General features: G+C 72.4%; 48 protein-coding genes. 17 read left to right on the plus strand and 31 right to left on the minus strand.

Going from position 1 to position 57035, the window contains the following annotated elements:
- Positions 1-371 precede the first annotated feature (371 nt).
- The 3 genes from ACWC9R_RS27095 to ACWC9R_RS27105 all read right to left on the minus strand — a co-directional run bounded on the left by ACWC9R_RS27095 (position 372) and on the right by ACWC9R_RS27105 (position 5020).
- Positions 372-1136 carry an NUDIX hydrolase gene (locus ACWC9R_RS27095; RefSeq protein ID WP_362605257.1) on the minus strand — a complete coding sequence of 255 codons (765 nt, stop codon included), beginning with the start codon at positions 1134-1136 and terminating at the stop codon, positions 372-374.
- A gap of 48 nt (positions 1137-1184) precedes the next feature.
- Entirely contained in the window at positions 1185-3188 is a 2004-nt protein-coding gene (locus ACWC9R_RS27100; protein ID WP_450735334.1) for a glycogen debranching N-terminal domain-containing protein, read from the minus strand.
- 215 nt (positions 3189-3403) lie between these two features.
- Positions 3404-5020: a DUF4192 family protein gene (locus tag ACWC9R_RS27105; protein ID WP_450735336.1), complete on the minus strand. Its 1617-nt coding sequence runs from the start codon at positions 5018-5020 to the stop codon at positions 3404-3406.
- Between the two features lie 125 nt (positions 5021-5145).
- Here ACWC9R_RS27105 and ACWC9R_RS27110 point away from each other — a divergent pair, with 125 nt between their 5' ends.
- Both ACWC9R_RS27110 and ACWC9R_RS27115 read left to right on the plus strand, forming a co-directional pair.
- On the plus strand, positions 5146-7311 hold the full coding sequence (locus ACWC9R_RS27110; RefSeq protein WP_450735338.1) for a RecQ family ATP-dependent DNA helicase: 2166 nt from the start codon (positions 5146-5148) through the stop codon (positions 7309-7311).
- 217 nt (positions 7312-7528) lie between these two features.
- Positions 7529-8236, plus strand: coding sequence for a hypothetical protein (locus tag ACWC9R_RS27115; protein ID WP_450735411.1), 708 nt, complete (start codon positions 7529-7531; stop codon positions 8234-8236).
- A gap of 156 nt (positions 8237-8392) precedes the next feature.
- On the opposite strand, the gene ACWC9R_RS27120 is transcribed toward ACWC9R_RS27115, so the two are convergent.
- The 4 genes from ACWC9R_RS27120 to ACWC9R_RS27135 form a co-directional block, all read right to left on the minus strand.
- Positions 8393-9043: a hypothetical protein gene (locus tag ACWC9R_RS27120; protein ID WP_450735339.1), complete on the minus strand. Its 651-nt coding sequence runs from the start codon at positions 9041-9043 to the stop codon at positions 8393-8395.
- A 66-nt stretch (positions 9044-9109) separates the two neighbouring features.
- Entirely contained in the window at positions 9110-9811 is a 702-nt protein-coding gene (locus ACWC9R_RS27125) for a ribonuclease HII (RefSeq protein ID WP_362605266.1), read from the minus strand.
- A gap of 324 nt (positions 9812-10135) precedes the next feature.
- A complete protein-coding gene (locus ACWC9R_RS27130; RefSeq protein ID WP_450735341.1) occupies positions 10136-11044 on the minus strand; it encodes an ADP-ribosylglycohydrolase family protein in 909 nt (302 codons plus the stop codon).
- 11 nt (positions 11045-11055) lie between these two features.
- The gene (locus tag ACWC9R_RS27135) at positions 11056-11715 is read right to left on the minus strand and encodes a histidine phosphatase family protein (protein WP_450735343.1); all 660 of its coding nucleotides are present in this window, start codon (positions 11713-11715) and stop codon (positions 11056-11058) included.
- A 393-nt stretch (positions 11716-12108) separates the two neighbouring features.
- Between ACWC9R_RS27135 and ACWC9R_RS27140 the strand changes: the two genes are divergently transcribed.
- Complete coding sequence (locus ACWC9R_RS27140; RefSeq protein ID WP_450735345.1) at positions 12109-12849, plus strand: TetR/AcrR family transcriptional regulator C-terminal ligand-binding domain-containing protein; 741 nt, start codon at positions 12109-12111, stop codon at positions 12847-12849.
- A 12-nt stretch (positions 12850-12861) separates the two neighbouring features.
- Here ACWC9R_RS27140 and ACWC9R_RS27145 read toward each other — a convergent pair whose 3' ends face one another.
- Positions 12862-13467, minus strand: coding sequence for a YdbC family protein (locus tag ACWC9R_RS27145; protein WP_450735346.1), 606 nt, complete (start codon positions 13465-13467; stop codon positions 12862-12864).
- A 68-nt stretch (positions 13468-13535) separates the two neighbouring features.
- Positions 13536-14948, minus strand: a complete 1413-nt coding sequence (locus ACWC9R_RS27150; RefSeq protein ID WP_450735348.1) for an amidase — start codon at positions 14946-14948, stop codon at positions 13536-13538.
- A gap of 149 nt (positions 14949-15097) precedes the next feature.
- On the opposite strand from ACWC9R_RS27150, the gene ACWC9R_RS27155 reads away from it, so the two are divergent.
- Complete coding sequence (locus ACWC9R_RS27155) at positions 15098-15685, plus strand: TetR/AcrR family transcriptional regulator (protein ID WP_450735350.1); 588 nt, start codon at positions 15098-15100, stop codon at positions 15683-15685.
- Positions 15686-15888: 203 nt separating this feature from the next.
- Positions 15889-16410 carry a TerD family protein gene (locus tag ACWC9R_RS27160; RefSeq protein WP_450735351.1) on the plus strand — a complete coding sequence of 174 codons (522 nt, stop codon included), beginning with the start codon at positions 15889-15891 and terminating at the stop codon, positions 16408-16410.
- A 124-nt stretch (positions 16411-16534) separates the two neighbouring features.
- On the opposite strand, the gene ACWC9R_RS27165 is transcribed toward ACWC9R_RS27160, so the two are convergent.
- From ACWC9R_RS27165 to nrdR, 3 genes are all read right to left on the minus strand, one after another.
- Complete coding sequence (locus ACWC9R_RS27165) at positions 16535-17308, minus strand: tyrosine-protein phosphatase (protein ID WP_450735352.1); 774 nt, start codon at positions 17306-17308, stop codon at positions 16535-16537.
- A 140-nt stretch (positions 17309-17448) separates the two neighbouring features.
- Positions 17449-20313 carry a vitamin B12-dependent ribonucleotide reductase gene (locus tag ACWC9R_RS27170; protein WP_450735354.1) on the minus strand — a complete coding sequence of 955 codons (2865 nt, stop codon included), beginning with the start codon at positions 20311-20313 and terminating at the stop codon, positions 17449-17451.
- Between the two features lie 123 nt (positions 20314-20436).
- Positions 20437-20967 (minus strand): transcriptional regulator NrdR, encoded by a 531-nt coding sequence (gene nrdR, locus ACWC9R_RS27175; RefSeq protein WP_450735356.1) that lies wholly within the window; start codon positions 20965-20967, stop codon positions 20437-20439.
- A 546-nt stretch (positions 20968-21513) separates the two neighbouring features.
- Between nrdR and lexA the strand changes: the two genes are divergently transcribed.
- Positions 21514-22311, plus strand: coding sequence for a transcriptional repressor LexA (gene lexA / locus ACWC9R_RS27180; protein WP_450735358.1), 798 nt, complete (start codon positions 21514-21516; stop codon positions 22309-22311).
- A gap of 112 nt (positions 22312-22423) precedes the next feature.
- Here the strand turns inward: lexA and ACWC9R_RS27185 are convergent, their stop codons facing one another.
- The 5 genes from ACWC9R_RS27185 to ACWC9R_RS27205 form a co-directional block, all read right to left on the minus strand.
- On the minus strand, positions 22424-24400 hold the full coding sequence (locus ACWC9R_RS27185) for an ATP-dependent DNA helicase (protein WP_450735359.1): 1977 nt from the start codon (positions 24398-24400) through the stop codon (positions 22424-22426).
- A 41-nt stretch (positions 24401-24441) separates the two neighbouring features.
- The gene (locus ACWC9R_RS27190; RefSeq protein ID WP_450735361.1) at positions 24442-26208 is read right to left on the minus strand and encodes an IucA/IucC family protein; all 1767 of its coding nucleotides are present in this window, start codon (positions 26206-26208) and stop codon (positions 24442-24444) included.
- 105 nt (positions 26209-26313) lie between these two features.
- Positions 26314-27015, minus strand: a complete 702-nt coding sequence (locus ACWC9R_RS27195) for a GNAT family N-acetyltransferase (protein ID WP_450735363.1) — start codon at positions 27013-27015, stop codon at positions 26314-26316.
- Between the two features lie 108 nt (positions 27016-27123).
- The gene (locus tag ACWC9R_RS27200) at positions 27124-29148 is read right to left on the minus strand and encodes an IucA/IucC family protein (RefSeq protein ID WP_450735365.1); all 2025 of its coding nucleotides are present in this window, start codon (positions 29146-29148) and stop codon (positions 27124-27126) included.
- The gene (locus tag ACWC9R_RS27205) at positions 29145-30533 is read right to left on the minus strand and encodes a diaminobutyrate--2-oxoglutarate transaminase family protein (RefSeq protein ID WP_450735367.1); all 1389 of its coding nucleotides are present in this window, start codon (positions 30531-30533) and stop codon (positions 29145-29147) included. The genes ACWC9R_RS27200 and ACWC9R_RS27205 overlap by 4 nt, the downstream gene beginning before the upstream one ends.
- A 280-nt stretch (positions 30534-30813) precedes the next feature.
- Between ACWC9R_RS27205 and ACWC9R_RS27210 the strand changes: the two genes are divergently transcribed.
- On the plus strand, positions 30814-32004 hold the full coding sequence (locus tag ACWC9R_RS27210) for a trypsin-like serine peptidase (protein WP_450735369.1): 1191 nt from the start codon (positions 30814-30816) through the stop codon (positions 32002-32004).
- Positions 32005-32114: 110 nt separating this feature from the next.
- Here the strand turns inward: ACWC9R_RS27210 and hflX are convergent, their stop codons facing one another.
- From hflX to miaA, 6 genes are all read right to left on the minus strand, one after another.
- On the minus strand, positions 32115-33602 hold the full coding sequence (gene hflX, locus ACWC9R_RS27215) for a GTPase HflX (RefSeq protein WP_450735370.1): 1488 nt from the start codon (positions 33600-33602) through the stop codon (positions 32115-32117).
- 180 nt (positions 33603-33782) lie between these two features.
- Positions 33783-35408 (minus strand): M1 family aminopeptidase, encoded by a 1626-nt coding sequence (locus ACWC9R_RS27220; protein WP_450735372.1) that lies wholly within the window; start codon positions 35406-35408, stop codon positions 33783-33785.
- 143 nt (positions 35409-35551) lie between these two features.
- Positions 35552-37747: a RelA/SpoT family protein gene (locus ACWC9R_RS27225; protein ID WP_450735373.1), complete on the minus strand. Its 2196-nt coding sequence runs from the start codon at positions 37745-37747 to the stop codon at positions 35552-35554.
- A 194-nt stretch (positions 37748-37941) separates the two neighbouring features.
- Positions 37942-38817, minus strand: a complete 876-nt coding sequence (dapF, locus tag ACWC9R_RS27230) for a diaminopimelate epimerase (protein ID WP_450735375.1) — start codon at positions 38815-38817, stop codon at positions 37942-37944.
- A gap of 175 nt (positions 38818-38992) precedes the next feature.
- A complete protein-coding gene (locus ACWC9R_RS27235) occupies positions 38993-39529 on the minus strand; it encodes a hypothetical protein (RefSeq protein ID WP_450735413.1) in 537 nt (178 codons plus the stop codon).
- A 108-nt stretch (positions 39530-39637) separates the two neighbouring features.
- Positions 39638-40576, minus strand: a complete 939-nt coding sequence (miaA, locus tag ACWC9R_RS27240) for a tRNA (adenosine(37)-N6)-dimethylallyltransferase MiaA (RefSeq protein WP_450735377.1) — start codon at positions 40574-40576, stop codon at positions 39638-39640.
- Between the two features lie 193 nt (positions 40577-40769).
- On the opposite strand from miaA, the gene ACWC9R_RS27245 reads away from it, so the two are divergent.
- Positions 40770-41105 carry a hypothetical protein gene (locus ACWC9R_RS27245; RefSeq protein ID WP_450735379.1) on the plus strand — a complete coding sequence of 112 codons (336 nt, stop codon included), beginning with the start codon at positions 40770-40772 and terminating at the stop codon, positions 41103-41105.
- A 61-nt stretch (positions 41106-41166) separates the two neighbouring features.
- On the opposite strand, the gene ACWC9R_RS27250 is transcribed toward ACWC9R_RS27245, so the two are convergent.
- From ACWC9R_RS27250 to ACWC9R_RS27260, 3 genes are all read right to left on the minus strand, one after another.
- Positions 41167-41877, minus strand: coding sequence for a class III extradiol dioxygenase subunit B-like domain-containing protein (locus ACWC9R_RS27250; RefSeq protein WP_450735381.1), 711 nt, complete (start codon positions 41875-41877; stop codon positions 41167-41169).
- 58 nt (positions 41878-41935) lie between these two features.
- The gene (gene miaB, locus ACWC9R_RS27255; protein ID WP_450735383.1) at positions 41936-43450 is read right to left on the minus strand and encodes a tRNA (N6-isopentenyl adenosine(37)-C2)-methylthiotransferase MiaB; all 1515 of its coding nucleotides are present in this window, start codon (positions 43448-43450) and stop codon (positions 41936-41938) included.
- A gap of 85 nt (positions 43451-43535) precedes the next feature.
- Complete coding sequence (locus ACWC9R_RS27260; protein ID WP_450735384.1) at positions 43536-44078, minus strand: DoxX family protein; 543 nt, start codon at positions 44076-44078, stop codon at positions 43536-43538.
- 300 nt (positions 44079-44378) lie between these two features.
- Here ACWC9R_RS27260 and ACWC9R_RS27265 point away from each other — a divergent pair, with 300 nt between their 5' ends.
- Positions 44379-45374, plus strand: a complete 996-nt coding sequence (locus ACWC9R_RS27265) for a TAXI family TRAP transporter solute-binding subunit (RefSeq protein ID WP_450735386.1) — start codon at positions 44379-44381, stop codon at positions 45372-45374.
- Positions 45375-45468: 94 nt separating this feature from the next.
- On the opposite strand, the gene ACWC9R_RS27270 is transcribed toward ACWC9R_RS27265, so the two are convergent.
- The 3 genes from ACWC9R_RS27270 to ACWC9R_RS27280 form a co-directional block, all read right to left on the minus strand.
- The gene (locus tag ACWC9R_RS27270) at positions 45469-45672 is read right to left on the minus strand and encodes a cold-shock protein (protein ID WP_006602702.1); all 204 of its coding nucleotides are present in this window, start codon (positions 45670-45672) and stop codon (positions 45469-45471) included.
- Between the two features lie 212 nt (positions 45673-45884).
- Positions 45885-47300 carry an ATP-binding protein gene (locus ACWC9R_RS27275; RefSeq protein WP_450735388.1) on the minus strand — a complete coding sequence of 472 codons (1416 nt, stop codon included), beginning with the start codon at positions 47298-47300 and terminating at the stop codon, positions 45885-45887.
- 16 nt (positions 47301-47316) lie between these two features.
- Positions 47317-48057, minus strand: a complete 741-nt coding sequence (locus ACWC9R_RS27280) for a response regulator transcription factor (RefSeq protein WP_450735390.1) — start codon at positions 48055-48057, stop codon at positions 47317-47319.
- Positions 48058-48336: 279 nt separating this feature from the next.
- Here ACWC9R_RS27280 and ACWC9R_RS27285 point away from each other — a divergent pair, with 279 nt between their 5' ends.
- The 8 genes from ACWC9R_RS27285 to ACWC9R_RS27320 all read left to right on the plus strand — a co-directional run bounded on the left by ACWC9R_RS27285 (position 48337) and on the right by ACWC9R_RS27320 (position 54947).
- Positions 48337-49122, plus strand: coding sequence for an amino acid ABC transporter ATP-binding protein (locus tag ACWC9R_RS27285; RefSeq protein ID WP_450735392.1), 786 nt, complete (start codon positions 48337-48339; stop codon positions 49120-49122).
- Between the two features lie 56 nt (positions 49123-49178).
- Positions 49179-50087: a glutamate ABC transporter substrate-binding protein gene (locus ACWC9R_RS27290; RefSeq protein WP_450735394.1), complete on the plus strand. Its 909-nt coding sequence runs from the start codon at positions 49179-49181 to the stop codon at positions 50085-50087.
- Between the two features lie 128 nt (positions 50088-50215).
- Positions 50216-50863: an amino acid ABC transporter permease gene (locus tag ACWC9R_RS27295; RefSeq protein WP_450735396.1), complete on the plus strand. Its 648-nt coding sequence runs from the start codon at positions 50216-50218 to the stop codon at positions 50861-50863.
- Between the two features lie 70 nt (positions 50864-50933).
- Positions 50934-51869, plus strand: a complete 936-nt coding sequence (locus ACWC9R_RS27300) for an amino acid ABC transporter permease (protein WP_450735398.1) — start codon at positions 50934-50936, stop codon at positions 51867-51869.
- Between the two features lie 183 nt (positions 51870-52052).
- The gene (locus tag ACWC9R_RS27305) at positions 52053-53870 is read left to right on the plus strand and encodes an FAD-dependent monooxygenase (RefSeq protein ID WP_450735400.1); all 1818 of its coding nucleotides are present in this window, start codon (positions 52053-52055) and stop codon (positions 53868-53870) included.
- Positions 53863-53949, plus strand: coding sequence for a putative leader peptide (locus ACWC9R_RS27310; RefSeq protein WP_311044721.1), 87 nt, complete (start codon positions 53863-53865; stop codon positions 53947-53949). Before ACWC9R_RS27305 ends, ACWC9R_RS27310 begins: the two co-directional genes overlap by 8 nt.
- A 78-nt stretch (positions 53950-54027) precedes the next feature.
- Entirely contained in the window at positions 54028-54570 is a 543-nt protein-coding gene (locus ACWC9R_RS27315; RefSeq protein ID WP_450735402.1) for a cysteine dioxygenase, read from the plus strand.
- Positions 54567-54947 carry a rhodanese-like domain-containing protein gene (locus tag ACWC9R_RS27320; RefSeq protein WP_450735404.1) on the plus strand — a complete coding sequence of 127 codons (381 nt, stop codon included), beginning with the start codon at positions 54567-54569 and terminating at the stop codon, positions 54945-54947. The genes ACWC9R_RS27315 and ACWC9R_RS27320 overlap by 4 nt, the downstream gene beginning before the upstream one ends.
- A 95-nt stretch (positions 54948-55042) precedes the next feature.
- Here ACWC9R_RS27320 and recX read toward each other — a convergent pair whose 3' ends face one another.
- Positions 55043-55699, minus strand: a complete 657-nt coding sequence (recX, locus tag ACWC9R_RS27325) for a recombination regulator RecX (protein WP_450735406.1) — start codon at positions 55697-55699, stop codon at positions 55043-55045.
- 6 nt (positions 55700-55705) lie between these two features.
- Positions 55706-56818, minus strand: a complete 1113-nt coding sequence (recA, locus tag ACWC9R_RS27330; protein ID WP_362605346.1) for a recombinase RecA — start codon at positions 56816-56818, stop codon at positions 55706-55708.
- Positions 56819-57035 lie beyond the last annotated feature (217 nt).

Here is a 57035-nt window from a genome sequence, read left to right on the forward strand (position 1 = left end):
CGACAACGCGGCATGGGGGTCCCCCGCGCCCTTTAGGCGTGGGGGAGTGCGTGCCAGGCGCCGCGGGCAGGCGGGAGTTTGACGACAGGTCCTAGTGCGGTGGCACCCCGATCGGGCGGTGCCGTGCAGCGGGGAGCGCCGTCGGCGGCTGGACCCGAGCCACGGGGACCACCGGACAGCCAGGCGGTGCGGGGCGTCGCACCCCTGGCGGGGTGTGAGGCCGGTCGGGAGCTGCAGGAGATACGAAAGGACTCACCCGACCAAGGTACCGCAATATGTCCTATTTTCTCGCAATTGCTCAGCCTTGATGGTCCATCGTGTCACCGCGGGTGAACTTCAGCCCCACGGTGCTGGGCTGCGCCCCGGCGGCGTCAGACCTCCGGGCGCAGCATCGGCGGGTTGAGCAGCGTCGCTCCGCCTGCTCTGAACAGCTGTGCCGGGCGGCCGCCCTGACGTGTCGTCGTACCCCCGGTGGGAACCAGGAAGCCGGGAGTCCCGGTCACCTTGCGGTGGAAGTTGCGGGGGTCGAGCGCGACGCCCCAGACCGCCTCGTACACCCGGCGCAGCTCGCCGACGGTGAACTCCGGCGGGCAGAAGGCCGTGGCGAGCGAGGAGTACTCGATCTTCGAACGGGCCCGCTCCACGCCGTCGCCGAGAATCCGCGCGTGGTCGAAGGCGAGCGGGGCCGCCAGCTCGCCCTCCCGGGCGAGGGTGTCGTCCTGTTCCAGGAGGGACTCGACCGGTGCCCACCGTGCGCTGTGGGCGTCGCCGCCGGCCCGGGGAGCGGGCAGATCGGGGGCGAGCACCAGGTGCGCGACGCTGACGACCCGCATCCGGGGGTCCCGCTTGGGGTCGCCGTACGTGGCGAGCTGCTCGAGGTGCGCGCCGGGGACGGGCGACGAGTCCTCCGGGGACTGGGCGTGCAGGCCGGTCTCCTCGGCGAGTTCCCGGGCGGCCGCGCCTTCGAGGTCCTCGTCGGCCCGGACGAATCCACCGGGCAGGGCCCAGCGGCCCTGGAACGGCGGCTCACCACGGCGTACGGCCAGCGCGCACAAGGCGTGGCGGCGCACGGTGAGCACGACCAGGTCGACGGTGACAGCGAAGGGCGGGAAGGCCGACGGGTCGTAGGGAGGCATGGGCGTGATCATAGTCGTCCGCCTGACGATAAACAGGCCCGAAGCACGTCACGGCCCCAGCTGCAGACCGTCAGCGGCCGTCTCCACCACCCCCATGCCGAGTCTGCTGATCCGTACGGCGAACGGCTGCTCCGCGACGCTCAGTCCGGTGAGCTGCAGGGCGCCGAGCGGGGCCGTACCGGGCGGCCGCACGGACACCGTGCCGGCGGGGACATCGGGGCGCAGGCCGGCGAGCGCGATGAGTATGTGCACCGCGCCGGCCGCCGCCACGGCAGCGGGGCGGCAGGCCGCCGGGTGCGGCACGGGGGCGCCGTCGGCGGTGCTCTGCTCCCCCGCGTACATCTCGGGGAGGCGGTGTCCGAAGCTCTCCGCCGCGGCGAGAAGCCCTCTGGTCAGGGAGTCGGCTGTCCGCTCGTGGCCGGCCGCAGTCAGACCGGCGGCGGCGAGCGCCGTTTCGTGGACGCGGACCGCGCCGCTGCGGTGGCCGAAGGGGTTGTAGCCGCTCTCCTTGGCGCCCAGCCCGCGCAGACCCCACCCGGAGTCCATGGCCGGGTTGCCCAGCAGGCCGGCCAGTTGGCCGGTCTGGGCCGCGTCCAGCAGACCGGGAGCGAGGGCGCCGCCGCCGAGCAGGCCGGTGTCGAGGAGCGCCGCCGTGGTGGAGGCGAGGTGCGGGACGGGGCGGCCGTCGGCGGTGAGCAGCGCGGCGGGGCGGCCGCCCGCACCGTCCTCCAGCCAGAAGTCCCTCCGGAACCGGGTGCGCAGGTCGTCTGCCCGGTCCCGTAGCTCCGCCGCTCCGGAGGCTCCGAAGGCATCGAGGAGATCGGCGCCCAGAAGGGCGGCGCGATGGGCGTGGGCCTGGGTCTCGCAGCGGTACGGTCCACCGGGAGCGGGGTCGGGGACGTAGCCCCCGAGGCCGCCGCCTGGCGGGTCGGTGACGCGTCTCAGCCATCGCAGGCAGCGCTCCGCTGCGGGGAGCAGCCGCTCCGCCTCCCGTTCGGGAAGCCCCCACCGGCGGGCCTCGGCGAGTACGGCAGGGAAGAGGAGAGTGGCCTCAATGCCGGTGCAGCTCGGTGGGGCGTGGGGTCCGGCATCTCTGAGAGGGCCTGGGATTCGGCCGAAATCCGGTCCTGGTGCGGCTTGTTGCGTACGGGCGAGCGCACGCAGCGTGCCCGCGGCGAGCCGGGTGCCCAGGGGAAGCAGCATCCGGGCTGCCCACAGCGCCTCGACCGGTGCGAGGCCGCAGCGCCAGGGGAAGCCGCCGGCGACATACAGGTCCGCGGGGACCGCAGGGTCGCGCATCACCAGGCCGTGGAGATCGTCGAGACTGCCCGCCATGAGCGTCTCGGCCCGGTGGTCGTCGCATTCCAGGCGGGCCGCGCTCCAGGGACGCGGTGGCCGGTCGCCCCGTGGCCGCGGGGCGACCGGCCCGGTGCGCGGGCCGGGGATGCGGGCGGTAGCGGGGCCCCGGTGGTTATCCGGGGCGCCGCCCGGTCCGGCCTTGTCGTGTTCCAGTCCGGCACGCAGTTCGATGGTGTGGCGGGCACCGGGCGGCAGATGCAGGTCCCAGCGCAGCAGGCCCGCCGAGGCCAGCACGTCCGCGGGGCGGGGCGTCGCCGTCACCACCGCGTGCGCACCGGGCCCGGACCAGCGGAGTCCGGAGCCGTGCACCACCGCCCGCAGGGCGGGGCCCGGGAGGCCGACGGCGACGGAGCCGAGCTCCGCGAGGTCCGTGCCCAGCCGGATCTCGACCGGAAGCCGGACAGGCCGGGCGGCACTGCTGTGGAACGTGATCCGCTCGGTGCCGTCGGCGGACCGCAGCCGCTCCACGTGGACCTCCGGGTCCGGCCCGCGCTCACCGGTCACGCGGATCGTCCCGAGGAACCGGGCGCGGGCCGTTCCGGTCAACCGCCCCTGGACGGCGAGTGGTTCCTCGCCCGCGACCAGCAGCTCACAGCGGGAGAGGACCCGTCGGCCGTCGCGGTAGAAGCCGTCCATGCCCTGGCCGGTCAGCTGCCCCGACGCCGGGGAGACGGCGAGGGCCGGGAGGGCCACACAGACGAGTGAGGAGTGGACGGGTTGCGGTCGCGGCGCCAGGGGTGGTGCCGGGCACCGCGCTCCGGGCAGCCTGCGGGCCGGTTGAGCAGTGGGGACGATGCCTGGCACGCGCTGTGCTCCCTGGTGAGGTCGGGGCTCCGGACGGATTACGCCACTTGGGTGAACGCTCCGGCCTGCGCCCAGGTCACGCGGGCGCCGCAGCAGCGGCCCGGTCACCGCCGGCTCCGGTCGCCGTCGCGGCCGGTTCGGCGCCTGCCGCGCCCGTCGGTCGTACGACTGCCCGGACCGGTGGTGCCGCGCGGTCCCCGGGGGCGGCCTGCGGGTCCGGAGCGGGCCGGTCGGGGGCTTTTCGTGGGCCGCGGTGTCTCCTTGGCTGCCGGAGCGGCGGCAGGCGCGGGCGGCTCCGTGGCTGCCGCCGCCTCCTGGTGCTGCTCGCGCAGGCAGCGGCGCAGCGGCTCCGGGTCGAGGCCTTCGTTGATGGCGCGGTGCAGCAGCTGGGCGAAGGTGTAGTCGGGGTCGAGGGCCAGGGCGCAGCTGAGGGCGACGCGGGCCGAGGGTCCGTCCTCGGTGGACCAGCACACCCAGCCGGCGAGGGTGAGCGGCGCCACCGCGTGTTCGGCGTAGCCGCCGGCGCAGCGGCGGGCCAGGGCACGCCAGAGCCGGAGGGCCGGTGCGGCGGCGGAGCCGTCCATCCACTCCGCCGCCCGGTCACGGGTGACCCGGTCCTGGAGGCCGAGGATGAGATCGGAGGCCTCGGCATCGGTGATCAGCGCGTCGTCGCAGGCGTCCCGGGCCCGGTTGCTGCCCGAGGGGGTGTCCAGACGGAAGCGGCGGATCATGGCGGTGGCCAGGTCGAGGGTGTCCCGGCGGACGGTCGCCGCCCCGTCCCTCCGGAGCATGTGCGGCACCAGTGCACCGGCCGCCGTGTCCAGTGCCTTCTCCTGTTCGGCGGCCCGGCGCCCGGTACGGGGCTGCAGCCTGGCCTCCATCTCCTTGAGGGAGCCGCGCACCTGCATTCCCGCGTAGGCGGCGGCCGCGGCCATCACGGAGGTGCCCGGCAGGACCATGGGGGTGCCCTCGGCGGGGCAGCAGCGGAAGTCGGGGCAACAGTAGGACCAGAAGCGGCCGTTGGAGAGGCAGAGGGCTTCCAGGACCGGTACGTCGAGCGTGCCGCAGGCGGTTCGGAGCCGCTGGGCGAGGGGACGGAGGCGGTCCTTGACGTCCTTGCCGGTCTCGCCCGCGACGGGCTCCTGGCAGAGGTAGGCGATGATCGCCGTGGGCCGGTTGTCACGCTCCTGGCCTGCAGAGATCAGGCAGTCGGCGAGCTGGTCGGCGACATCGGGCCACTGCGCGGTATCGGTCGGGATGCCGAGCCTGACCCGGCCGCCGAAGCGTCCGCGCTCACCGTGGAGAGCCACCATGACGATGCTGTCGTCCGGATAGAAGCCCAGGAAATACGGCAGGGCGTCGGCGAGCTCGGCCGGACTGCGCAGGGTGACCTGGGCGTCGGCGGACCGCGCGGCGTCGGCGGAGGCGGAGTGGGACAGGTCGGACGGGGTCGGGGAGGCGGCGATGTAGGCGGGGTCGGAGAGAGCGGAAGGGTCGGTGGCGTCCGCGGGACCGGACTGGCCGGCCGGTCCCTCGGCGCCGGAGCGGTGAGTGGGAGCGACGGGGTCGGAGGGCCCGGTGGTGCTCGGCGGGTCGGCCGGGGCCGAGGGCCTGGGCGGGCGGGGGGAGTTGGCGGGGGCCGAAGGCTTGGGCGGGTGGGAGGAGGTGGGGGCGGGGTTGCTGTCGTCGGCGCGCTTGCTCGGTTCGCTGTGCGGATTCATGGCTCGAAGATCCCGCGGCCGGCCGCCGCACCGCGACCCCTGTGGATAACTCGCGGGCGACGAGGTTATCCACAGGTTCGGGCTGGGGTTCGCGCGATGTCAGTGGCATCGGGTTGCATGGGGGCATGAGCAACGAAGATCTGCGTGCCGCAGCCGATGCCGTCCTGACCCGCCTCGTCGGGCGTCCCGGCGACGACGTCAGGCTGCGCGAGGATCAGTGGCGCGCGATCGAGGCGCTGGTCGCCGATCACCGCCGCGCCCTGGTCGTGCAGCGCACGGGCTGGGGCAAGTCCGCCGTCTACTTCGTGGCGACGGCGCTGCTGCGCGAGCGCGGCAGCGGACCGACGGTGATCGTCTCCCCGCTGCTCGCGCTGATGCGCAATCAGGTCGAGGCGGCCGCGCGGGCCGGTATCCGCGCGCGCACGATCAACTCCGCCAACACGGAGGAGTGGGACACCGTCCAGGCCGAGGTGGCGGCCGGCGAGGTGGATGTCCTGCTGGTGAGCCCGGAGCGGCTCAACAACCCCGATTTCCGCGATCAGGTGCTGCCCAAGCTCGCCGCGGCGACGGGCCTGCTGGTGGTCGACGAGGCTCACTGCATCTCCGACTGGGGCCATGATTTCCGGCCCGACTACCGGCGGCTGCGCACGATGCTCGCCGACCTCCCGCCCGGTGTGCCGGTGCTCGCCACCACGGCGACGGCCAACGCGCGGGTGACCGCCGACGTCGCCGAACAGCTCGGGACGAGCGAGGGCTCCACCGAGGCGCTGGTGCTGCGCGGGCCGCTGGACCGGGAGAGTCTGAGCCTGGGCGTTCTTCCGCTGCCGGACGCCGCGCACCGGCTCGCCTGGCTCGCGGACCATCTGCACGAGCTGCCGGGCTCGGGGATCATCTACACACTGACCGTCGCCGCCGCCGAGGAGGTCACGGCTTTCCTCCGGCACCGGGGGCACACCGTCTCCTCGTACACCGGCAAGACGGAGAACGCGGACCGCCAGCAGGCCGAGGACGATCTGCTCGCCAATCGCGTCAAGGCGCTGGTGGCGACCTCGGCGCTGGGCATGGGCTTCGACAAGCCCGACCTGGGGTTCGTGGTGCATCTGGGCTCGCCGTCGTCCCCCATCGCGTACTACCAGCAGGTGGGCCGGGCCGGCCGTGGCGTCGAGCACGCCGAGGTGCTGCTGCTGCCCGGGCGGGAGGACGAGGCGATCTGGAAGTACTTCGCTTCGCTGGCGTTCCCGCCCGAGGAGCAGGTGCGGCGGACCCTGGATGTGCTGGCCGCTGCCGGCCGGCCGGTGTCGCTGCCGGCCCTGGAGCCGCAGGTCGAACTGCGGCGCTCGCGCTTGGAGATCATGCTCAAGGTCCTCGATGTGGACGGCGCCGTACAGCGCGTCAAGGGGGGCTGGACGTCCACCGGCCGGCCGTGGGCGTACGACACCGAGCGCTATGCGTGGGTGTCGCGTCAGCGCGAGGCCGAACAGCAGGCCATGCGGGACTACGCCACCACGGCGGGCTGCCGGATGGAGTTCCTGCGGCGGCAGCTGGACGACGAGGCGGCGGTGGCGTGCGGCCGCTGCGACAACTGTGCCGGGGCGCGGTTCACCGCCGAGGTGTCCGCCGCCTCGCTGGACGCGGCGCGCGGTGAGCTGGGGCGGCCGGGGGTGGAGGTCGAGCCGCGGCGGATGTGGCCGACGGGGCTGCCGGCCGTCGGTGTCGATCTCAAGGGGCGCATCCCGGCGGGCGAGCTGGCCGCGACCGGCCGCGCCCTGGGACGGCTCTCCGACATCGGGTGGGGCAACCGGTTGCGTCCGATGCTGGCCCCGCAGGCTCCGGACGGCCCGGTCCCGGACGATGTGGCGGCCGCGGTGGTCACGGTTCTCGCCGACTGGGCCAAGGGGCCCGGGGGTTGGGCCTCTGGGGCGGCGGAGGCGCCGGCCCGCCCGGTGGGTGTCGTCGCGCTCTCCTCACACAGCCGTCCGCAGCTGATCCGGTCGCTGGCCGAGCGGATCGCCACGGTCGGCCGGATGCCGTTCCTGGGCACGGTGACCTCGTCGGAGGACGATGCGCACGGCAGGATTCCGCGCAGCAACAGCGCCCAGCGGCTGCGGGCTCTACACGGTTCGCTGGGCGTGGCGCCGGAGTTGGCGCAGGCCCTGGCCGGCGCCGGTGGGCCGGTGCTGCTGGTGGACGACTACGCCGACACCGGCTGGACCCTGGCGATGGCCGCACGGCTGCTGCGCCGGGCGGGAGCAGAGGGGGTGTTTCCGCTGGTCCTCGCCGTACAGGGTTGAACGGGGCACGGCTCGCGACGACACGCGGGGATATTTGGGATAGCTGTGGCGATTCCGGTCACGGGCGGGAATTGCTCGTTGCCGCATGGGTGTGCGACCGCGAGAATTGGAGGTGCTTCCCCTTACCGGCCGTCCGTGGTCAGGCAGGGCCATGTCGTGGTGCCCATCCGCGCCAGGCCACCGTCCGATGTCCGGACGCGTAGACGAAGGGAGGAACGTGACCTTCGGCTTCGCCTCACCCCCGCAGATGCCCCCGCCCGCGTCCGCCGACTCCGCCCGACTGGGACGGATGCTGGAGCCCGCCGAATGGGCCTCGGCCGGCATCCCCTTGCTGCGCAATCCCCGTGAGGTCGTCGCCGGCCTGCACGAGCGACATCTCCCGGAGCCGTCGACGGCCGTCGTCGCGGTGCTCGACGCGCAGGAGCGGGTGACGGCCAGCGCGTCGTTCACCGAACTCGCGGCCGCTCCCGACGGCTGGGGGTTCCGCAATGTGCTGCTGGCGCATCTGCGCCGCGTCATCCCGCACGACCTGCGGCTGCGCGCCCCGGTGCGGACCGCCGTGCTGCTCTACTGCCGTGAGGGCGAGCCCCGTTGGACGGAGACGGACGGGGCGTGGATGTGGGGGCTGCGCGACGCCTGCACCCTGCACGGGCTGCGCTGCGGGGCGTACATCACCCTCACCCCGGACCGCTGGCAGGTCCTGGGAGAGGGCCGGGGCGGGCGCCGCCCGAGGACTCCTCCGGTGGACATGCCGCTCGGAGAGCCGGCGCCTTCAGGGGCGGAGCACAGGGCGATGGGTCGCATGACGACGACGTATGCGGATCACCCGCGTGCGGCTGTGGGCATTCCGGCGCAGAACCGTTCGGTGCCGCGGCGCACCGGCGGTGGTGCACCGGAAGCACATCGGCACACGGCAGCGCGCTGAGCGGGCCGGGCGGGCATCCCGTGTTCCCGCCCCGGGCGGGAGAACGAGCGCTCCGTTCGGCACCTCAATGCCGTCCGTCCATGGACCTCACCCGTCGGAAACGCAAGCCAGCCCGACGGCCTCCAGGGCCGACGGGCTGTTGCGAACCGGCTGCGGTCAGGCGTGGGCGCCGAGCACGGCGTTGATCCGCTGCGGGTCACCGCAGACGATCAGCAGCGTTCCGGCGCGGGCCATCGCAGCGGGCAACGCCCCCGCGGTGACCTCGTCCGAGTCGCCGTTGACCGCGACGACCACGACGGGCCGGCCGGTGGCCCGCCCGGCCGCGGCGTCCGCGTAGAACACATCGTCCGCGGCGTCGTGTTGGGCCCAGTAGGACGCCTCACCGAAGGACAGTTCATGCGCGGCCCACGGATGGGTCTCGCCGGTGGTCAGCACCAGGATTTCGCCCGGCGCACGACCGGAGTCCAGCAGGAGATCGACGGCCTCGTCGGCGGCGTCGACGGCGCCGTCGGCCGGAGCCGGGATCAGCTGGAGCTGCGCTCCCGCAGCGGTGCCGGACGCACCGGCGGGCGGCTGCGGGGAGTTGGTGCGCTGCGCCGGCGGAGCGGCGACAGGACCACGCGGCGGGGCGGCAGGTCCGGGCTTGCCCGGACGGACGCTGGACGCGGGGGCGCCACGCGGAGGCGCGGGGCGGGGACCGGGACCAGGAACAGGACGGGGGGTCGACGCGGTGCGGCCGGCGGCCGGAGTTGCGCGGGGACCCGGGACACTCTCGTGAATCTGAGGCTCCTCGGGGATGAGAGGCATAAAGGGATGTCTATCAAACGTAAGTGCGGAACATGTCATCGGGTACCGAATTCATGCCCACACCGCTCAGAAGTCGAAGCCGAGTTGGCCACCGGCTTCCAGAGCGGCTGCTTCGGGGGTGATGCGCACCTTCTTCAGATGCCGCCACCGGGGCAGGGCGTCCATGTAGGACCACGACACTCGGTGGTGCGGCGTAGGACCGTACTCCTCCAGGGCGATGCGATGGGTCGGCGAGGGGTAGCCGGCGTTGCCCGCGAAGTCGAAGTCGGCATGTGCCAGGCCCAGTTCGGCCATCAGCGCGTCGCGCCGCACCTTGGCGATCACGGACGCGGCGGCAACCGCGATACAGGACTGGTCGCCCTTGATGACCGTGCGGACCCGCCATGGCGCGCCCAGGTAGTCGTGCTTGCCGTCGAGGATGATCGCGTCCGGCCGGACCGGCAGCGCCTCCAGGGCGCGTACGGCCGCGAGCCGCAGGGCAGCGGTCATGCCCAGTTCGTCGATCTCCTCCGGCGAGGAGTGCCCCAGGGCATACGACGTGACCCACTCGCCGAGCACATCGCACAGTTCGGTGCGGCGCTTGGGAGTCAGCAGCTTGGAATCGGTGAGTCCGTCGGGCGGCCGGCGCAGTCCGGTGATGGCTGCGCAGACGCTGACCGGACCGGCCCACGCTCCGCGTCCGACCTCGTCGACACCTGCAACGATCTTGGCGCCCGTCGTGGCGCGCAATGATCGCTCGACGGAATGTGTGGGGGGCTCGTACGGCATGGCGCCAGCCAGGTTACGCCTATTCGGCCCGGCCGTCCGCACCGGACCCGGACCTGGCGAAAATCGGTGCCGGCGACCGCGTGAGCAGCACCGGACGGTATCACTACCGGCGGGTACGCCGAAGCGGCGCGGGCACCCCGGGACCGGCACCGAACGTCGCCGTCCCATCGCCCTGCGCACACCGGTGCGGCGTCGAAGTCACCGTACGGGACGGCCCGTTGGAGGGTGCCACAGGTCAACGGAGCGCATGCCGACGACCGGGCCCACGCAGGGTGGGACGGGAGGGCGAGACGGGCGAAGGGGCGCGGCGGTACGGGGGGGTGGTCAGTCGGGGAGGACCGGGGTCCAGGACGGGAGGGACTCGGTGCCTTCCAGCCACGCCTCGGGCGGAGCACCGGCACGTCCGGCGGCGACGACGCCTCCGACGATCGCGCACGTGGTGTCGACGTCGCCGCCCGCCTGGACCGTGGTCCAGAACGCCCGCTCGTAGCTGCCGAGGTGCTGGGCGGCGGCCCACAGGGCGAAGGGCACGGTGTCATGGGCGCTGGTGCGCCGTCCGCAGCCCAGGACGGCGGCGACGGTGCCGGAGTCGGCGTAGTCGAGCATGTCGCGGGCCCGGCGCAGCCCGGCCTGTACGGCGCTGCGCGGGATCAGCTCCAGCACCCCGTCGAGCAGCTGCTCGGGGCCGGTGTCACGGTCCGGGTCGGCCACCAGGGCGGCCGCCGCGGCGACGGCCATGGCGCCGACGACGGCCTCGCGGTGCTGGTGGGTGGTGTAGGCGGAGATCTCCGCCTGGTGGGTGGCCTGCTCGGGATCGTCGGCGTACCAGGCGCCGAGGGGCGCGATCCGCATCGCGGCTCCGTTGCCCCAGGAGCCCTGGCCGTTGAAGAGCCCGGACGCCAGCTCGCGCCAGTCGCCGCCCTCGCGGATCAGCCGCAGCATGCGGTTGACCGCCGGCCCGTAGCCACGGTCGAAGTCGTGGTGGTCGGCGAAGGAGCGGGCGAGAGCGTCCTGGTCGATCCGGCCGTGGGCGGCGAGGACGGCCAGGACGGAGCAGGCCATCTCGGTGTCGTCGGTCCACTGCCAGGGGGCGGGGGGCGTCTCCCGGCGCTTGAGGAAGGGGTAGTTCGCGGGGACGAAGAACTGGGAGCCGAGGGCGTCACCCACGGACAGTCCACGCAGGCTCGCCAGAGCCCGCTCACAGCGGTCTGCGTCACGGTGGTCGAGGGTCATCGGGGTGCACTCTAACCGGTGGCCCCATAAGGAACGGGTTCACACCAGCGCTCGAAGGGCCGGTCGAGGGTGTAGCGGCCGTCGGGGCCGAGCAGCAGGGTGCGCCATTCCGCGTTGCCGGGGTTGGACAGCGACTCGAAGTCGGCCACCGTCCAGTGGAACCAGCGCATGCAGAACAGCCGCATGGTGAGTCCGTGCGTGACGATCAGGACGTTCGGCGGGTGGTGGGGGTCCTCGAAGCTGCGCCACAGGCTCTCCAGGAACGCCCCGACGCGGTCGTAGACGTCGGCTCCGGACTCCCCCTGGGCGAAGCGGTAGAAGAAGTGGCCGTAGGCGTCCCGGTAGGCCTTCTGCCGTCGGACGTCCTCGCGGTCCTGCCAGTTGCCCCAGTCCTGCTCGCGCAGCCGGGGTTCCTCGCGCACCCGGACCCTGGCGGGATCGAGGCGGAGTTCGCGGAAGGTCTGGTGAGTGCGGCGGTACGGCGAGACATACGCGGAGACCCGCTCGTCGCCGAACATCGCGCGCACCGCGCCGCCGGCCTCCGCCGCCTGCCGCAGCCCGGCTCCGGTCAGGGCGAGCGCATGATCGGGTTCGCGCTCGTACACGGTGTCGTCGGCGTTCCCCTCCGACTCTCCATGGCGGATGAGAACGATGCGTCGGGGCCGAGCCATGCCGCCAGCCTAAATCGGGCACCTCGCGGCTGTCGCACGCTGCCGGGGCCGCGGCCCGTCGCACATCCGTCCCCCGTCGCTTCCGTCGTCGGTGCGCGAACAGGGCCGGGCGGCCGTCGCGCCTCCCCTGGGCAGGGGCGGCGAAGCCCCACATCAGCCACATCAGCCACATCAGCCACATCGAGAATCGGGCATGAGCTACGCGTGCGCCGAGGTGTATCGGCAGAGCGGCACCGCCCGACAGCGGCCGGTCGCCGTAGGGCCTGGCGATGCCGGGCAGGGAGCCCTGGAGGGGAGTGAGAGCGGACAAGCATCCTCCCGAGGTAAATGCAACCCTCGTCGCATTACGATGATGATGACAGACGGAATCCACTAACGCAACTGGAGTAGCAATTGACTGAGCAGACGGTGCCCGGCAACGACCCCGAGGGGGACGGTTCCGCGCCCAGCCCCGGCACCCGGCGCCCCGGCGGCCGCACCGCCCGCACCCGCGCCGCCGTCCGCGACGCCGTACTGGCCGGGCTCACCGAACACGGCTATCCCGGCCTGACCGTCGAGTACGTCGCCGCCCACTCCGGCGTGCACAAGACCACGCTCTACCGGCGCTGGAAGGACGTCGAGGGTCTGGTGGCGGACGCGCTGGATCTGGCGGGCGAGGACAGCTGGGTCCCGCCCGACACCGGGTCCCTGGAGGGCGATCTGCGCGCCCTGGCCCGGGAGGTCGTCACGTCGTTCACCGACCCGGCGGTGGCCGCTTCGGGCTCCGCGATGATCGCCGCCGCGTTCCAGTCGGAGCGTGCGGCCGGAGCGCTGCGCGCCTACTACACCGAGCGGTTCGCGCGCTGCGAGGCCGTCGTCGAACGCGCCGTGCGGCGCGGGGAGTTGCCGGCATCACCGGGCCCCGGAGAGAAAGGCGCGGCCGGCGCCTCCGATGCCACCCCGCAGCACGGCATCGACGCCGGGGCGGTCGTCCGCTCCGTCTCGGCGCCGCTGTTCTTCCGGCTGTTCATCACCCGGGAGCCGGTCGACGACAGCGTCGCCGAGCAGGCCGTGGCGGCGACGCTCGCGGCCACCCGCGCCGGGGCGTTCACGACCGCAGACGGGGCGGACGCCGCGCAGGGAACGGCCCCCTGAGCGCGCCGTCCGTCACACCGTCCACGACGGTTCGAGCTGCACCACGTCGCCCGCGATCGCCCGGACGTCCGCGGCTATCTGGGCACGCAGCGCCAGCCGCTCGACCCGTTCGGGCCGGTACTTCCCCCGCTCGGCCGCCGACTGCCACAGGGACAGCACCAGGAACTCCTCCCCCGGAGCCCGCCCCAGCATCCCGCGCAGCATGCCCGGCGAACCCGCCATCGCCGGGTTCCAGACCTTCTCCTGCATCAGCATGAAGTGATCCACACGGTCCTGGCGCACCTGGCAGTGCGCCAGCCGCAGGACGTCCACATCGCTGAAGGAGGGGCGGAAGCCCACCTTCACATCAAACTCGTGCTCGAACAGGCGGACTTGGGCGTCCTTGTACGTGCCGGCCTGGGCGGCCGCCAGCCGGTCGTGCGAGCGCGCCATGAAGGAGTCGTAGAACGCCCGGCTCTCCCAGAAGGCGACCAGATGCGCGACACCCGGCCGTCCCCGGCTCCACCCGCCGCACTGACCCCGGAATCCCGGCTCACCCAGCAGCCCCGCCCATTTCCGCTGCCCCCGCTCGAACCCTCGACGGTCCACGACGGTGAGGCGAATCCACTTGACCAGCACCGCGCCATCGTACGGCCCTGGGCCGAACCGGGATCACTGCGCGTCACAACCCGCCACCCCGAACTTCCTTACGGGCGGGGATCGATGGGAGTGAGGACCCCGAGCCGGCGCTCCACCGCCTCGGCCGCCTCCAGACAGAGGTCCTCCCGGTAGGAGCGCCCGATCAGCTGCACTCCGTACGGGAGCCCGTCCACGACGCCGGTGGGCACGGCCACCGCGGGCACCCCGACGAAACTGGTCGCGGTGCACAGCCGCAACGCGTCCTGGACCCGTCCATGGCTCTCCGCGTCCCGCGCCTCCTCCCCCGGCGTGAACGGCGGATCGGTGAACACCGGCCCCAGGACCAGCGGATACGCGCCCAGAAAGGCCGCCCAGTCCCGCTGGATGCCCATCCGTACCCCGGTCAGCCGCAGGTACTCCGGCAGGTCCACGGGGCCCGACCTGGCCATCCCCCACTCGACATAACGGTGCCCTCCCTCCCCGAGCAGCGGCTTGACCACCGGCCAGGTGGTGGCGAACTCCGTGAGCGTCATCCGAGCGTAGACCTCGAGGGCGTCGTCCAGCCGCGGCACGTCCGCCACTTCGCACACCTCGTACCCCGCGTCCCGCAGCGCGTCCGCCGCGCTCTCCACGGCCCGGCGCACCACCGGATGCACACCACGGCCCCCGGGGTCCGTCACCATCGCCACCTTGAGCGGACGCGCCGGCGGCGCCCCGTAGGGCGGCACCGGTACGGCCCGCGGGTCGCGCGGATCGGCCCCGGCCAGTACCTCGTGGGCGAGCCGCAGATCATCGACGGTACGGGCCAGCGGGCCGTCGACCACGAGGAGCTGAGCGGCTAGCGCGGGGTCGTCCGGGCCGATGCGGTGGTCGGCGGCGTACCGCCCGTAGGTCGGCTTCAGACCCGCGACACCACAGAAGGAAGCGGGAAGCCGCACCGAACCGCCGGAGTCGTTGCCGAGCCCGAGCGGGGCCATGCCGACCGCCACGGCCGCACCGTCGCCGCCACTGCTGCCGCCCGGCGTGACGGCGGTGCTCCAGGGGTTCACGGTGTCCCCGAACAGCTCGCTGCGGGTGTGGATACCGGCCAGGATGAGCGTCGGCATGTTGCTGTGTCCGACGGGGATGCCGCCCGCCGCGCGCAGCCGCGCCACCGGGGGCGCATCGGAGCGCGCGACGAAGTCATGGAAGCGCTCCGCGCCGTAGGTCGTCGGCACCCCCTCGATGGCCGTGGTCTCCTTCACCGTGAACGGGACACCGGCCAGTGGTCCCAGCTCGGCGCCCGCCACGCGCCGGCGGTCGACCTCCGCCGCCTCGTCCCGCGCCCGCTCGGCGAGCAGTTGGGTCACGGCGTTGACGGACGGGTTGACCTCGGCGATCCGCTCCAGATGCGCCTCGACCAGCTCCCCCGCCGACACCTCGCCGGTGCGTACCGCCGCCGCCTGGGCGCGGGCCGTCATCCTCCACAGCGCGTTGCGCATGTCCTCCCCCTCGTGTGGCGCCGGCCGGCCCTTCCGGGCACCCGGAAACCGGTATCCGGCGCCGTTCCGACGTTCCGATGCACTTGCATCGCTTCGACATCGTAACCTTGTCACCGATACACACGCATCGGATAACCGGAGTGCGGGACATGCCCAGACAGGTCGACCACGAGAGCCGTCGCCGGCAGATCGCCGAAGCGGTGTGCCAACTCGCCGACGAGAGCGGCCTGGAGGGCGTCACGCTCCGCGACGTGGCGGCCCGCGCGCGGGTGTCCATGGGGGCCGTCCAGCGCTGCTTCGGCACCAAGGAGGAGATGCTGGTCTTCGCGCTCGGCCACATCGGCGAACGGATCACCGCGCGGGTGTCCGCCCGGCTGACCGCCTCACCCGCCCAGTCGGCCCGTACGGCCCTGGGGCACGCCGCGACCGAGGTGTCGCTGGTCGAGGAGGAACATCGCGCCGAGGCGCGGGTCTGGCTGGCCTTCGTGGCCCAGGCCGCCGTCAGCCCGCCCCTGGCCGGAATTCTGCGTGCCAACTACGCCGGTCTGCGGACGATGTTCGCGCGGCTGATCGCGGAGGCGTCGGACACCGCCGCCCCGGACCGCGCGGCCCGTACGCTCCTCGCCCTGGCCGACGGCCTCACCACCCACGTCCTGATCGGCCACCTCTCCCCCGCCGAGGCTCTCGACGTACTGGACGGCCAGCTCAACCGCCTCTGGGACGAGCGGACTCACTGAGCCGAGCCGTCCACCCCCTTGGCCGGACGGCGCTTTTCAGCCACCCGATTCCCCGGCAAACCACGTGTGACCAGGGGCAGTTCACTCCGCCCCCGGGTCGCTGGACGTGGCACGATGGTCAGCCAACGGGAAGTCCTGGGGAGCTGCCACGTGGCCGTGCCGGCCGCGCCACGGCACCCGGGAGATGACGGGAGGGACGTCCGGTGAGCACGCTCAGCAAAGGCATCGAGAAGGTCGAGGTAACGCTCAAGTGGGACCCGAGCCCCATCGGGACACCGGACAACGACCTCGACATCGTCGCGGCGACCTACACGGCCGACGCGCCGCACGGTGACCCGGCCTATCTGGTGCACTTCGACAGCCGGTCGCCCGACGGGACCATCACCCTCAACCGGGACAGCAGGACCGGCCAGGGTTTCGGTTTCGACGAGATCATGACGCTGGAGCTGCACCGGCTGGCCGAGAGCTACACCCGGGTGATCGTGGGAGTCGCCATCCAGCAGGGCGAGGGCCGCAAGGTCTTCGGCGATGTCGGGAACACCGCGGTACGCATCCGCGAGGGGTACACCGACCTGGTGGAGCACGACTTCACCGAGGTCCCGGGGGCGACCGCCGCGACGGTCGCCGAGTTCGTCCGGGACGAGGCGGGGCAGTGGCGTTTCCACTCGGCGCTCCGGGGATTCGACGCCGACCCGCACACGTTCACCGCGGAGATGGGCCGCTGACGGGCGGGTAGTACGAAGTGGCGGCGAGCCCGTGGGGCGGCGGCGAGGGGAGACGCCCCTCTGCCGCCTTCCCCGGGCGGGGCCCCATGGGGCCCCGACTGCGCGCCGCCCCCAGCGGCCCCGCTCAGGCCGCCCCCACCCGCGCTCCGGAAGGGCCGGCAGGCTCCCCGGACGGATCGAGGAGCTTCCGGCGCAGCCTCGCGACCATCTCGTCGTCGACGCCCAGCAGACCGCTGAGGTAACCCCGCACGGAGCCGTGCTGTCGTGTCAGAGCGGCGAGGAACCGGCGCATCACCTCGGCGGGCGCCCGGCCGTATCCGGGCCAGACCGGTTCCTGACCGGGGTGCTCGGCCCGCCAGTCCGCGAGGAGGCGCTCGGTGGCCCGCTCGGTGAGGGTGAAGTCCTCGATGATGTCGGCCTCCGGCACTCCCAGGACGGCCAGGACGAGTGCGGCGAGCAGACCGGTGCGGTCCTTGCCGGACGCGCAGTGGAACACCACAGGGCCGTCCGCGGCGGCGATCACTTCGAGCGCCTGCCGTAGTTCCCCGACGCCGTCGTGGGCGACCTCCAGGTAGCGCTCGGCGAGGAACGGGCCGGTTTCCACCCCGGGGCCGAGGCTCGGCTGGTCGTAGGGCCGGTGCTCGATGCTGAGGTTGTGGTAGCGGAAGGACGGGTGCACGGGGATACGGCCCTTGGCGTCGATCTCCCACGGATAACGCAGGTCGATGACCGTGCCGATGCCCAGACCGAGGAAGCGTGTCCAGTCCTCGCCCCGCAGCTTGCCCAGCGAGTCGGAGCGGAACAGCCGGCCGCCTCGTACCGTCCGGCCGTCCGCGCTGCGATAGCCGCCCAGGTCACGGAAGTTGTGCAGTCGCTCGAAAGCCAGGTGTCTGTTCACAACGCGGCACCCTATGGCCGCAACCACGGCGGGCACCACGGCAAAAGAGGGTGCCGACCGGTGGTCGGCACCCTCTCTCACATACGGCGCGGCACCCTCAGTGGAAGCCGCTCACGCCTCGGACGCCCGTCCGCTCGTGATCAGCTGCACCCGCTGGTGGAGCCGCAGCCCTCGCACAGGTAGCAGCTGCCGGCCCGCTGCATCTTCGTCCCGCAGGAGAAGCACAGGGGGGCGTCGGCGTTGATGCCGAGCTGCATCTCGACGAGTTCGGCGTTGGTGTGCGCCTGCTTCGGGGCCGGGGCGGCGGCCTCCTCGACGATCTTCGCCGACGGGGTGGACTCCGTCTGGCGGGGCGCCGACTGGGCCAGGCCCTCGACGTCGACCTCGTCCTCGGACGGCTCGTACGAACCGGTCTCCAGGTGGCGCTGGCGCTCCTCGACGGAGTGGATGCCGAGCGCCGAGCGGGTCTCGAACGGCAGGAAGTCCAGCGCCAGGCGGCGGAAGATGTAGTCGACGATCGACTGCGCCATCCGCACGTCCGGGTCATCCGTCATACCGGCCGGCTCGAAGCGCATGTTGGTGAACTTCGAGACGTAGGTCTCCAGCGGCACGCCGTACTGGAGGCCCACGGACACCGCGATGGAGAAGGCGTCCATCATGCCCGCGAGGGTCGAGCCCTGCTTGGACATCTTCAGGAAGACCTCACCGAGACCGTCGTCCGGGTAGGAGTTGGCGGTCATGTAGCCCTCGGCGCCACCGACCGTGAAGGACGTGGTGATGCCGGGACGGCCCTTGGGGAGGCGGTTGCGGACCGGGCGGTACTCGACGACCTTCTTCTCGGCGACCGGCTCGGCCTTCTTCTCCTCCTCCTTCTTCTTGGCGGAGAGCGGCTGGCCGACCTTGCAGTTGTCGCGGTAGATCGCGAGCGCCTTCAGGCCGAGCTTCCAGCCCTCGAAGTAGACCTCCTCGATCTCCTCGACGGTGGCCGTCTCCGGGACGTTGACCGTCTTGGAGATCGCACCGGAGAGGAAGGGCTGCGCGGCGGCCATCATGCGCACATGGCCCATGGCGGAGATCGAGCGCACGCCCATGGCGCAGTCGAAGACCTCGTAGTGCTCGGTCTTCAGGGCCGGGGCGTCGACGACATTGCCGTGGTCGGCGATGTGGGCGACGATCGCCTCGACCTGCTCGGGCTGGTAGCCGAGCCGCTTGAGCGCCTTGGGGACCGTGTTGTTCACGATCTGCATGGAGCCGCCGCCGACCAGCTTCTTGAACTTCACCAGCGCCAGGTCCGGCTCGACGCCCGTGGTGTCGCAGTCCATCATCAGGCCGATGGTGCCGGTCGGGGCCAGCACGGAGGCCTGGGCGTTGCGGAAGCCGTTCTTCTCGCCGAGGCGCAGCACGTCCTGCCAGGCCTCGGTGGCCGCCGCCCACACCGGGTTGTCCAGGTCGTCCATGCGCACCGCGGTGCCGTTGGCGTCCGAGTGCTGCTTCATGACGCGCTTGTGGGCGTCCGCGTTACGGGCGTAGCCGTCGTACGGGCCGACGACCGCGGCCAGCTCGGCGGAGCGCTTGTAGGAGGTGCCGGTCATCAGGGAGGTGATGGCACCGGCCAGCGCGCGGCCGCCGTCGGAGTCGTAGGCGTGGCCGGTGGCCATCAGCAGGGCGCCGAGGTTGGCGTAGCCGATGCCCAGCTGGCGGTAGGCGCGGGTGGTCTCACCGATCTTCTCGGTGGGGAAGTCGGCGAAGCAGATGGAGATGTCCATCGCCGTGATGACCAGCTCGACGACCTTGGCGAAGCGCTCGGCGTCGAAGGACTGGTTGCCCAGGTCGTCGTCGCGCAGGAACTTCAGGAGGTTGAGCGAGGCGAGGTTGCACGAGGAGTTGTCCAGGTGCATGTACTCGCTGCACGGGTTGGACGCGGTGATCCGGCCCGACTCCGGCGAGGTGTGCCAGTGGTTGATGGTGTCGTCGTACTGGATGCCGGGGTCGGCGCACGCCCAGGCGGCCTCCGCCATCTTGCGGAAGAGGCCCTTGGCGTCGACCTCCTCGATGACCTCGCCGTTCATCCGGCCGCGCAGCCCGAACTTCGAGCCGGACTCGACGGCCTTCATGAACTCGTCGTTCACACGGACCGAGTTGTTGGCGTTCTGGTACTGGACGGACGTGATGTCGTCGCCGCCCAGGTCCATGTCGAAGCCCGCGTCGCGCAGCGCGCGGACCTTCTCCTCCTCCTTCACCTTGGTCTCGATGAAGGCCTCGACGTCCGGGTGGTCCACATCCAGGACGACCATCTTGGCCGCACGGCGGGTGGCGCCGCCCGACTTGATCGTTCCGGCGGACGCGTCGGCGCCGCGCATGAAGGAGACCGGGCCGGAGGCGTTGCCGCCGGAGGAGAGCAGCTCCTTGGAGGAGCGGATACGGGAGAGGTTCAGGCCGGCGCCGGAGCCGCCCTTGAAGATCATCCCCTCTTCCTTGTACCAGTCGAGGATCGACTCCATGGAGTCGTCGACGGAGAGGATGAAGCAGGCGCTGACCTGCTGCGGCTGCTGGGTGCCGACGTTGAACCACACCGGCGAGTTGAAGCTGAAGACCTGGTGGAGCAGGGCGTAGGCCAGCTCGTGCTCGAAGATCTCGGCGTCCGCCGGGGAGGCGAAGTAGCCGTTCTCCTCGCCGCTCTTCCGGTAGGTCTTGACCACCCGGTCGATGAGCTGCTTCAGGCTCGCCTCACGGGTCGGGGAGCCCACCGCACCACGGAAGTACTTGCTCGTGACGATGTTGACCGCGTTCACCGACCAGAACTCGGGGAACTCGACGCCACGCTGCTCGAAGTTGACCGAGCCGTCGCGCCAGTTGGTCATGACGACGTCACGAGACGCCCACTCCACCTCGTCGTACGGATGCACGCCGGGTGTGGTGTGGATGCGCTCGATACGCAGACCCTTGCTCGCCTTGCTGCCCTTGGCGCGGGAGCCTCGTGCCGGGCCGCTCGTCGTCTCTGTCATGCCGCCTCCCTGTATACGGGCAAACGCCCATATGTGCGCACTCATTCCGTGGCACGGTGTATGTCTTTCTGCACCGGGGCGCCCTGCTCTCGCCCCGGTTCAGGTCCTGGATGCGCGCCGAGCTCAGTCGGCGGCGGTGGCGGGCACGGGAACGGCCGGGCCGCCGGCCTCCCCGTCGCTCCCGCATTCCTGCCCGGGCGGTCCCTGCTCGCGCTGCTCACGCAGCTCGGCGATGGCCGCCTCGAAGTCCTCAAGTGAATCGAAGGCCCGGTAAACGGACGCGAAGCGCAGGTACGCGACGAGGTCGAGTTCCTGCAGCGGGCCCAGTATGGCGAGCCCGACGTCATGGGTGGACAGCTCGGCGCTGCCGGTGGCGCGCACCGCCTCCTCGACCCGCTGGCCGAGCTTGGCGAGGGCGTCCTCGGTGACCGGTCGGCCCTGGCACGCCTTGCGCACTCCCGCGATGACCTTGTTGCGGCTGAAGGGCTCGGTGACCCCGCTCCGCTTGATCACCATCAGCGACGCCGTCTCGATGGTCGTGAAACGGCGGGAGCAGTCGGGGCACTGACGTCGCCGGCGGATCGCCGTCCCGTCATCCGTGGTGCGGCTGTCGACGACGCGGCTGTCCGGGTGCCTGCAGAAGGGGCAGTGCATGGCTCCACCCTCCTCACCCTTTGATATACGGACGTACGTACGCCAACGAGCCCGGCGTACGGCGACAGACCTCCGGCCGGTCCGTACGGGCCCTTCGGAGCAGGCTCCAGCATAGGCGATTCCCGACCCCGCGAAGGACCAGGCACCACAACTTCTGGGTAACCGATCGCAGTCAACCACTACATGTGGTGCCGGGGCGCTTACATCCGCCTACCGCGTGTCGCGGCGGCGACGGGCCGGACGGTCGCCCACGAGAGTACGGGAAGCCACCCGGCCGGCGGCGCGGCGGGGCCGGGGTGACAGAATCGGCCGGGTCGGGACAGGTGACCCGCGAGGTCTCCGCACGGCGGCGGGACAGCTCGCCGGGCGACCGGAAATCCGGGCGGACACGCCCCGACGAGGACTCGAAAAGTCACTCGGCCATACACCCAGCCTCTTGATCCGGGTAGCAATCGGCGAATATTTCACTCGAACGTGTGTTTGGCGCAACCTTTCGAAAGCAACTACCGTTGGCTAACTAGGGAGAACATTTCGAGAGGGGCCGACGTGACCACCACCGCAGACAGCGCGACCATCACCGCACAAAGCCACTCCCAGAGCCGGTTCGAGCACCCGCAGAAAGCACAGCGGCCGATGGACGACGCCACGTCGGATTCCGAAGAGCAGAAGCCCGCCCGCGCCCTGCCCGGCAGGCCACCGGGTATCCGGGCCGACAGCTCCGGACTCACCGACCGCCAGCGCCGGGTGATCGAGGTGATCCGCGATTCCGTGCAGCGGCGGGGCTACCCGCCGTCCATGCGCGAGATCGGCCAGGCCGTCGGCCTGTCCAGCACCTCGTCCGTCGCCCACCAGCTCATGGCGCTCGAACGCAAGGGCTTCCTGCGCCGCGACCCGCACCGCCCCCGGGCGTACGAGGTACGCGGCTCGGACCAGACCAGCACCGCCGCGACGGAGACCGCGGGCAAGCCCGCCGCGTCCTACGTTCCGCTGGTCGGCCGGATCGCCGCCGGCGGCCCGATCCTCGCCGAGGAGTCGGTCGAGGACGTCTTCCCGCTCCCCCGCCAGCTCGTCGGCGACGGCGAACTCTTCGTGCTGAAGGTCGTCGGCGACTCCATGATCGAAGCCGCCATCTGTGACGGCGACTGGGTCACGGTCCGCCGCCAGCCGGTGGCCGAGAACGGTGACATCGTCGCCGCCATGCTGGACGGCGAGGCCACCGTCAAGCGCTTCAAGCGCGAGGACGGCCATGTGTGGCTGCTGCCGCACAACTCCGCGTACCAGCCGATCCCCGGAGACGAGGCGACCATCCTCGGCAAGGTGGTGGCGGTACTGCGCCGCGTCTGACCCACCGCTCACGACCGAGCCCCGGAACCACTGCGCCGGTTCCGGGGCTCTGCTTGTGTGGGTCTCCGTTCGGGCGCCCTGTGCCGGCGCCCGAACCAGAGGTGGCCGACGCCTAGGAGCCGGACTCCGCCGCCTTGGCCGCCGCGTCGATGGCGGCCAGCGAGCGGCGGACCTGGTTGCGGTCGGTCGTGTACCAGAACTCGGGCATCGACTTGCGGAGGAAGGAGCCGTAGCGAGCACGCTCCACCCGGGGGTCGAGGACGGCGACCACACCGCGGTCGCCCGTGGCGCGCACCAGTCGGCCGGCGCCCTGGGCCATCAGCAGGGCCGCGTGCGTCGCCGCGACCGCCATGAAGCCATTGCCGCCGTTTTCCTCCACGGCCTTCTGCCGGGCGCTCATCAGCGGATCGTCCGGACGCGGGAACGGCACCCGGTCCATCACCACCAGCTGGCAGTTCGCCCCCGGCACATCGACGCCCTGCCACAGGGAGAGGGTGCCGAACAGGCAGGTACGGGCGTCGTCGGCGAAGGCGCGGATCAGCTCGCCCAGGGTTTCCTCGCCCTGGAGGAGAATCGGCACGTCCAGCCGGCCGCGCAGCTCCTCCGCGGCGGCCTGGGCGGCACGCATCGAGGAGAAGAGGCCGAGGGTGCGGCCGCCCGCCGCCTCGATCAGCTCGGTGAGCTCATCGAGCATGTCCGTACGGCTGCCCTCCCGGCCCGGCTGGGCCAGATGCTTGGCGACGTACAGGATGCCCTGCTTCGAGTAGTCGAACGGGGAGCCGACGTCCAGGCCCTTCCAGGGCGGGACGTCCTCACCCTCCGTGCCCTCGGGAGCCAGGCCCAGGGAGGCGGCGACCCCGTTGAAGTCGCCGCCCAGCTTGAGAGTGGCGGAGGTCAGGGTCACCGAGCGGTCCTCGAAGAGCTTCTCGCGCAGCAGGCCCGAGACGGACAGCGGTGCCACCCGGAGCGAGGCGCCGAAGCGGTCATGGCGCTCGTACCAGACCACGTCGTACTCGGAGCCGTTGGCGATGCGCTCGGCGACGGCGTGGACGTTCTCCACCGAGGCGAGGGCCTGCTTGCGGACGGCGTCCTCGTCCTGGACCGACTTGTCGCGGGTGGAGCCGAGCGCCGAGATGACCGTACGGGCCGCGTCCCGCAGCGCCATCAGGCAGTAGCCGAGGTCCTCGGGGACCTCCTCCAGACGGCCGGGCAGAGCCAGCTCCATGAGGCGCTCGAAGGTCTCCGACGCCGTCTGGAGCTGGTCCGCGGCCTTCTCGTTGACGAGCTTGGCGGCGCGGCGGACGGCACGGTTGACCTGGCCGGGGGTGAGTTCGCCGGTGGCGACGCCGGTGACCCGGGAGACCAGCTCATGGGCCTCGTCGATGATCAGGACCTCGTGCTGCGGGAGGATCGGGGCGCCCTCGATCGCGTCGATGGCGAGCAGCGCGTGGTTGGTGACGACCACATCGGCGAGCTTGGCGCGCTCCCTGGCGGCCTCGGCGAAGCACTCCGCCCCGTACGCGCACTTCGAGGCGCCCAGACACTCCCGGGAGGAGACCGAGACCTGGCCCCAGGCGCGGTCGGAGACCCCGGGGGTCAGCGCGTCACGGTCGCCGGTCTCGGTCTCGTCCGCCCAGTCGCGCAGCCGCAGCAGGTCCTTGCCGAGCTTGCTGGTCGGTGTCGCCTGCTCGAAGACGTCGAAGAGGCCGTCCTCCTCTTCCTGCGGGACGCCCTCGTGGAGGCGGTGCAGGCACAGGTAGTTCGAGCGGCCCTTGAGCATCGCGAACTCGGGGCGGCGGCGCAGCAGCGGATGCAGGGCCTCGACCGTCCGCGGCAGATCACGCTCCACGAGCTGGCGCTGGAGCGCCAGGGTGGCGGTGGCGACGACCACTCTCTCGCCGTGCGCGAGCGCCGGGACCAGATAGCCGAGGGACTTGCCGGTGCCGGTGCCGGCCTGCACCAGCAGATGGGCCTGGTCGTCCACGGCCTCGGCGACGGCCTCGGCCATCGCCACCTGGCCGGGGCGCTCGGTGCCGCCGACGGCGGTCACGGCGGCGTGCAGGAGATCGGGGAGGGAGGGCTTCGTCATAGCCCTGCAAGCCTACGCGGGACCACTGACAGCCGGGTCCGTCACGGCATGTGGAGCGGATTGGGAACGGTGCCGTGGACCGCCGCGTGCGGCCGGTCGGTGCGGTCCCGGTAGCCGTCCACGTGCAGACGGTTGCGGTTCAGGCACAGCCGCGCGATCCGCGGGGTGAGCAGGTCGAAGGTCTCGTACCGCTCCTTGAGACCGGGGAAGCGTTCGTGGTGGCGCAGGATCTCCGCCCGGACGAGTGACCAGAACTCGCTCTCGGGCACGCCCAGTTGGTCAGCGCACAGCGGTGCGAGGTAGCGGAAGACGCCGACGAACAAGCCGGAGTGGATGAACTGGGTGAGGAAGGCGGGCGGTTCGGTCAGCAGCACCGCCCGTACGTCGTCCGGCATGGAGTCGTGCTCCGGGAGCGGGCGGGAGCTGGTGTTGACGTCGTCGACGAAGTCCTTCATCGCGAGGCGGGTGGGGACGTCGTGCTCGTCGAAGACGACGATGGCGTTCTCGCCGTGCGGGGAGAAGACCGTGCCGTAGCGGTAGAGGAAGTGCAGCAGCGGCGGCAGCAGCGCGGCGAACAGCCGGGCCAGCCAGGCGCGCGGGGCCAGCCCCGAGCGGCGCACCAGCTCCGCGGTCAGGGCGCGGCCCCGGGGGTCGGTCTGCAGCAGTGCGGCCAGGGTGCGGGCGCGTTCGCCGGGGTCCAGATAGCGGCTGACCGGCTCCCGCCAGATACAGCCGAGCAGCTCCTTGAACTGGTACGGGACGCCGGGCAGCCGGTCGTAGAGGGGGTGCTCGACGGTGACGGACGCGGTCTCGCCGAGCAGGATGACCCGGGTCTCGTCGCGCAGATAGGGGTCGGCGTCGCGCAGGCCGTGGACCCAGCGGGTGACGGCGGGCGCGGCGAGGGTGCGCTCGGTGGGCAGGCCGCGCCAGACGAGGGTGTTGAGGATGGACAGCGGCAGCTTGACCGTCCGGGCCTCGGGCCGGCTGAGGTTGAGGAAGGTGCGGATGGACTGCTGCGGCAGGCGGAGGTCGTTGTCAGTGGGCAGCGCGATGATGGATCTGTCCGCGAGCTGCGGGGCGAAGAGCGGGGCGATGGTCTCGTCCCATTGCCAGGGGTGCACGGGGAGATAGAGGTAGTCGGCGGGGTCGAGGCCCTCGTCGGCGATGGTGCGGGCGAAGGCGTGACGGGTGGCGGGGTCGAGTTCCTCGCCGTAGAGACGGTCGGGGGTGGCGAGGGTGGGGATACCGCGGTAGTGGGCGATGCCGTGGTGCGCGGCGAGCCAGGGCAGGCGCCGGGCGGTGCGGGCCTCGGGGGCCCAGGTCGCCGCGTCGGCGGCGGAGAAGCCGAGCCGGCCCTTGTTCGCGACGAGCCAGGGGTGGCCGGTCTGGTGGCCTTCGAGGGAGGCGTAGTCCAGGTCGGCGAGTTCGGCGGCGCTGAGCGCGGTGGCGTCGAGGCGGGTGTCGGCGGCGAGGGTGGCGGTCAGCTCGCGGATGAGGTGGCCGGTGGTGTCGCCGGACAGGCCCAGCACGGTGTCGTGGGCGTGGGTGAGGAAGCGGAAGGGGTCCGTGTCCGGGGTGATCGAAGCGGGGTCGACGCGCCAGTGGCCGTAGGCACCGCGCCGGGCGCGGAAGCGGTAGACGAGGGTGTCGGAGACCGGCAGGCGGTACTGCGGGGTGCCGTCGGGGGCGGTGCCGTCGGGCTCGGGGGTGAGGATCTCCTCGTAGGCGAACTCCGCCAGGGTCTTGGCGAACAGTCGGCGCGCGGCGTGCTGCCAGGCGCGGTGCGAGGGCTGGGGCTCAGGAGACAAGGCGGGACTCCTCGAAGCGGGACCGCCCCGGCTCGTACGGGGGACAACCGGGGCAGCGCGGTGGACGGCGGACCGGAGCGGGACCGTCGACGGACGGCCGCGGCGTCAGAGCAGGTGGCGGCGGGCGCGGTCGCGGACCATCAACGCCGCCCGTTTCGAGGGAAGTTCGATCTCCTCGGCGTAGTGGAAGCCGGCGCTCAGGAAGGCCGTGACGGAGGCGGTGTTGCGCAGATCGGGCTCGGCGACGACCCGTGTGCAGCGCGGGCGGTGGTCGAGGACGAGGTCGGCGGTGGCGCGCAGCAGGGTGCTGCCCAGCCCGCGTCCCCGGTCGCCGGACCCGCCGATGAGCAGATGGATGCCGGTGTCGTGGGGCCGGGCGGCGTAGTGGCGGGCGAGGGGGTCGAGGTCGGCGCGGTAGATCTCCCAGTAGCTCATCGGGACCCCGGCCAGCACCCCCAGGCAGGGCACGCTGCGGCCGTCGCCGTCGAGCTGCTCGCGCAGATGGGCGGCGGTGGTCTCCGGCGGGCCCGCCAGCTCCCAGAAGGCCGCGACGGCCGGGTCGTTCATCCAGCCCACGATCCGGTCGAGATCGCGCTCCGGCCGGACGGGCACCAGCGCGAACGGCCCGGCGGGGGTGTCGGCCGCGCCCCAGCCCGCCGGGTTGTCGAGCAGCGGGCCGGCTGCCGGGGCGCCCGGGGACCCCGGCGGCGGGCCGTCGTCGGCCGACGCGCGGCATTCCGGCGGCGGGGCCTGCAGGCCGAGGGGGCCGTCGGAGCCGAGGCTGCGGCCGGGTTCGGTGGGTGGCACGGCGACGCTCTCCTCTCGTGGCCGCGTGCCGCGTGGCCGTATGGGTCGCGGGGCGCCGGCGCCGGGGACTGGGTGCGGGGGTCTGCTGTCGGGGGTCGCGGTGGGCGGCTAGGGGGCGAGGGGGTTGGTCAGGGTGACGTAGACGGACTGGGTCTCGACCGGGCCGACGAGTTCGTCCAGGCCGCGCAGCCGGGTGGCCAGGTTGGCCTTGCAGCGCAGGGTGCGGGCGGCCAGGAGCTGTTCCGGCAGCGGCGAGCGGTGGGCCCGCGGGGCCGCGGCGGCGTCGGCGAGGAACCGACGGAAGGCGGCGAGCAGGATCTCCTCGCGGACCAGGTGCTGGGAGCCGAAGGCGCCGATGAGGCCGAGGACGTTGTTGATGCCGAGGTAGTAGGCGAAGCGTTCGTCGGTGACGTCGTCGGGCACGAAGGTGTCGCTGGCCACGCCGATGCCGGGCAGCCGTCGTTCCAGTTCGGCGCGGCGCGAGGTGCGGAAGTAGTAGCCCTGGTTGTCGCGGTAGCGGCCGCCGACCGGCCAGCCGTCGGGGTCCAGCAGGACCACGGTGTTCTGCTGGTGGGCCTCCAGCACGACGCCGGCCGTGCCGTCGAGCCACAGCACGGGCCGGACGACCGCCTCGAGGTAGCGCAGGAACCACTCGGTGGCCACCGCCCCCAGGGGACGGCCGGTGCGGGCGGCGAGTGTCTGGACGAGGTCCTCGAGCCGGGAGCGCGCTCCGGAGCGGCCGGGCCAGGGCCGGGGGGAGGTGAGGCCGGCGACGCAGACGGCGTCGTCGGTGGTGCTGAAGGGGTTGTGGCGGATGACGACGTCGAAGCCCTGGACGGGTGCGCCGTCGAGGCCGTCGACGGCGAGATAGGCCGGGTCCCGGACGATGTCGAAGCCGGGGTGGACGGTCTGCCACTGCTTGGCGAGGCCGGTGCGCAGCAGCCGGTGCACCTCGACCCCGCGGGCCAGTTCCTTACGGAGGTTCTCCCGGCGGGAGTTGGTGATGCGCAGCCCGAGGGAGAGCTTGAGCATGGCGTCCGCGCCGGGGCGGTAGACCGTACGGACGGAGGAGGTGGGGTGCCACAGCGGGCCGTGGGCGCCGAGGTCGTGCAGCAGACCGGCCTCGCGGAGGGCGAGGACGTCGGGGCGGTCGGCGAGTTCCCTGGCCTGCCAGGGGTGCAGCGGCAGCGCCACGGTGCCGTCGGGGAGCCGGCAGCCGCTTCCCGCGAGGTCCGCGGTGAGCCGCCCGGCCGCCACGGGCTTGCCGCGTTCGGTCCAGGCGGAGTCCGCGGCCAGCACGGAGCGGTGCACGGCCGTCCAGTGCAGCGGGAAGGCGCCGCGGAGTTCGGGCGAATAGGCGCGGGTCTCGGCGTCGGAGAGGCCTTCGCGGCTCTTGGGTGTGGGGTGCAGCGGGTGCCCGAGGAGGAGGGACTGTTCGGCTTCGAGGAAGAGGGCGCCGTGGTCGTCGGCGGGCCGGGCGCGCCGGTCGGTGAGGAAGGCGGCGACGTTACGGACGGAGTTGGCGACCCGGCCGACGAGTTCGGCGCCGTCGCCGTCCGGTGCCTGCTGCGGAGCGCCGTCCGGCTCCGGCTGTTCCCCGCCGTCCGCCACGCGGTGCTCACCGCCGTCGGAGGCCCGCCGGTCGCCGTGCGCGGCCTCCCGGCGCAGCAGTGCGGCGAGGGTGACGGCGTCCAGCGGGGCGGCGCCGGCCGGGGCGCCTTCGAGGGTGGGGGCGCCCAGGCGGTGCCAGCCGGTGGGTGACCAGTAGCGGACCGGGACGAGCAGGGCGCTCGCCGCGGCCTGCAGCGGGAGGCGGAGCCGTCCTTCGGCCGGGTGGTGGGTGCCGCTCTCCCTGATCCAGCAGCGCAGCAGGTGCTCGATGCCCGCGGCGTCGGCGGCGACGGCCGGGTCCGGGTGGTCGAGCGGGTCGTGGCCGCCGGTGCGGGCGCGGTCGTGCGGGCCGGGGGCGCCCTGGGGGACGGACCGGTCCGGGTGCTCGTGGGGCTGCTGGTGGCAGGTCTCGTCCGGGGCGCGGCGCTGCTGGCGCGGTACCGACTCGATGGTGCCCGCGCCCTGGTGGGCGGGGACCCGCTCGGCGGGCTGGCCGGCGTCGGGGCCGAGGTGTTCGTTCATGGGGTGGTGCCTCGCATGGTCGTGGGGGACGAGCCCGTCGGCCCGGGGGTGGTGCGGACCGCCGCCGCGATGGCGTCGGCGAGGCGGTCGAGGATCGCGTCCGCCTGTTCGTCGGTGATGGTCAGGGGTGGCAGCAGCCGGACGACGGCGGAGTGCCTGCCGCCCAGTTCGACGATCAGGCCGCGGTCCAGGCAGGCGTCGCGGACGGCGACGGCGAGTTCGGGGGCGGCGGGGCGGGCGCCGGTGGCATCGGCGTCGGCGTCGCGGTCGACGAGTTCGACGCCGAGCATCAGGCCGCGGCCGCGGACGTCGCCGATGCAGTCGTGGGCGGCGGCGAGGGAGTTGAGCCGGTCGAGCATCCGGGCGCCCAGCTCCCCGGCCCGCCGGTCGAGGCCGTTGGCCCGGACATGGGCGAGGGTGGCGGCGCCGGCGGCCATGGCGAGCTGGTTGCCGCGGAAGGTGCCGGCGTGCGCGCCGGGCTGCCAGGCGTCCAGCTCCTCGCGGTAGACGATCACGGCGAGCGGCAGGCTGCCGCCGATCGCCTTCGACAGCACGATCACGTCGGGCACGATGCCGCTGTGGTCGACCGCCCAGAAAGTGCCGGTGCGGCCGACCCCGGTCTGTACCTCGTCGACGATCAGCGGGATCTGCCGTTCCGCGGTGATCTCCCGCATCCGCCGCAGCCAGCTGTCCGGTGCGGGGATCACGCCGCCCTCGCCCTGGACGGGTTCCAGGATCATCCCGGCCGGGCGGGACACCCCGCTCTTGTGGTCGTCGAGCAGGCTCCGGGTCCAGCGCGCGGCGAGTTCGGCGCCGCGCTCGCCGCCGGTCCCGAAGGGGCAGCGGTAGTCGTACGGGTAGGGCAGCCGGACGACGCTGGTGTGCCGCGCTCCCCCGGAGGCGGCGAGCGCCTCCGAGGTCATGCCGTGGTAGGCGCCGGAGAAGGCCATCAGGCCGTCCCGTCCGGTCGCGGTGCGGACGAGTTTGAAGGCGGCCTCGACGGCGTCCGTGCCGGCCGGGCCGCAGAACTGGATGCGCGCGTTTTCGGCCAACTCCGCGGGCAGTGTGGCGAACAGCTCGGTGGTGAAGGCGTCCTTGACGGGCGTGGCCAGGTCGAGGACGTGCAGCGGCGCACCGGAGTCGAGGACCCTGCGGATCGCTTCGAGCACCACCGGATGGTTGTGGCCGAGCGCCAGCGTGCCGGCGCCGGAGAGACAGTCGAGATAGCGCCGGCCGTCGGCGCCCTCGATGGTGAGCCCGCGGGCGCGCACCGGGACGATGGGCAGCGAGCGCGCATAGGTGCGGGCGGCGGACTCACGCAGGGACTGACGGCGCAGAATCCCCTCGTGGGCCGGCGCCGCCGGCACGGTTTCGGTCAACGCCACGGCAGTTGTGTCCTCCTGCTGGTGAGCTGCGGAAGGCCGCGGGCCCCGCGAAGGGCCCGGCCGTCCCCGTCCGTACCAACGACGACGGCGACGCGAGATCACGGTTGCCACCAAGATCCTTGGCTGCCTGGAACCGGGGACCCGAGTACCGCCGTCCCCATCGTCACCGGCATAGTGGGGTGTTGCACCGGGATCTTGAGGTTCATGACAAAGAACGGGTCCGGTGTCCAGCAGACCGCGTCATCCCGGCTCAGTCCGATTCATCAGGGGGAACTCACCCATGCGATCCATACGTCGGCCAGTCCTGGCCGCCGCCGCTCTCACCGCCGTCATGGCGCTGACTGCCACCGGCTGCGGGCCGGAGGGCGACAACGCGGACGCCCAGCCCAGCCAGTCCGCGGCCCAGGACTCCACGGGCGGGGGTGACTTCAAGATTCCCCAGGATATCCAGGACAAGCTCAAGGAACACGGCGTCAACCTGGACAAGTGGAAGAACGGCGAGTGGAAGAACTGGGACCGGGACAAGTGGCTCCGCGAGGCCGGTGAGTTCATCAACCCGATCATCAAGGACTTCTGGGACAAGGACAAGATCGACAAGGTCAAGCCGCCCCAGGACCCCAGCAAGCCCGAGGACATCTCCGAGGACCAGGGCAAGACCGACCCCGAGCCCACCGCCGTCCCGGCCCGGGCCGTGAAGACCCCGTACACCTCCACCGCCCCCGGCGTGGGTCTGCTGCTGTTCAGCACCCCCGAGGGCGACTCGCGGTGCTCCGCCACCGTCGTCAAGGACCCGGCGCACCCCGGTAAGTCCAACCTGGTGTGGACCGCTGCGCACTGTGTGCACGCCGGCAAGAACGGCGGCTGGTACCGCAACATGATGTTCGTGCCGAACTTCAACAAGACCGGCGGCACCGCCGACCAGTTGAAGAGCAAGCCCTTCGAGGACCGGGTCCCGTCGGGCAAGTGGTGGGCGGACGACATGGCGACGTCCCAGCAGTGGATCAAGGCCGGCGGCGCCGTCCCGGGTGTCCCGATGGCTCCGTACGACTACGCGCTGATGCATGTGAAGCCGGAGCAGGGCACCGGCGGCAAGTCGCTGGAGGAGATGGCCGGCGGCGCCTACGAGGTCGACTTCAACGCCCCCGCGATGGCGAAGATCCCGAGCCTGACCGCACAGGGCTACCCGGCCGAGGCGCCCTTCGACGGTGCGGCGCAGCAGCAGTGCACCGACAAGCCGACCCGGCTGTCGATGGACGACCGGAAGCCGACCATGTACCGGATCGGCTGCACCATGACCGGCGGTTCCTCCGGTGGCCCCTGGTTCGCCAAGGGCTCGGACGGCAAGCAGGTGCTGATCTCCAACATGTCGATGGGCCCGCGTCCGGCCCGCTGGTCGGCCGGTCCGCACCTGGGTCCCGAGGCCAAGACGCTCTTCGACAACATGAGCAAGAAGTGGGCGGCCAAGCAGTAGCCGCCCGGGGCGGGTGGTGCCCGGTCGGCACCGCCCGCCCCTGAACGGAACGAAGGCCCGCCCCCGGTCTCCCGGGGGCGGGCCTTTCGCTTCGCTGTCCTACGGGGCGGTCAGGCCGCCGGCACGAACGGCTGGAACTCCGCGGCCAGTTCCTCGTGCACCCGCGCCTTGAGGACCGTGCCCTCGGCGGTGTGCTCCTCGGAGATGACCTCGCCCTCGGCGTGGGCCCGCGAGACCAGGGCGCCCTGGGTGTAGGGCACCAGCACCTCGATCTCGACCTGCGGCCGGGGCAGTTCCTCGTCGAGCAGGGCCAGCAGCTCCGCCATGCCCTGGCCGGTACGGGCCGAGACGGCGAGGGCGTGCTTCTCCTGGCGCAGCAGTCGCTGGAGCACCAGCGGATCGGCCGCGTCGGCCTTGTTGACGACCACGATCTCGGGCACGTCCGTGGCACCGACCTCGCGGATCACCTCGCGTACCGCGGCCAGCTGCTCCTCCGGCACCGGGTGCGAGCCGTCGACCACGTGCAGGATGAGGTCGGACTCGCCGACCTCCTCCATCGTGGAGCGGAACGCCTCGACGAGGTGGTGCGGGAGGTGGCGGACGAAGCCGACGGTGTCGGCGAGGGTGTAGAGCCGTCCGCTGGGTGTCTCGGCCCGCCGGACGGTCGGGTCCAGGGTGGCGAACAGCGCGTTCTCCACCAGGACACCGGCGCCGGTCAGGCGGTTGAGCAGGGACGACTTACCGGCGTTGGTGTAGCCGGCGATGGCGACCGAGGGGACCTTGTTGCGCCGGCGCTCCTGGCGCTTGATGTCCCGGCCGGTCTTCATCTCCGCGATCTCCCGGCGCATCTTCGCCATCTTCTCGCGAATCCGCCGCCGGTCGGTCTCGATCTTGGTCTCACCGGGACCACGGGTGGCCATACCGCCGCCCGCCGAACCGGAGCCACCGCCACCCATCTGCCGGGAGAGCGACTGGCCCCAGCCACGGAGCCTGGGGAGCATGTACTGCATCTGCGCCAGCGCGACCTGCGCCTTGCCCTCCCGGGACTTGGCGTGCTGGGCGAAGATGTCGAGGATCAGGGCGGTCCGGTCGACCACCTTGACCTTGACGACGTCCTCGAGGTGGATCAGCTGGCCCGGGGACAGCTCACCGTCACACACCACGGTGTCCGCCCCGGATTCGAGCACGATGTCCCGCAGCTCCAGGGCCTTGCCCGAGCCGATGTAGGTGGCCGGGTCGGGCTTGTCACGGCGCTGGATGACGCCGTCGAGCACCAGCGCGCCGGCGGTCTCGGCGAGGGCGGCGAGCTCCGCGAGGGAGTTCTCCGCCTCCTGGACCGTGCCGGTGGTCCAGACACCGACGAGTACCACCCGCTCCAGGCGGAGCTGGCGGTACTCGACCTCGGTGACGTCCTCGAGTTCGGTGGAAAGGCCCGCTACACGGCGTAGTGCGGCACGTGCGGAGCGGTCGTACTGGTCGCCGTCACGCTCCCCGTCGATCTCGTGGCTCCAGGCGACGTCCTCTTCCATCAGGGCGTTGGCCCGAAGGCTCTCGGGGAGGCGCTGCCGGTCCTGCGGAAGGGAAGAAGAGGAGGTCATTTGATCCTTCGCGTCGTTGGGAAGCCCGCACGGGGACCTCGCGGCCCCACCGGGACTGTCGTCAGGGCGACCGTCGCGGGACTCCCGCGGCCGTCGCTGGTGTCAACGTCCGAGCCGTCCCGGAGATTCCCGGGCCGGCCGGTGCCGACCTGACGATGGTCCCACGACCCGGGAGGGCCGTCACGCGGGTTTCCCCGGGGTTCCGGCGGCCCCCTTGGGTCCTCCGGGTGTCGGGGCGGCCACCTTGGCCCCGGGGCCGGGGGCGGTCGCCTTCGGGCCGGGCTTGGCCGGGCTCTTCCTGGGCTTCCACTGCGCATGACCGGGCATCGGCGGGGTCCGGTCTCCGTAGAGCCACGCCTGGAAGAAGGCGGTGAGGTCCTGCCCGGACACCTGGGAGGCCAGCTGGACGAAGTCGGCGGTGTCGGCCACTCCGTCGCGGTGCCGGGACACCCACTCGCGCTCGATCCGGTCGAAGGCGGCCGGACCGATCTTCTGCCGCAGGGCGTAGAGGACCAGCGCGCTGCCGTCGTAGACGATCGGGCGGAAGATGCTGATCTTCTGCCCCGGGCTGGGGGCCTTGGGCCGGGCGGGCGGTCCGCCCTCGGCGCGCCAGCCGTCGGACTGTTCGTAGGCGTGGCGCATACGGGCCTCCAGAGAGGCCCGGGTGCCGCCCTTCTCCTGGGCGTAGAGGGCCTCGTACCAGGTGGCATGGGCCTCGTTGAGCCAGACGTCGGACCAGCGGCGCGGGCTGACGCTGTCACCGAACCACTGGTGGGCCAGCTCGTGCACCATCACGGACTCGACGTACCAGTCGGGCAGCTGGCGGGTGGTGAACAGGGCCTTCTCGAACAGCGACAGCGTCTGGGTCTCCAGCTCGAAGCCGGTCCGGGCGTCGGCGATCAGCACCCCGTACGCCTCGAAGGGGTAGGGACCGAGCTTGCGCTCCAGCCAGGTCAGATGGCCCGGCGTCTTGGCCACCCACGGGGCCAGGGCGGCACGGTGGGCGGTCGGGACGACGTCGCGCAGCGGCAGGCCGTGCGGCCCGTGGCGCAGCAGCACGCTGGACTTCCCGATGGAGACCTGGGCCAGCTCGGTGGCCATGGGGTGGTCGGTGCGGTAGGTCCAGGTGCGGGTCCCGGCCCGGGTGCCGGGGCGCAGCGGCAGCCCGTTGGCGACGGCGGTCAGCTGCTGGGGCGCGGTGATGTGGAAGGTGAAGAGCGCCTTGTCGGAGGGGTGGTCGTTGCAGGGGAAGACCCGGTGGGCGGCGTCGGCCTGGTTGGCCATCGCCAGCCCGTCGGCGGTACGAATCCAGCCGCCGTCGCCGGCGCCGGCGGGGTTGCTGGTGTGCTCGACGGCGATCTTCAGTTCCTGTCCACGGGAGACGTGGAAGGCCGGGGTGAGCACCAGGTCCTCGCCGTGCTGCTCGTACCGGGCGGCCAGGCCGCCGATCTTCACGGAGCGTACGGCGCCGCGGGCGAAGTCGAGGTTGAGCTGGTCGAGCTCGCCGGTGGCACGGGCGGTGATCTCGGTGGTGGCGTTCATCGGCCGGTCGTTGTGGCCGGAGTACTCCAGGGAGACGTCATAGGACGTGACGTCGTAGCCGGTGTTGCCGAGGGTGGGGAAGAGCCGGTCGCCGAGGCCCTGCGGCCCGGCCGGCGGCTCGGCCACGCCGAGGGTGGCCAGGGCGGCCAGCCCGAGGGCGGCGGCCCGCACACCGGTCCGGCGGCCCCGGCCGCTCGGGCCACGGGACAGGGCGGGGACGGGGCGGTCGGGGTCGCGGGACGGGCGGCGCAAGGGAAGGGACATGAACTACGGCTACCAACGCGGCCCCGTCCCCCGCGGGTCACGGGGCAAACGGCACCCGAACGGGCGGCGGATCGGGCACCCGTCTTACGCCGCCGGGCGGAGCGGCTCCCGACGGGGCGTCAGCCGGCGGACGTACCGGGCGCTCAGGGCTGCAGGGCCGCGGGCTGCCGGGCCTTGCCCGCCCGCAACACATCGAAGACGCCGGGCACTTGGCGCATCGCGCGCATCAGGGACGGCAGCCCGGCGGGGTTCGGCAGATGCAGCGTGTAGGTGTGGCGGACCCGCTGTTCGTGCGGGGGTTCGACGGCGGCCGACACCACGGCGGCGCCCTGGGAGGCGATGGCCTCGGTGAGGTCGGCCAGGAGCTGCGGCCGGCTGAAGGCCTCGGCCAGGAGGGTGACCCGGCAGCCGGGGCCTCCCTGGGCGGCGCCGCGCCAGCGCACCCCGACCGGCGGCCGGCCGGTGGCCGCCATCCGGGCCACGACGGGGCACAGGACGCGGTGCACGGTGACCGTGCCGCCACGGACGGCGAAGCCGGTGACGGCGTCCGGCGGCACCGGGGTGCAGCAGCCCGCCAGCCGGACGGCCGCCCCGGGCAGGTCGGCCACCGCGAGGACCGAGGCGGGAACGACCGGGTCCGCCCCGGGGCCGTCGGGCTCCTCGGCGCGGCGGTCGGCGGACGGCTCCCCGGTGAGCCCCTCACCGGGGCCCGAGGGGCGGGCGCAGGACTCCCGTGGCCCGGCCAGCCACCGGGCGATGGCGAGCCGGGCGGCGGGGGTACGGGCGTGGTCGAGCCACTCGGGAGAGGGGCCGGCCGCGGGGTCCGGCGCCATCAGCAGCTGCAGGCTGTCACCGTCGTGCAGGACCGTGGAGAGGGTGGCGAGCCGGCCGTTGACGCGGGCGCCGATGCAGCAGTGCGCCGCCTCGCCGTGCCGCTCGTAGGCGGCGTCCACACAACTCGACCCCGCGGGCAGACCGATGACGCCGCCGGTGCCGCCGGACGAGCCGTCCGGCGGGGCGCCGGTGCAGAAGACGGTGATCTCGCGGTCCTGGGCGAGGTCGTCGCGCAGCGAGGTCCAGAACGTGTCCGGGTCGGGGGTGGTGCGCTGCCACTCCAGCAGGCGGGAGAGCCATCCGGGGCGGGTCGGGTCGGCCCGCTCGCCCTCGGGGGCGTCCACGTCGTCGGTGGGGGCGTAGGGGTTGCCGAGCGCGATCACCCCGGCCTCGGCGACCCGATGCATCTGGTGCGTACGGATCAGCGTCTCGGCGATCTCCCCGGACGGGCAGCTGACCGCGGTGTGCAGCGACTGGTAGAGGTTGAACTTGGGGGCCGCGATGAAGTCCTTGAACTCGGAGATCACCGGGGTGAAGCAGGTGTGCAGCTCACCGAGGACGGCGTAACAGTCGGCGTCCTCAGCCACCAGCACCAGCAGCCTGCCCAGGGCCGCGCCGGTCAGTTCACGGTGTGCGAGGCGCACCCGGTGCACGGAGACGAAATGCCGTGGCTGAACGAGGACTTGGGCGTCGATACCGGCCTCGTCGAGCACCGTGCGCACCCGCCCGGCCAGTGCGGCGAGCGGGTCGGGCCGGGAGGCGCACTCCAGGACCAGGGCCCGGGTGGTGGCGTACTCCTCCGGGTGCAGGATGGCGAAGACCAGGTCCTCCAGCTCGGCCTTCAGCGCCTGGACGCCGAGGCGTTCGGCGAGCGGGATCAGCACGTCGCGGGTCACCTTGGCGATCCGCGCCTGCTTCTCGGGGCGCATCACGCCGAGGGTGCGCATGTTGTGCAGCCGGTCGGCGAGCTTGATGGACATCACCCGGACGTCGTTGCCGGTCGCCACCAGCATCTTGCGGAAGGTCTCCGGCTCGGCGGCCGCGCCGTAGTCGACCTTCTCCAGTTTGGTGACGCCGTCGACGAGATAGCTGACCTCGGTGCCGAACAGCTCCCGCACCTGATCCAGCGTCACCTCCGTGTCCTCGACGGTGTCGTGGAGCAGGGAGGCGGTCAACGTCGTGGTCTCGGCGCCGAGTTCGGCGAGGATCAGGGTCACCGCGAGGGGGTGGGTGATGTACGGCTCGCCGCTCTTGCGCAGCTGGCCCCGGTGCGAGGTCTCGGCGAGCAGGTAGGCCCGGGTGAGGGTGTCCAGGTCGGCGTCGGGGTGGTGGCCGCGGTGCACCTTGGCGACGTGTTCGAGGGCGTGCGGGAGGCCGTCGCGCGGGGCCGGGCCGAGGAGCGCGGCGCGGCCGATGCGGCGCAGCCCGGTGAGTTCCAGTCGGCGGCGGCCGCGCCTGCGGCCCGCTGCTCCAGGATTCCCAGGGTTAGTGGCCTCTGCGCTCATGGGCACCTCCGGCAGCGTCGACCGGCGGTGTGACGCGTCAGATCGGGCGCCCGGGCCGGTGCTTGATGCTACCGAGCCCATCACGCACCGCTTCCCACCTCTCGCTCAGCGTGAGGCGGACCACCCGTTCGAGCGAATCTTTTGGCCGGAACCCCTCTCGGGGCGGGCCCTGGCCCGATACGCCGTGGGCCGGGTCAGCCGAGCGCGGCGGTCAGCCAGGCGGGGTCGAAGGTGCCCTCGGCGACGATCTCGGCCGGGCCGGTCATCTCGACCGTGCCGTCGGGCCGCTCGGTGATCGAGAGCCGGCCGCCGAGCACCTCGACCGTGTACGTGACCGGCGCTCCGGTCGCGGCGGGGTCCAGGCCGTCCCGGCGGGCGGTGGCGACGGCGACCGCGCAGGCACCGGTGCCGCAGGAGCGGGTCTCACCCGAGCCACGCTCGTGGACCCGCATCGCCACATGGCGCGGACCGCGGTCGACGACGAACTCGATGTTCACGCCGTCGGGATAAACCGACGCGGGGCTGAACGGCGGTACGTCCCGCAGTTCGCCGGCGTGGGCCAGGTCCTCGACGAAGGCGACCGCGTGCGGATTGCCCATGTTCACGTTGCGGGCCGGCCAGCTGCGGCCGTCGAGGGTGACGACGACGCTCTCCTGGGGGAGTTCGGCCCGGCCCATGGAGACCGTGACATCGCCGGTCTTGGCGAGGTGGACGCGGCGTACGCCGGCGCGGGTGGCGATGGCGAGGTCGCCGGCCTCGACCAGGCCGGCGTGCAGCAGATAACGCGCGAAGACGCGGACGCCGTTGCCGCACATCTCGGCGATCGAGCCGTCGCCGTTGCGGTAGTCCATGAACCACTCGGCCTCGTCGGCCCGGTCCCGCACCTCCGGGTGCGCGGCGGAGCGTACGACGCGCAGCAGGCCGTCGCCGCCGAGGCCGGCCCGGCGGTCGCAGATCCTGGCGACGGCGGCCGCGGACACGTTGAGGCGCCCGTCCGGGTCGGGGACGATCACGAAGTCGTTCTCGGTGCCGTGGCCCTTGAGGAAGGCGAGGCGCTGCGTGCTGGTCACCCCTGCATCGTACGGGGAGGGCGGGGGGAAGGAGGGGTGCGGGGCGGGGCGCGAGGGGCTCAGGGGTGCTGACTACACCCGCCCACCCCCCGAAGGGGGGTGGGCGGCGGGGAAAAAAACGGGCCGCGCGCGATGGCCCCCGTCCCAGCACACCCGCCCGCAGCACACCCGCTGGTCAGCGCAGCCGCGCCACGCGCCAGATGGCCAGCGAGGCCGGGAGGGCCACCAGGACGGTGTAGATCAGCACCACACGCCAGCAGGCGCGGCGGCCGGAGCCCGGCGCCGGGAGGCCGGGCCAGGTGTGGCCGACGCGGCGGGCGGCCATCATGCCCCAGCCCGCGGCGCAGCAGCACAGCAGCAGACCGAGCATCGCGATCATGGCGCCGCCGTCGCCGCCGAACTCGAAGGCGAGCGGGAAGGCGAACATCAGCGACCCGAGGGCGGCGAGCGCGACGATCGGCGCCAGCTGCCACAGCCGCAGCCGGCGCGGCGGGCGCAGCTCGCGGAAGGACTCGCCGCCCTCGCCGGGGCGGTCGGCTCCGGAGTCCGGGGCGTCGGAGTCGTCCAGGGCGTCCGGGTCGGTGCGCGGGCGGCCGATGCCACCGTCGGGGCCCGTCAGGCCGTCGCCGGTGTCCGGGCCGTCATCGGCGAGGGGAGCCGCGTCGGCGCCGCTGTCCGGTTGCTGCGCTCCGTCGCGAGGGCCGGCCTCCATTGCCACGCGCCCTCCCCACTCCAGACTGCACGCCTCGATCGAAGGTCGATGATGACACGCCCTCAGGGGCCCGGATGACGGCCGGAGCGTCCCGATGCCATGACGTGATCAGGCTGTGACCGGTCGTTCGAGCAACGCCAGTGCCTGCCCCGGAAGTTCCTCCCGGTGCTCGGCCGCGCCGCTGAGCCAGTGGACGCGCGGGTCCCGGCGGAACCACGAGTCCTGGCGGCGCGCGAAGCGCTTGGTGGCGCGCACCGTCTCGTCGCGCGCTTCCTGCTCGGTGCACTCCCCCGCGAGCTGGGCGAGCACCTGCTGGTAGCCCAGCGCCCGGGAGGCCGTACGGCCCTCGCGCAGTCCCTCGCCCTCCAGCCGGCGCACCTCGTCGACCAGGCCCGCCTCCCACATACGGTCGACGCGCCGCGCGATCCGCTCGTCGAGTTCGGGGCGCGCGACGTCGACACCGATCTGCAGGGTGTCGTAGACCGCTTCGTGGCCGGGGAGGTTGGCGGTGAAGGGGCGGCCGGTGATCTCGATGACCTCCAGGGCGCGCACGATACGGCGGCCGTTGCTCGCCAGGATCGCGCGACCGGCCTCGGGGTCGGCGGCGGCAAGCCGGGCGTGCAGGGCGCCGCTGCCCGACTCGGCCAGTTCGGCCTCCAGGCGGGCGCGCACCTCAGGGTCGGTGCCGGGGAACTCGAGTACGTCGATGGCGCCGCGCACATAGAGGCCGGAGCCGCCGACCAGGACCGGGGTGCGGCCCTCGGCGAGCAGCCGGTCGATCTCGGCGCGGGCCAGCCGCTGGTACTCGGCGACGCTGGCGGCGCAGGTGACGTCCCAGATGTCCAGGAGGCGGTGCGGGACGCCCTGCTGCTCCTCGGGCGTGAGCTTGGCGGTGCCGATGTCCATACCGCGGTAGAGCTGCATGGAATCGGCGTTGATGACCTCGCCCCCCAGGTGCTGCGCGAGCGCGACGCCCAGATCGGACTTTCCGGCCGCGGTGGGGCCGACGACGGCGATGACCCGCGGAGCGGGAACGGCGGTGTTCACCCCGTCAGTCTCGCAAACCTCCCGGCCCCATCTCGAACGAGCGACGTGACGGGCCACTGATGATCTCGTTGCCTGTTGCGAGGTCCCGAGAGCCGGAAGCAGCACCGGCGCCCGCGGGCGGCGCAACGGTCCGCTCCCGGAGGGCCAGGGATGTGGCCGGGGACGTCACCACAGGAAGAGCGTAGGAGCAGTTATGGGCGTGTTTTCGCGGTTTCGCCGCCGTAAGTCCGGAGCGGTGACGGAGGAGAGTGCCACGACGGCGGTGGCGGCCGGGGCGGAGGAGCAGGTGGACGCTCCGTCGGACACCGGGGACACCGGGAGGGCCACGGACGCCGCCGAGTGCCCGGCGGCAGAGGCGGCGGAGGCGGCGTCCCCGGAGGCGTCCGGCGACGCCGCGGCGGAGACGGAGGAGACCGCGGACACCGTGGCGCCGCGGGCCGAGCAGGCCGCTGAGAGCGCCGGTATCCCGCGGCAGCAGTCGGCGGAGGCCGCCGCGGACAGCGAGAGCGCGCAGCACCGGACGCGCTGACCGGACAACGGCCGCGGGCCGCAGGGCCGCGCGGCCGTCGCCGTACCGCCGGGCGGCCGTGCTACGACCAGGCCGCCGCGAAGTAGCCCACGCCGTAGGGAGCCTCCTCGCGGAGCAGCCGGCCGCTGAGGCCCGCGCCCTCCGCCGCCCCCGCGAGGACCTGCCAGCAGGCCCGTCCGGACACCTGGAGGCCGGCGGCCGGCTCCGCGTCGAGTGCGGCCAGTGCGGCGGTGTCGGCCTCGCCCAGGGCGCGGGCGGTCTCGGCGTCGAAGGCCTCGGCCCGCTCGTCGAAGTAGCCGGGCGCCTTCACCGTCCGGCAGGCGCTGCCGTCGCCCATCACCAGCAGCGCGACCCGGGGAGCGGCCGCGGCGGTCTCCCGGCCCAGTTCCAGACAGCGGTCGCGGGGCAGGGACGGGTCCACCCCCAGCGCCTCCACGGGAGCGTCGTCCCAGTCCGTACGGGACAGCAGCCAGGCGCCGACGGACAGCGACGGCGGGAGTTCCCGGTCCGGGACGGTCTCCGCGGCGCCCAGCGACACGTCAAGGTCCACCCCGAAGCCGTGGAAGGAGCCGACCGAGCCCTGGGGGTACCGTCCCCGCCCGGCCTCGTCGGCCGGGCCGAGGACGACCAGCCGGTCGGGGCGGGCGGCGCTGAGCACGCCGACCGCGTCGAGACAGGCGGCGCGCAGCGCGTCGAGTTCGGGCGCCGCCCCGGCGGCCACCTCCGGGACGAGCAGCGGCGGGCAGGGGCAGAGGGCGGCGGCTACGAGCATGCCACGCAGCGTAACGCCACTGATGCGGGGCCGTTCGCCGTGCCCTGGGAGCGCCCGGTCAGTCGCAGCCGCAGCCGGCGGCGGGCGCCGGGCTCGGCGCCGGGGCCCCGATGGTGGGCAGGCCCAGCAGCACGCCCTGGGGCTTCTGTGCCGGGGCGGCGTTGCGCTTCTCCCAGGCGTCCCCGGCCCGGGTCCGGCGCACCGCCTGGGCCGCGCCCTCGGCCAGGAGGTGGTGCGGGGCGGCGTACGTGATCTCGACGGTGACCACGTCGCCGGGGCGGACCGGCTCGTCGGGGCGGGTGAAGTGGACCAGGCGGTTGTCGGGGGCGCGGCCGGACAGGCGGCGGGTCGCGTCGTCCTTGCGGCCCTCGCCCTCGGCGACCAGGACCTCCAGCGTGCGGCCGACCTGCTTCTTGTTCTCCGACCAGGAGATCTCCTCCTGGAGGGCGACCAGGCGCTCGTAGCGTTCCTGGACGACGGCCTTGGGGATCTGGCCCTCCATGTCGGCGGCCGGGGTCCCGGGGCGCTTGGAGTACTGGAAGGTGAAGGCCTGGGCGAAGCGGGACTCGCGGACCGTGTGCAGGGTCTGCTCGAAGTCCTCCTCGGTCTCGCCCGGGAAGCCGACGATGATGTCGGTGGAGATCGCGGCGTCCGGCATGGCGGCGCGCACCTTCTCGATGATGCCGAGGAAGCGCTCCTGGCGGTACGAGCGGCGCATCGCCTTCAGGACGGTGTCCGAGCCGGACTGCAGCGGCATGTGGAGCTGCGGCATCACGTTCGGCGTCTCGGCCATGGCGGCGATGACGTCGTCGGTGAAGTCACGGGGGTGCGGGGAGGTGAAGCGGACCCGCTCCAGGCCCTCGATCTTCCCGCAGGCACGCAGCAGCTTGCTGAAGGCCTCGCGGTCGCCGATGTCGGAGCCGTAGGCGTTGACGTTCTGGCCGAGCAGGGTGATCTCGCTGACTCCCTCGGAGACCAGCGCCTCGATCTCGGCGAGGATGTCGCCGGGCCGGCGGTCCTTCTCCTTGCCGCGCAGCGCGGGCACGATGCAGAAGGTGCAGGTGTTGTTGCAGCCGACGGAGATGGAAACCCAGGCCGCGTAGGCGCTCTCCCGCCGGGTGGGCAGGGTCGAGGGGAAGGCCTCCAGCGACTCGGCGATCTCGACCTGCGCCTCTTCCTGGACGCGGGCGCGCTCCAGCAGCACCGGCAGCTTGCCGATGTTGTGCGTCCCGAAGACCACGTCGACCCAGGGGGCCTTCTTGACGATGGTGTCGCGGTCCTTCTGGGCGAGGCAGCCGCCCACGGCGATCTGCATGCCGGGGCGCGCGGCCTTCTTCGGGGCGAGCTGACCGAGGTTGCCGTAGAGCCGGTTGTCGGCGTTCTCCCGTACCGCGCAGGTGTTGAAGACCACGACGTCGGCGCCGTCGCCATCCTTGGGAGCGGGTACGTATCCGGCCTCTTCCAGCAGGCCGGACAGCCGCTCGGAGTCGTGGACGTTCATCTGGCACCCGTAGGTGCGGATCTCGTAACTCTTGTTGACGCCCACTGCCTGGCTCCGGTCGCTGCTGGTCATGTCTCAAGGGTAGGCGGTGCCGGGAGTGCCTCCCGACGCCGGAGGCCCGGTCGGGATCGTCCGGCGCAGGAGGGCGGGCGTCCGCTCAGAGGGCGAGCACGACGGCGGCGACGAGGCCGCCGGCTCCCAGGGCGAAGGCCGCGCTGCGCCAGCCGCCGTGGCCCCAGCGGAAGGGCCGGTCGAGGGCGTAGCGGCCGGGGCCGGTGGCCGCGACGGACAGCGCGACGACGGCGATGGTCAGCGGGTATTCGAGGCCGCCGGTCTCCGCCCAGAGCCCTTTGGGTGCCGCGAGGACCATGGCGTTGATCATCACGCCGATCAGTGCGGCGGCTGCCAGCGGGGTGAGCAGACCGAGGGCGAGGCCGAGGCCGCCGAGGACTTCCGTGACTCCGGCGAGGCCGGCGAAGAAGGTGCCGGGGCGGTAGCCGAGGGCTTCGAAGCCCCGCGCGGTGGTGTCGAGTCCGCGGCCGCCGAAGAAGCCGAAGAGTTTCTGTGCGCCGTGGCCGGCCAGGATCAGCCCCACGGTCAGCCGCAGGAGGAGCAGTCCGGCATCGGCGGCCGCGGGAGGCGGGCGGACGGTTTCGGACCGGGCGCGGGTGTCGGGCCGCAGTGCGGTGGGCGGTTTCATGAGGTGTCGCTTCCCGCACCGGCGCGTCAGAGGGCCGCTGTGGGGTGCCGGCGCCGGTGCGCTCGGGGTGGAGGGATGTTCTTGGGTGCGCGCCGCCGGGCGCGCGGGTGGGGACGTGCCGGGTCCCCGCTGTGTCACCAGGTGAGGGGCCGCCCTCTGCCGCCGGAGCGGTACGGGCGCCACGTCGCCACCGTATCGCCTGCTGTTCCGGGTGCAACCGCGGTCCGGTACGGCTCCGGTGAGGTCACGACCGGGCCTCACCCCTCCCGTTCCCGCCGTGCTCCTGGCAGTATCCCGCCCATGGTCACAGCACTCCCCCGTACCGGCCGCCGGGCCGTCCAGGCGGCGATCGCGGCGCTGGTCGCCCTCGGGCTGGGGCTGTGGTGGCTGATGTCGACGGGCGCCGCGCCCGTTCCCCGGGGGCAGGTGACGATGGCGACCGGTGTGCCGACCGGTGTCTACGCGCGCTACGGGGAGCTGCTGAAGCAGGATCTGGCCCACGACCTGCCGGACGTGGATCTCCGGCTGACCCGCAGCGAGGGCTCGATCGACAATCTGCGGCAGCTGGTCGCGGGGCGCGCGAAGTTCACCATCGCGACGGCGGACGCGGTCGCCACGTACAAGATCAGGGGCGAGGCCGGCGCGGACCGGCTGCGGGCCTGCGCGCGGCTGTACGACGACTACGCGCAGCTGGTGGTGCCGAAGGGTTCCGCGGTGCGCTCGACGAAGGACCTGCGGCGGCTGCGGGTGGGCGTCGGGGCGGACGGCTCCGGCGTCCAGCTGATCACCCGGCGGCTGCTGGAGGCGGCCGGGCTGGACTTCAACCAGGACATCGAGCCGGTGCGGGTCGGCATCGACCGGATGCCGAAGCTGCTGGAGCAGCACAAGCTCGACGCGTTCTTCTGGTCCGGCGGGCTGCCCACGACGGCGGTGCAGCACCTGGCGCGGCGCTTCCCGGTGCGGCTGGTCCAGCTCGGGGACCTGAGTGAGGCGCTGCACCGGCAGGGGGAGCGCACCCGCTACTACCGGGCCGCGGTGATGCCCGCCGACGCCTATCCGATGGCGCAGGGCGGGAAGGCGGTGAAGACGATCGCGGTGGCGAACCTGCTGGTGACGAGGGACCGGGAGGACGCCGCGCTGACCGAGGGCATCACCCGGACCGTCATCGACAGCCGGGACCGGATCGGCCGCCAGGTGCATGCCGCGCAGAAGGTGGATCTGCGGACGGCGGTGTTCACCGATCCGCTGGAGCTGCACACCGGCGCCCGGCGCTATTACGTGTCCCAGAAGCCCTGAGGCGGCCCGGGGGCCGGGAGCCGCGCCGGAAAAACGGACCGGGGCCCGCACCGGACGTACCGGTGCGGGCCCCGCTCACAGGACGCGGAAGGCGTCAGGCGGCGACGATGTTCTCCGCCTGCGGGCCCTTGGGGCCCTGGGTCACGTCGAAGGTGACCTTCTGGCCCTCGAGGAGCTCACGGAAGCCCTGCGCGGCGATGTTCGAGTAGTGGGCGAAGACGTCGGGGCCGCCGCCGTCCTGCTCGATGAAGCCGAAGCCCTTTTCCGAGTTGAACCACTTGACGGTGCCGGAAGCCATGTTTTTCTCCTTCATGGGGCAAACGGGAGACCACACTGCGCGGCCTCCTTGTCGCCGAGATGATCGCCCCACACCGGAACAGGTCCGGATAACAAGGAACGCCCGGGGCTTCAGCCTCCGGGCGCGCACAAAGTTCATGGGTACCACAACTGCAACGTCGTCGACGGTAGCACAGCCGGTGCGGTTGTCCAGCGTCCCGCGCGGCGCCCGCCTCACGGCTCGGTGCGCGGCACGGTCACGGTGACCTTCAGTCCGTGCGGCGGATGCGGGGCGTAGGCGATGGTGGCGCCGCCCGCGGCGAGCAGGGCGCGGGTGATGGACAGGCCGAGTCCGGAGCCGGAGACGTTCTGGTGGCGGCTGCTGCGCCAGAAGCGGTCGCCGACCCGGGCGAGCTCGTCGTCGGTGAGGCCGGGGCCACGGTCGGTGACGGTGATGTCGACGCGCTCGCCGGCCGGGGCGACGCCGACGGTGACCGGGCGGTCCTCCGGGGTGAACTTCAGCGCGTTGTCGATCACCGCGTCCAGGGCGCTGGAGAGGGCCACCGGGTCGGCCCAGCCGGTGACGGCGCTGTGCCCCTCGTAGGTGAGGACGACGCCCTTGTCGTCGGCCATCGGGCGCCAGGAGTCGACACGCTCGGCGGCCAGCTCCGCGACGTCGGTGAGCTGGAGGTCGGCGGCGGTGTGCTCGGCGAGGGCGAGGCCGAGCAGGTCGTCCAGGACCCGGGCGAGCCGCTTGCCCTCGGTGCGGACCGAGGCGATCTCCGCGTTGCCGTCGGGGAGTTCGAGGGCCAGCAGCTCGATCCGCAGCAGCAGTGCGGACAGCGGGTTGCGCAGCTGGTGCGAGGCGTCGGCGACGAAGGCGCGCTGCTGTTCCAGGACGTCCTCGACGTGGTCGGCCATCTCGTTGAACGAGCGGGCCAGCCGGCGCAGTTCGGGCGGGCCCGCGGTGGCGGCGACCCGGGCGTTCATCCGGCCGGTGGCGATGTCGTGGCTGGCCGTGTCCAGGACCCGTACGGGCCGCAGCACCCAGCCCGTGAGGCGGAAGGCGGCGGCGACCGCGACGAGCATCGCCGCGCACTCACCGGCGGCGATCAGCAGCCAGCCGCGCAGGACGTGCGTGCGCAGCTGCCCCGTGGGCGAGTCGGTCATGACGACGGCGACCACGTCGCCGTCGCGGATCACCGGGGAGGCGACCGGGATGCGGCCGGTGTCGTCCCAGGGCCAGACCTGGTGCGGGTCATGGCTGCGGCGGCCGGCCAGCGCCTCGCTGAACGCCCGCGCGGCCTCACCGTCCCGGGGTACCGGCAGGCCGGCGGGGGCGGCGGCCATGGGAGTGCGATCGCGGTAGAAGACCCCGGCACGTATGCCGTAGAGGTCGTAGTACCGGGCGAGTTCGGTACGGAGGGTGGCGCGCCGCTCGTCCTCCTCCGGGGTCTTGTCCCCGGCCTCCGCGCCGGGGCGGGCGGTGACGAACTGGGCGAGGGAGGCGAAGCGGGCGGCGTCGTCGATCCGGTCGACGACCACCCGCTGCTGCTCGACCCCGGCCGTGATCACGCCGAGCGGGATGCCGAGCGCGAGCAGGACACCGGCCATGAGGACGATGAGGAGCGGGAGGAGTCGGGTGCGCACCTGGTCGCGGCGGCCTTCAGGAGGCCGGGGCGGCGGACGTCCGCGCACCCGGGCCGGCGGCCGGGACGACCAGGCGGTAGCCGACGCCGCGCACCGTCTCGATCAGCGCGGGCATGCGGAGCTTGGCGCGCAGGGAGGCGATGTGCACCTCCAGGGTCCGGCCGGTGCCCTCCCAGCTCGTGCGCCACACCTCGCTGATGATCTGCTCCCGGCGGAAGACCACCCCGGGGCGCTGGGCGAGCAGCGCGAGCAGGTCGAACTCCTTGCGGGTGAGCGGGACGCCGGTGCCGTCCACCGAGACCTGGCGGGTGGCGAGTTCGACGGTGACCGCGCCGAGCCGCAGCGACTCGTCGGCGGTGCCCTCCTCGACGGGCTGCTCGGCGCCCCCCGGTGCGTTGCGCCGGCTCACCGCGTGGATACGGGCCAGCAGCTCACCGGTGTCGTACGGCTTGACCACGTAGTCGTCGGCGCCGAGGTTGAGCCCGTGGATGCGGGAGCGCACATCGGACCGCGCGGTGACCATGATGACCGGGGTGGCGCAGAGCTTGCGTATCCGGCCGCACACTTCGAAGCCGTCCTGGTCGGGCAGCCCGAGGTCGAGCAGCACCACCGCGAACGGCTCCGCGTCGTCGGGGAGCAGGGCCTTGAGCGCGTCCTCGCCGTTGCGGGCGTGCACCACGGCCAGGCCGTGCTTGGCGAGCACCGCGGACAGGGCCGCGGCGACATGATCGTCGTCCTCGACGAGCAGCAGTCTCATCAGGCCCTCCTCCCGGGTGCGTGCGTACGGGCCACAGGGCATCTACGGCGATGGGAGGCCTGTGCGTCAAGAGGTGGTCACCTCCGCGCCGCCATCCGTTACCCAGCCGGTACGCCCACGACACCACCCTCTCGGTGTCTGCGCCCCCGGCGCCCCGCTTCTCACCCGGCGTCCCGCCGCCGCCGGATCGTTATCCTCAAGTTCCCCTCAGATGTAATGACGCTGGTAGCGGGGCGTCCTAGATTCCTCCCCAACCGAGGAGGACGGAGCTACACGCCGATGAGCGAAGTATCGGTGACCAAGAACGCCGAGGGCCCCGCACCGACGGGGGACCAGCTGGTCGTGCTGGACAACGTGAACAAGCACTTCGGCGCGCTGCACGTGCTCCAGGACATCGACCTGACGATCAACCGCGGTGAGGTCGTCGTCGTGATCGGGCCCTCGGGCTCCGGCAAGTCGACGCTCTGCCGCACGATCAACCGCCTGGAGACCGTCGACAGCGGCAGCATCACGATCGACGGGAAGCCGCTGCCGCAGGAGGGCCGCGAACTGGCCCGGCTGCGCGCCGACGTGGGCATGGTCTTCCAGTCCTTCAACCTGTTCGCGCACAAGACCGTGCTCGAGAACGTGATGCTGGGCCAGACCAAGGTTCGCAAAACGGACAAGGCGGAGGCCGCGAAGAAGGCCCGCGCCCTGCTCGACCGGGTCGGTGTCGGCACCCAGGCGGACAAGTACCCCGCACAGCTCTCCGGCGGTCAGCAGCAGCGGGTGGCGATCGCCCGTGCGCTGGCGATGGACCCGAAGGTGATGCTGTTCGACGAGCCGACCTCCGCGCTCGACCCGGAAATGATCAACGAGGTGCTGGACGTGATGCAGCAGCTCGCCCGGGACGGCATGACGATGGTCGTGGTCACCCATGAGATGGGGTTCGCGCGCTCCGCGGCGAACCGGGTCGTCTTCATGGCGGACGGCCGCATCATCGAAGAGGCCGAGCCGAACCAGTTCTTCAACAACCCGCGCAGCGACCGCGCCAAGGACTTCCTGTCGAAGATCCTCCATCACTGAGGCCGCAGTTGGGCCACCATCATTGCCAACACCTGTTGAACCAAAGGATGTTCACCATGAGGATTCGTAAGACGGCCGCGGCCGGTGCGATGGTGCTCGCGCTGGCGGCGACGGCGACCGCGTGTGGCGGCGAGTCGGGTGCGGCGGGCGACAAGCCGGCCGGCGGAGATGTCTTCAGCGGCGACTACAAGGTCGCCTCGGCGCCGAAGATCGACTCTCCGGTGCTGAAGAAGGCACAGAAGGCCAAGAAGATCGTCATCGGTGTGAAGGCCGACCAGCCGTTCCTGGGCTTCAAGGACACCACCGGCAAGTACTCCGGCTTCGACATCGAGATCGCCAAGATGGTCGCCGCCGACCTCGGCTTCTCCGAGAAGCAGATCGAGTTCAAGACGATCGACTCCAACGTCCGTGAGACCACCATCTCCAACGGACAGGTCGACTACTACGTCGGTACCTACACGATCAACGACGAGCGCAAGAAGCAGGTCGGCTTCGCGGGCCCGTACTACACCGCCGGCGCGGACCTCCTGGTGCGCAAGGACGACAAGTCCATCACCGGACCGGACTCCGTCAAGGACAAGAAGGTCTGCTCGATCGTCGGCTCCACGCCGCTGCAGGAGATCAAGAAGAAGAAGTACGGCGCCAAGACCAGCGAGCAGTCGAAGTACTCGGACTGTGTGAAGTCCCTGCTCGACGGCCAGGTCCAGGCGGTCACCACCGACGACGCGATCCTCAAGGGCTACGCCGCCCAGCGCCCGGAGAAGCTCCGGGTGGTCGGCAAGACCTTCACCAAGGAGCCCTACGGCGTCGGCATGAACAAGGACGACAAGGCCCTGCGCGACGCGATCAGCGACGCGCTGGAGAGCCACATCAAGAACGGTGACTACAAGAAGGCGTACGACGGCACGCTCGGCAAGTCCGGGTCGAAGTTCGTCGCCCCGGAGACGCCGCTGCCCCGCTACTGAGGCGCTCGCGAACCCACCGGACCGTGCCGCCCCGTACGCCCGCCGCGGCGGGCGTACGGGGCGGTGTCTTCGACCGCCGCTGAACTCCTCCCCGCCGCCGACCCGATGACCGCTACCGCGGAGACCCCATGAACGTACTCCTCGATTATCTGCCCGAGTTCCGGGACGGATTCCTCGGAACCCTGGCGATCACCGCGTCCAGCGCCCTGCTCGCGCTGGTACTCGGCGTGCTCATAGCCGGTTTCCGGGTCTCTCCGATACCGCCGCTGCGCGCCTTCGGGACGGCCTGGGTCACGGTGCTGCGCAACACACCGCTGACGCTGCTCTTCCTCGTCGCCTTCTTCGTCGTACCGCAGGTCCTCTTCCAGGGCGCGAGCCCCTACGTGCTCGCCACGCTGGCGCTCGGCTTCTACACCTCCTCCTTCGTGTGCGAGGCGGTGCGGTCCGGTATCAACACCGTTCCGCTGGGACAGGCGGAGGCCGCGCGCAGCCTCGGGATGACGTTCTCCCAGACCCTGGGCCAGATCGTGCTCCCGCAGGCGACGCGCACCGTACTGCCCCCCTTGAGCAGCATCTTCATCGCGCTGACGAAGAACTCCGCGATCGCCGGAGCGTTCGGCTACGGCGAGCTGTTCAACGTCTCCAAGCTGCTGAACGACAAGGGATACGCGATCGCCTGGATCTTCCTGTGGACCGCGCTCGCCTACCTCATCATCACCTTCGCCCTCAGCGGCCTCTTCCGGCTGCTGGAGCGCCGTATGGGGGTCGCCCGATGAGCGGCCGTGAGGGGATCAGCACGACGTGGGTGCCGCGCGCAGGCGGGGCGGAACAAAGCGAGGTAAGGGCATGAGCGGCGCCAGCGTTCTCTACGACGTACCAGGTCCGAAGGCGAAGGCACGCAACCGCGTCTACTCCGTCGCCGGCGCGCTCGCGGTGCTGGCGCTGGTCGCCTTCGTCGTGATGCGGCTGAACACCGAGGGCCAGCTCGCACCCGAGGTGTGGAACATCTTCAACAACGCCGGTGTGCGGACCAACATCCGCGACGGCGTGCTGACCACACTCCAGGTCTTCGCGGTCGCGGCGGTGCTGTCGCTGGCGCTGGGCGTGCTGCTCGCGGTGGCGCGGCTCTCGGACCACCGGCCGGTCCGCTGGCTGGCGACCGGCTTCATCGAGCTCTTCCGCGCCGTGCCGCTGCTGATCACCATCTACGCGCTGTGGGTGCTGCTGCTCAGCAACCGGGAGAGCCTCGGTCTGGCCGGGGACCAGCCGCAGTTCTGGGCACTGATCATCGGCCTGACGGTCTACAACGGCTCGGTGCAGGCCGAGGTGCTGCGGGCCGGCATCAATTCCGTGCCCAAGGGGCAGGGCGAGGCCGCGTACGCGCTGGGCATGAGCAAGACGCAGGTCATGACGACGGTGCTGATCCCGCAGGCCGTGCGGGCGATGCTGCCGACGATCATCAGCCAGCTCGTGGTGACCCTGAAGGACACCTCCCTCGGCTTCATCATCACCTTCGAGGAACTGCTCTTCACCGCCCGGCAGATGAGCACCAACATCATCGTCAACGGCAACGACACCTACGTCCCGTTCATCATCGTCACCGGCACCATCTACGTCGCGATGTGTCTGGCGCTGTCCGCGCTCGCCAACTGGATCGAGCGGCGCGGCCGGCGGGCCAAGACGGGCATCGGTGTCGCCACGGCCGGCGAGCCGGTCACGGCCGCCGACGCGATGGAGGCCGCCGACGCGATGCCCGACGGGGTCGGCACCACGAACGACTGACCCGTCACGGGCCGCCCGCGGCCGATATCGATCCGTCCGGAGGCGGTGGCACCCTCGCCACCGCCTCCGTCACTTGACGCGAGCGGTCGCAGTGGGTTGCATACGCTGTGTGATCACGCACCGGGCTCCAACTGCCAGTTCCCGCATGTCCCGTACGTACCAGCGGCCCCGGGGAGCTGCGCCGTGGACCCGGTGATCGTCGTCGGGGCCGGCCCGGTCGGCCTCTCCCTCGCCCTCGCCCTCACCCGGCTCGGCGTCCCCACCGTCGTCCTCGACGAGACCACCGGCGAGGAGGACACCCGCCCCGCCCGCACCGTCGTGCTCCGCCCGGACACCGCCGCCTTCGTCGCCCGGCTCGGCTGCGCCGACACCCTGGAGAGCGCCGGCACCCACTGGACGGCCTGGCGCACGATGCGCCGCCGGCGCCTGCGGGAGCGCATCGCCTTCGCCCCGCGCACCCCGGACGGCGCCGCCGCCCCCACGACCGCCTCCCCGGTCCACCTCCCGCAGCACGCGCTCACCCGCGCCCTGCGCGCCGCGCTCGCCGACGAGAAGCTCGCCGAGGTCGTCACCGACAGCCGGCTGGCCGATCTGGAGCAGGACGAGCACGGCGTCAGCGCCCACACCCGCGGCCCCAACGGGACCTGGTGGCGCGGGAGTTACCTGATCGGCTGCGACGGCCCGCGGTCGACCGTGCGCAAGCTGCTGGACATCCGCTTCCCGGGCCGTACGGCCGTCGAACGGCACGCGGTGGCCGCGCTGCGCTGCGAGCTGCCCTGGCCCGGCGAGGCCCTGCTGCACCGCTCCCCGCCCCGGCAGGGCGGCGGGCCGGGCAGCGAGGTCTCCGCCCGCCCGCTGGCCGGCCATGTCTGGCGGCTGGACTGGCTGCTGCCGCCGGGGCGCGAACTGGTCACCCCGGACGCCCTGGTCGCCCGCATCCGCGACTCGCTGGCCGGCTGGACCAGTGAGTCCCCGGCGGGCCCGGCCGACGAGACCGGTACGGAGGGCGACGGCGCGCTCCCCCGGGGGCGCGGCCACGGCCGGCTGGTCCCGCCCTACGAACTCCTCGACACCGGGGTGCACACCGTGCACCACCGGCTGGCCCGGGACTGGCGGCGGGGCCGTGCCTTCCTCGCCGGGGACGCCGCGCATCTGCTGGGCGCGCTCGGCACCCAGGGCCTGGACGAGGGGCTGCGCGACGCCGAGAACCTCGCCTGGAAGCTGGGCCTGGCCTGGCATCACGGCGCGTCCGACCTGCTGCTCGACAGCTACCAGGCCGAGCGCCGGGGCGCGGTCGCGGCCCGGCTGCGCGCCGCCGACCAGGCGCTGCCGCTGCTGCGGGACGGCCGCGCGGTCCGCTGGCGCACCGTCCTGCCGGGCGCGACGCGCGGCCGCAGCACCCTGCTGACCGACGGCCACCTGGGCCGCGGCCCGCTCGGCGCACCGCCCGTCTACGCCCGCACCCCGCTGGGGCCACCCGCCGAGCAGACCGGCGGCCCGCTCGTCGAGACGCCGCCCGGCGCGCCGGTGACGGATGTGGCGGTGACCGCGTCGGACGGTGCGGTGGTGCGGCTGCGCGACCGGCTCGGGCACGGCCTGCTGGTGGTGCTGGTGGCACCCGGCACCGGTGTCTGGGACCGCCGGCACTGGCAGTCGGCGGGCCTGATGCCCCGGCTGGCCGACGCGGTCGACGCGCTGCCCATGGACGCCGAGATCCTGGTCACCGAGGCCTATCCGGGCGCCGCCGCGCACACCGTGCTGCTGGTGCGGCCGGACGGCCATCTGGTCACGGCGCTGTCCGGCGTCCGCCCGGCCGAGATGGCGGCGTGCGCGAACGCGGTACGGGGCGGGGCGCACGGGCCGGTGACCGGAGCCGGACGGGCCCGGCGGGCGGGGGACTCCGAGGAGAGGGCGGCGTCCGGGGTCGACGGGGCCGGGGAGGGGGCGGCCTCCACGGTTGACCCTGTGGGAAGCTCCGTGCTTCACTCCGAGGATGACTGACCACAGCTCGCGATTCTGGCGGAGGGTCCATCTCGACCTGGTCCGCTATGCGGGCTGCATGTGTCGCCCGTCCTGTTGATCCGCAGTTCCCTCCCCGCGCGGCCGCCCGCCTCTGCCCGGCAGCCGCGCCTCTTCGCGATCACTCAGGACGGTTTCCGTGCCCGACGTACGTACCCCTGCGCGCCCGCCTGTCACCGGCCATGACGGCGGGCCCAGCGCCTCCGAACTCCTCGACTTCGCCCTCCGGGCCGCCGCCGACCCGGCGCTCGTCGCCTCGCTCCCGCTCGACCCCGAGGGCCGCACCTGGCTGCGGCTGGACGGGCCGGGCGGCGCCGAGGCCTGGCTGATCGGCTGGCCGCCCGGCACCGGCACCGGCTGGCACGACCACGGCGGCTCCCGGGGCGCCTTCGCGGCGGCCTCGGGGGAACTGACGGAACAGTCGCTCACCGCCGCGCTGCCCACCGAGGGCTGGAAGACCCTGGAACTCGCCGACGACGTGGACCGGGAGCGCCGGCTCAGCGACGGGCGCGGCCGGGCGTTCGGCCCGCACCATGTGCACCAGGTGCTCAACCTCTCCGCGGACACCCACGCGGTGTCGGTGCACGCCTACTACCCGCCGCTGCCGTTGATGCGCCGCTACAGCCGCACCGGGCCGGTGCTGCGGCTCGAAGCGGTGGAGCAGCCGGAGGAGTGGGCATGAGCGCGGTCGACGCACTGCTGGCGCAGGCCCGGAGCGAGCTGGGGCACCGGGTCGGTCCTCGGGAGGCCGACGCCGTCCAGGAGGCGGGCGGGCTGCTGGTGGACATCCGCTATGCGGAGCTGCGGGAGCGCGACGGCACCATCCCCGGCGCGCTGATCGTCGAGCGCAACGAACTGGAGTGGCGGCTCGACCCGACCGGCGAGCACCGTGCCCCGGAAGCGACCGGTCATGATCTGCCGGTCGTGGTCATCTGCAACGAGGGCTACGCCTCGAGCCTCGCCGCTCTCTCCCTGCGCCGGCTGGGGCTGTACCGGGCGACCGACCTGGACGGCGGCTTCCAGGCCTGGCGTGCGGCGGGGCTGACGGTCGAGGACTGAGGGGCTGCACACCCCGCGCCCCACCGGGCCGTCCGGCGTGCGGCCCGGTCTCCGGTCCCACCGGGCACGCTGACGGTCGTTCCGGCCACCGCCCCTCATCCCTCCGACAGGAAGTGCTCCGCCAGGAGGTCCGGGTCCTCGCCTTCCTCCTCCAATGCCTGTTTGACCACGCGGAGGGCGAGGCCTTCCGGGTATCCCTTGCGGGCCAGCATTCCGGCCAGACGGCGCAGGCGCTTCTCGCGGTCCAGGCCCCGGGTGGAGCGCAGTTTGCGGTCGACCAGTGCGCGGGCGGTGGACTCCTCCTGCTCGGAGTCGAGGCGGCCGACGGCCACCTCGATGAGGGCGGAGTCCACGCCCTTGGTGCGCAGTTCGCGGGCCAGGGCACGGCGGGCCAGGCCGCGCCCGTGGTGGCGGGAGTCCACCCAGGCGTCGGCGAAGGCCGCGTCGTCGATCAGCCCGACGTCCTCGAAGCGGGACAGCACCTCGTCCGCGACCTCCTCGGGGATGTCCCGTTTGCGCAGGGCGTCCTGGAGTTGCTTGCGGGTACGCGGATTCCCGGTGAGCAGGCGCAGGCAGATGGCCCGTGCCTGCTCCTCGGGTGTACGCGGTGGTCCCGACTCGGCCCTCGACGAGGAGGGACCACCGCTGTCCTCACGGCCATGACGGCCCCTGCGGCCGCTACGGGTCTCGGCGTCGCCGGTGGCGCTGTGCGTCTCGTCCGCGCCGCCCGGCCATTCCGTTCGCCGTGTCATGGCGGGCTAGCTCTTGGCCGCGGCGGCCTTGGAGCCCTTGGCGCCCTTGGCCGCCGGTGCTGCGGCTGCCGGTTCGGCCGCCACCGCGGCGTCCGTGCCGGGCTCCGCCGCCGGGTCCTGCGGCTGCACGCCGATGCCGAGCTTCTCCTTGATCTTCTTCTCGATCTCGTTGGCGAGATCCGGGTTGTCCTTGAGGAAGTTGCGGGCGTTCTCCTTGCCCTGGCCGAGCTGGTCGCCCTCGTAGGTGTACCAGGCACCGGACTTGCGGATGAAGCCGTGGTCCACGCCCATGTCGATCAGGCCGCCCTCGCGGCTGATGCCCTGGCCGTAGAGGATGTCGAACTCGGCCTGCTTGAAGGGCGGGGAGACCTTGTTCTTGACGACCTTGACGCGGGTGCGGTTGCCGACCGCGTCCGTGCCGTCCTTGAGGGTTTCGATGCGGCGGATGTCGAGGCGCACCGAGGCGTAGAACTTCAGCGCACGGCCACCGGTCGTGGTCTCCGGCGAGCCGAACATCACGCCGATCTTCTCGCGGAGCTGGTTGATGAAGATCGCGGTGGTCTTGGACTGGTTGAGCGCGCTGGTGATCTTGCGCAGTGCCTGGCTCATCAGCCGGGCCTGGAGGCCGACATGGGAATCGCCCATCTCGCCCTCGATCTCGGCCCGCGGCACCAGGGCGGCGACGGAGTCGATCACGATGAGGTCGAGCGCGCCGGAGCGGACCAGCATGTCCGTGATCTCCAGCGCCTGCTCGCCGTTGTCCGGCTGGGACAGGATCAGGGAGTCGGTGTCCACGCCGAGCTTCTTGGCGTACTCCGGGTCGAGGGCGTGCTCGGCGTCGATGAACGCGACGGAGCCGCCGGCCTTCTGTGCGTTCGCGACGGCGTGCAGGGTCAGGGTCGTCTTACCGGAGGACTCCGGGCCGTAGACCTCGATGACGCGGCCGCGGGGGAGGCCGCCGACGCCGAGCGCGACGTCGAGTGCGGTGGACCCGGTGGGGATGACCTCGATGGGCTCCTTCGACCGCTCCCCCATGCGCATCACGGCGCCCTTGCCGAATTGCCGTTCAATCTGTGCGAGTGCGGCGTCCAGCGCCTTCTCGCGGTCAGTGCCTGCCATGGGTTCCACCCGATTTGCTTGAGTCGATCGCTTCACGTCCATGACGCTAACGCCTGCCACTGACAATGCGCCCGGACCCGGCTCCGGCCTGTGGATAACTCCGCGAAAAAGCCCGAGAGCGAAGGCCGGTTCTCTCATGAGAATGGATGTTCGATTTTAGTGTCAAGCGCTTCCGCCCGGATGTCGCCGACGGGGAACCGTCCGCCGGCGACGCCGC

It is taken from the genome of Streptomyces sp. NPDC001219 (genome assembly GCF_053597915.1).

Bases quoted from the DNA above. Each gene is read 5' to 3' on its own strand.
- ACWC9R_RS27220 (WP_450735372.1), bottom strand. From the start codon at position 35,408: ATGTCCCTTCCCTTGCGCCGCCCGTCCCGCGACCCCGACCGCCCCGTC.
- ACWC9R_RS27155 (WP_450735350.1), top strand. From the start codon at position 15,098: ATGCCCAGACAGGTCGACCACGAGAGCCGTCGCCGGCAGATCGCCGAA.
- ACWC9R_RS27270 (WP_006602702.1), bottom strand. From the start codon at position 45,672: ATGGCTTCCGGCACCGTCAAGTGGTTCAACTCGGAAAAGGGCTTCGGC.
- ACWC9R_RS27245 (WP_450735379.1), top strand. From the start codon at position 40,770: ATGGGCGTGTTTTCGCGGTTTCGCCGCCGTAAGTCCGGAGCGGTGACG.
- ACWC9R_RS27225 (WP_450735373.1), bottom strand. From the start codon at position 37,747: ATGAGCGCAGAGGCCACTAACCCTGGGAATCCTGGAGCAGCGGGCCGC.
- ACWC9R_RS27285 (WP_450735392.1), top strand. From the start codon at position 48,337: ATGAGCGAAGTATCGGTGACCAAGAACGCCGAGGGCCCCGCACCGACG.
- ACWC9R_RS27310 (WP_311044721.1), top strand. From the start codon at position 53,863: ATGACTGACCACAGCTCGCGATTCTGGCGGAGGGTCCATCTCGACCTG.
- ACWC9R_RS27250 (WP_450735381.1), bottom strand. From the start codon at position 41,877: ATGCTCGTAGCCGCCGCCCTCTGCCCCTGCCCGCCGCTGCTCGTCCCG.
- ACWC9R_RS27265 (WP_450735386.1), top strand. From the start codon at position 44,379: ATGGTCACAGCACTCCCCCGTACCGGCCGCCGGGCCGTCCAGGCGGCG.
- ACWC9R_RS27135 (WP_450735343.1), bottom strand. From the start codon at position 11,715: ATGGCTCGGCCCCGACGCATCGTTCTCATCCGCCATGGAGAGTCGGAG.
- ACWC9R_RS27210 (WP_450735369.1), top strand. From the start codon at position 30,814: ATGCGATCCATACGTCGGCCAGTCCTGGCCGCCGCCGCTCTCACCGCC.
- ACWC9R_RS27150 (WP_450735348.1), bottom strand. From the start codon at position 14,948: ATGCGCAACGCGCTGTGGAGGATGACGGCCCGCGCCCAGGCGGCGGCG.
- recA (WP_362605346.1), bottom strand. From the start codon at position 56,818: ATGGCAGGCACTGACCGCGAGAAGGCGCTGGACGCCGCACTCGCACAG.
- ACWC9R_RS27200 (WP_450735365.1), bottom strand. From the start codon at position 29,148: ATGAACGAACACCTCGGCCCCGACGCCGGCCAGCCCGCCGAGCGGGTC.
- hflX (WP_450735370.1), bottom strand. From the start codon at position 33,602: ATGACCTCCTCTTCTTCCCTTCCGCAGGACCGGCAGCGCCTCCCCGAG.
- ACWC9R_RS27125 (WP_362605266.1), bottom strand. From the start codon at position 9,811: ATGCCGTACGAGCCCCCCACACATTCCGTCGAGCGATCATTGCGCGCC.
- recX (WP_450735406.1), bottom strand. From the start codon at position 55,699: ATGACACGGCGAACGGAATGGCCGGGCGGCGCGGACGAGACGCACAGC.
- ACWC9R_RS27320 (WP_450735404.1), top strand. From the start codon at position 54,567: ATGAGCGCGGTCGACGCACTGCTGGCGCAGGCCCGGAGCGAGCTGGGG.
- ACWC9R_RS27300 (WP_450735398.1), top strand. From the start codon at position 50,934: ATGAGCGGCGCCAGCGTTCTCTACGACGTACCAGGTCCGAAGGCGAAG.
- nrdR (WP_450735356.1), bottom strand. From the start codon at position 20,967: ATGCACTGCCCCTTCTGCAGGCACCCGGACAGCCGCGTCGTCGACAGC.
- ACWC9R_RS27280 (WP_450735390.1), bottom strand. From the start codon at position 48,057: ATGAGACTGCTGCTCGTCGAGGACGACGATCATGTCGCCGCGGCCCTG.
- ACWC9R_RS27185 (WP_450735359.1), bottom strand. From the start codon at position 24,400: ATGACGAAGCCCTCCCTCCCCGATCTCCTGCACGCCGCCGTGACCGCC.
- ACWC9R_RS27290 (WP_450735394.1), top strand. From the start codon at position 49,179: ATGAGGATTCGTAAGACGGCCGCGGCCGGTGCGATGGTGCTCGCGCTG.
- ACWC9R_RS27110 (WP_450735338.1), top strand. From the start codon at position 5,146: ATGAGCAACGAAGATCTGCGTGCCGCAGCCGATGCCGTCCTGACCCGC.
- ACWC9R_RS27105 (WP_450735336.1), bottom strand. From the start codon at position 5,020: ATGAATCCGCACAGCGAACCGAGCAAGCGCGCCGACGACAGCAACCCC.
- ACWC9R_RS27120 (WP_450735339.1), bottom strand. From the start codon at position 9,043: ATGCCTCTCATCCCCGAGGAGCCTCAGATTCACGAGAGTGTCCCGGGT.
- ACWC9R_RS27260 (WP_450735384.1), bottom strand. From the start codon at position 44,078: ATGAAACCGCCCACCGCACTGCGGCCCGACACCCGCGCCCGGTCCGAA.
- miaB (WP_450735383.1), bottom strand. From the start codon at position 43,450: ATGACCAGCAGCGACCGGAGCCAGGCAGTGGGCGTCAACAAGAGTTAC.
- ACWC9R_RS27295 (WP_450735396.1), top strand. From the start codon at position 50,216: ATGAACGTACTCCTCGATTATCTGCCCGAGTTCCGGGACGGATTCCTC.
- ACWC9R_RS27235 (WP_450735413.1), bottom strand. From the start codon at position 39,529: ATGGAGGCCGGCCCTCGCGACGGAGCGCAGCAACCGGACAGCGGCGCC.
- ACWC9R_RS27130 (WP_450735341.1), bottom strand. From the start codon at position 11,044: ATGACCCTCGACCACCGTGACGCAGACCGCTGTGAGCGGGCTCTGGCG.
- ACWC9R_RS27095 (WP_362605257.1), bottom strand. From the start codon at position 1,136: ATGCCTCCCTACGACCCGTCGGCCTTCCCGCCCTTCGCTGTCACCGTC.
- ACWC9R_RS27170 (WP_450735354.1), bottom strand. From the start codon at position 20,313: ATGACAGAGACGACGAGCGGCCCGGCACGAGGCTCCCGCGCCAAGGGC.